We start from the raw sequence: 57,671 nt of genomic DNA, 5'->3' as shown, positions 1-57,671 counted from the left end.
TCCATCCCCAAGTCGAAACAGGATCACTGCAGTGTTGTCGGGTGAAATCAGATTTGCCGCGAGGTCGCCAGAATACTGGTGCAGGCCACGGATCGTTACAGAATTTACCGCCTTGATCTTGGTCCACGCATCACCCGCCGTGAAGGTAAAGGGAATTGTCGAAGATCCATTGTCCTGGATATCCCAAGAGACTTCCCCTGCTGGATCTTGAGAGTCACAAAAATTAAACGCGTTTGCTTGGTTTGTGGCAAACAACATTGCAAGCAACGTTGCCGCTGTAAGCCTCGTCAGATTTCGTCCAAGTCCAATACACGCACAGAGCGCGACCATGATGTAGGCAAAAACTCTTCCAAACGAAATCATAAAGGCGCTTTCCCGATCCTGTGTGAAAAATGAGATAAAGAAGATGGTGAAAGGCGCTGAACCACGCGCAGCCCTGCTCATCCTCAATCTTCATTTTTGTTGATATTCATATGAATGAAATTGAGGTCAATTGACCAAGGGGAAATTTAGCAAAGATGCGACGGTGGCTGTAAATCGGCCACAGTTCAACTTTGTGTTGATTTAGGCACGTCTATTTTTAGATTCTCACAAATTCAAGAAACACACTTGGCTGGTGCTCTTCCAGCAAAGCGACAAAGCTCTTTCCATTTTTTCACAATAGCTTACGCGGTTTTATGCTGTACCCAAATCCAAAATTTTTAGACACAGTTTAACCTGAACCAACATATGTCGGCGGCTGAGCGGCCCAGTTTTCCCTTCACTTCGAGTTTCGGTATTTTCGGGCAAATTGACGGTAGGGATTCCAGCTTCATTTTGAGCAGTGGAAAGCTCGACTTGGTCTCAAGCTTTATTTGTGTTCAAAAAGGAAATACTGAAAATGTCTGAATTTGGTCGCATCTTTGGACCAAAAGGCATCGAAAAGACTTTTGACTATCAAATGTTTTAGGGGCTGTGAACAAATGCAAACCAAACCTGTTTCGATCGCATTCGTACTTCCGTGTCTCAATGAGGCTCGGACAATCGAGTGGTGTGTCAAACGCGCTTTGGAGGCTCTTGACCTCATTAATGAACGTTTTGGGCTAACCGGCGAAGTGATTGTGGCCGACAACGGAAGCACTGATGGCAGCCAAGAGCTTGCTACAAACGCCGGTGCGCGCGTCGTGGCGGTAAGCGCAAAGGGATATGGCGCGGCACTGCAAGGCGGGTTCGAAGCCGCAAACGCAGACTACCTTGTCATGGGCGACAGCGATTGCTCCTATGATTTCGTCGAGGCTATCCCGATGATCGAAAAGCTGATCGAAGGCGCAGATTTTTGTATGGGGTCACGGTTCGCCGGCGAGATCAAACCGGGCGCGATGCCGTGGAAAAACCGCTATATCGGCAACCCGGCGCTGTCTGGGATGCTTCGATTTTTATACAATACGAAGATCAGCGACGCCCACTGTGGCATGCGCGCTTTGACTCGCGATGCTTATGATCGATTGAACCTATCCTCTACGGGAATGGAATTTGCTTCAGAGATGGTGTTGAAGTCCGTTCTTATGAAGCTGAAAATGGCAGAGGTTCCTATCACCCTATCGCCCGATCAACGTGGACGGCCACCACATCTAAGCCCGTGGAGGGATGGCTTCCGTCACCTGATTTATATGCTTTTACTCAGTCCTACCTGGCTGTTCATGGCCCCTGCAGCATTGATGTTCATTGTCGGTGCGTTGTTGATGATCTTTCTTGTTGCGGCCGGCGACAACGAAGTCGTCTGGCTTGGCAGCCTGCGGTTCGGCGATCACTGGGCAATCGCTGCAAGCGCTTCGCTTATCATCTCGTTGCAAACTGCGTTGATGGGCGTTTATGCGCTTCTTAACAGTTATCGGGAAGGCATTCGGCAGCCGGGAAAGTGGTCAATGACATTCCTTGGTAACTCGCGCCTGCAATACTGGCTCGGTGTAGGATTGCTTTTGATGGCGGCTGGGTTTGTCTGGGCGTTCTGGATTGCGGCAGGTTGGGCGGCCTCTGAATTTGGCCCTCTGGACTCCATGCGTGCGTTGATTGCTGCGGCTACGATGATCGTGATCGGTTCACAGATTCTTTTTCTCGGGTTTCCTGATTTCTGTCTTTTCGGGCAATCGGTCGCAACATGGTGTGGGCATGTAAGACCATGGGTGCGCTGAATGCATGGTCGCTGATCGGCACTTTCGCGGCCGAGCAACGGCGGTCGATCTTGATTGCATTGTTGCTTGCCGTACTGCTGCTGGCCGGGCTGATGGTAGCAAGCGGTTTGACGCCTTCTGGTCTGATCAAATCCATCGGTCAGGTCCCTGCTTGGGCTTATGTTCTGATTGCCTTCGTGCAGGGGACCATAATCTATCTCGGAGCGCTCAAATGGTGTCTAATCCTGTCGAATAACGACAAAGGACTACCGATCCGCGAGGCAACCCGCGCCACGACACTTGGTGCGATCGGCGGTCAGGTCATGCCAATTCAGCTTGTTACCCCGGTTGCGCGGGCGTGGATCGCGCGAAAGCAAGGCATTGCTCCGGCGCGCGCGATCGGGACGTCCCTTCTGGAACAGGTCTTTGAGGTCATCGTTCTGGTGGCGATGGGTATGGCAGCCTTCATCACTGGTGTGTTCGACATGACATTCCTATCAAGCGTCTTTTTGTCACTGACGGTTGCACTCACTCTAACCCTTTTCATACGCCCGGGTTTGGCCTTAGCGCAGAGCGCATTTGTCGTACTTGCGAACCTCGTTTCCGAGAAGTTCAACAGGTTCGCAGAGGGATTTGCCAATGCTCGCCTTCTACCCCACAAACTACTGTTTCACCTTATGGGTCTTAGCATGGTGCGCTATTCCTTGTTGGCGGCGCTGAACGTCTTCATCCTTGGCCAACTTGCTCCCGATGTAGATCGCATGGTTTTGCTTGCTGCATATCCCCTAGTGCTTGGGCTGATGTCGCTGCCGTTCTTTCCCGGGGGGTTGGGCGTGGTTGAAATAACGTGGGTTGGCGTTCTGGTAGCTGCGGGCGAAACCACCGTCAGCGCATCGGAAGCGGCCATTGCTTTGCGCATCATTTCTACCTTCGGGTTTTTGTTGATTGCGCCCATCCTGATAATGCTCCCTGAGCGACGGGAGAACATGGATCAATGACCACACCGTGGCTAAGTATTCTGATGCCGATATACAATGGCGCTGCAACATTGCCTCGCACCTTGGAGTCTCTCTCTGGACAAGTTGAGGGGTGCGAGGTGATCGCCGTTGTCCAGCGATCCGATGATGGCAGCCGTTCGATCCTTGAAGCGCAGAAACAGTCTCTAAACCTGCGCATTATCGACGCCCCGGACAGCAAGAGTTGGATGACGAACACCAATATCGCGCTTGCAGAGGCGACAGCAACACATGTCACAATGCTGCACCAAGATGATCTGTGGCGCGCGGGGCGCGGCATTGCTCTGCAAAAGATGATCCAAGCGCATCCGGATGCGAAGATGTGGTTGCACGCAGCAGAGTTTATTGACGATGAAGACAAGGTCGTAGGGCGCTTTTCTCCACCATTTGGGTCAAAACCATCGCTGCTTTCCAGTGACAAAGCGCTTGGACATTTGTTGGTTCAAAACACCATTGCACTGCCAGCTGTCATGTTTCGCCGCGACGATGCGATGAAGACAGGCGGGCTGGATGAAAGCCTATGGTACACGGCCGACTGGGATCTTTGGCTGCGGCTGGCAACGCTTGGTTCGATCGCATGGAACCCCGATGCTTTGGCAGCGTTCCGCATTCACTCCGGGTCGCTAACGATGACTGGTTCTCGCAATGTGAGCGATTTTCGTCAGCAGTTGGCGATACCCGTTGATCGTCATATTGCGGCCCTTGCCCCTAAGAGGGCATGCAAGGTCGGACAATTGGCCAGACTATCAAACGACCTGAATATCTGCCTTGCCGGGGCCTTTCATGGCCATCGCACTGATATCTGGCGCCTTGGCCTGAAAATCCTTCGGCTGGGTCCAATCGGATGGTACAGGTTTTTTCGAGATACAAGAATTGTCGGTCGCGTGTTGCCACGCCTGAGACTTCGACAGAAATCGTGAGGAACACATGGGATCTATTGGTAGAACCGTCAGGCGCGCATTTGGCCCATATGAACGTCAGGTATCAGAGTTATACCGCCGTTTCTTCATTGATTTAGAGGACCTTTCGGCGTGCATGCGCGAATGGGTTTTGCCAGAAACGATCCTTGAAATTGGATGTGGCGAAGGCGCGCTGGCAGAACGGCTGGTCCGAGATTTCCCAGATGCACACTACACCGGCATTGATATCATTCCCTATCTGGGGCGCATGTATGATGGCCCCGCGGATCGCGTATCTTTTGTCGAGATCACAGCAGAAGAGCTGGCAGAGAAAAGAACAAAAAAATACGATCTGATTGTCATCAATGATGTGATGCACCACGTGCCGACTGAACTGCGCACTGGCATTCTGGATGCAGCCCGCGAACTGTTGGCGCCAGACGGGCGGCTTATCTTCAAGGATTGGGTGCGTCGCCCGACCCTGCCGCACCTAGCTGTTTATGTAGCGGATGTTCATATTGGTGGTGACAAGGGTGTCAGCTATATGACCAAGGAAGAACAGGTCAGCCTGATCACCGATTGTTTCGGTGAAAAGTCTATTCTGAGCGAACGCCCGATCAAACCTTGGAAGCAAAACCTGGCACTTCTTGTTGCGGCGGCGGAGCGCGACGCATGACAGCCGCGCGCATTGAGCCGGACTTGAGCACCACCGATCGGATATCCGGATTGGCGATCAAGTTGGTTTTGATCGCATTGACTGTGAAAATCATCACGTTGTTTGCATTGTCGCAAAACACTCGTTTCGTCATGGACGAGTTTTGGCATCTCCATCAGGCCCATTACATATTCAACGGTGTGTTCGAAACGATCTGGCCAGAGAAGGCGGTTCTTTACGCTGCGGCTTTCAAGATCACCAGTTTTCTAGGCAATGATGCGGTCAGTGAAATACTGCTCGCGCGTATACTGAACGCCAGCCTAGCGACCTTGCTCGTCGGCGTGGTTTACTTGACCTCACGCGCATTGGGTTACACCCGTTTTCAAGCGCTTTTGGTTGCAGTTCTGTTGCTTAGTTTCAGCACCTTCATAGAACGCAGCTTCCGGCTTAGATCAGAGCCACTTGCCATTATGTTTGCCGCAACAGCCGTCTGGGTGGTGATACGTACCCCAGCCGACAAGGTTCGCACGCTGTTGATTGCCGGGTTCCTAAGCGGTCTGGCATTCGTTTCAACGCAGAAGTCGGTTTACTTCAATGTTGCATTGGGTGCGGGCCTTGTAATCGACGCCCTTGCGTCTCTCAGATTTCGCGCAGCGCTGGTTCGCTCTGTGCTGCTGATCCTTGGGTGGGTCGCAGCGCTGGTCGCCTATGCTGTGTTGTTCGGGGGCGGCGATGCCTTGAAGGTCTTGCGGCTTACATTCTTAGGTCCGCTTGAAGTCGCCACAACAGCGCAGAGCTATTATATCGACCTACGCGTTTACCTGTATCAAACCCTAACACGCAACGCGCTGCTCTATCTTGCGTGTTTTTACGGCGTCGCGTTTCAGTTCACCCGCTTCATGAAACTGCCGTCTGGGCACCGCATTCATCTGGTTGCAACCTTGGTTATCAGCTTGCTGGTGTTCACCCACAATCAACCATGGCCATATGTCTTTACGATGGTTCTGCCCTTTCTAGCGCCCTATGCGATGGTTATTTACCGCCAGCTTGCAGGGGTACCCGCGCGTGCGAATGTCGTGCTGTTTATGTTCACAGCTGTCATTGCCTTAAGCTGCGTTCGGAACTTTCAGTATTTTGAGCACGACAACCGGGCCCAGCTGTCAGTTGTTCGCACAGCCGAAAGCTTAACTGCACAGAATGAGACGTATTTCGACGGTATCGGGATGTTGCCCAACCGAACGATGCAACCCTATTCTTGGCTGGATGCAATGTGGGTTCACAAAACGCGAGAGGCCGGCGAAAGCTCGGACGTAATAAAGGGGCTGAAGCAGAACTATCCAGCCGTGATTATTCAAAGCTATCGCACAGAGGCACTGGCCGAATTTCTGAAGCCGATAATTGATGAAAGCTACGTTGCGGTGGGAAGCAATATGCTTGTTCCAGGCCGCAAACTGGAAGCGGGTCAGACGCAGGTTTTCAACGTCCTTCAAGCGAAGACTTTTACTGCAGTAAACAGCGCGACTGGTGCTCCTTTGGATCGTATTATTGTAAACGGTCAGCCCGAGGCGATGCCGCTTCACCTTTCAGCTGGTACGTACAACCTGACTTCATCAGAGGGCCAGCCAGTCTGGTTTGTATCTGTAGATTTACTCTCAAACCTTCCAATAGAACCCGATGAATATAAGGGGCTATTTGAGGGAGTGTACTCATTCTAGACCCTAATTCAGAAACGAACACCGTATCACGGCGGGTCAATCTCGCACCGGGCCCGCCATTTGGCTGTCAGAGCATCTGGATCACATCTTTGTCGATCGACAGCATATAGCCGCGCCGCGCGATGGTTTTGACCAGAAGTTCGCTCATCAACTGATTGCCCAGCGCATCGCGCAAGCGTTTGATGCGGGTTGCTCCGGCGGCCTCGTCACATTCTGATGGATCGCGACCGGAAATCAGCCCTTCCAGTTCTGAGCCGGACAGCACATCTTCATCCATGCGCGCTTCTGCTAAAGCCGACAAGGTTTCGATGGCAGCTTCGGTCAGCGAGAACTCCATGTTGTTCAGGTAGACCGTGCGTTCCTCGCGGCTGATCAGAAGCGAGTTCACTTGGATGCCCGCGCGTTCGATCTCGCTCATCCGGCGGTTCAGGCTGAAAATCGTCAGAAGGAAAACAAGCGCCGCAATCAAAAGCGCTGTTGCGAAGATCAACAGCACGAAGATCACCATGCGATAACTGGTCAACGTATCGGCAAAAGAGGTGCCGGATTGCGCCAAAATCTCAAGCAGTTTGATCTCAGCGCCAGAGTTCAGCCCGTCATTTTCAATAAAGATCTGCTCAACACGCGCATTGAATGCATTCGCATCGGGCAAAGTCATGAACAGGAAGATAGCGGCCACAAGCAGGATCACGACAATCGCCGCAATACCCATCACAACCACGCGGTTCGATCGCTTTAGCGTATCAGAAGCGTAGGAAGAATTTTCCGGCACTCTCTTTCCTTTCCTCAAGACCTGTGTCGTCGAATATGGATTGGACTTTCAAAAGAGACCAGCCATTTGCCTCCAGACGATCATTTATTTGCCGACGCGCGGCTTTGCGATCATCACAGACATCATCTGAAAGCTCGATCACACCATAGTGGAGCTTCAGCGGATCGTCCCGTTTGGCTTTATAATCGGCATAGCAGGCGGCCTGAGCCGTCGACGCCATGGCGATTAGAACAAGTGAGAGTGCGGTTTTTTTCATCATGCGTCGAACATGCTGTGGGACTGCCAGTTATTCAATAACAAACCCCACTGCCAAGCATTGATAGGAGATATCAACCACCCGTTATTGCCTGTCTTTCGGGGTGTTCCCCATGTTGGTGGCATCTTCCGCGCCATGTTTGCGCTGCCCCAACAGAAAGGACAATCCCATGATCCGCAACTCAATGCCCAGCTCTTTCGTGAAGCTTATTCTTAGCGGCGTATTGGCCGCGTCACTGACGGCGATGCCTGCACAGGCGCGTGACAAAACATCCGGTGACGATACAGCAGCGATAATTGCAGCTTTGCTCGGTTTGGTAACTCTTGGTGTTATTTTGTCTGACGACAATGGCAAACCCGATTATCCGACTGGGACAGTCACAGGCCCACGTGATCCGAAACCTCGAAAACCGCGTCGCCCGGGAAAGGTCAGCAAGTTCTACAAGATCCCCGAAAGCTGCTTGCGCAACTACGACACGCAGACAGGCTATAAGACGCTTTATAACAAGCGCTGCATGCAAGAGAAATTCCGCTATGCCCACGAGCTTCCGTCGACCTGCGCCCGAAAGGTGGTCATCCGTGATCACAAAGGTGTCTACGTTGTCCGCCACGGCTATAAGCCCCGCTGCTTAAGCAAGCGCGGCTATCGTCCGGCCCGTTACTAATCCGAACATCGAGCAGCGGCGCGCCGGTCCCTTTCACTTCACGCGCCGTTAAACTTGGCAGAGACTTCGGTCTCTGCCCTTTTTACTTGCGAGGCCGGGCGGATTGGGTCACCCCAAGGATATGACAAAATCTGTTCCTGATTTCAGCTTCGAGACCGCCGCGATGCAACGCGGTCATTGCCATATTGCCGGCGTGGACGAGGTCGGGCGCGGTCCGTTGGCCGGTCCTGTCACCGCCGCCGCCGTGATTTTGAACCCAGACGACATTCCCGAGGGGCTGAATGATTCCAAATTGCTGTCGGCGAAACGACGTGAAGCGCTGTGGGATACGATTCACGATAAAGCCTGTCTGTGCATCGCCCATGCTTCGGTTGAAGAAATTGACGAACTGAACATCCTGCGCGCCAGCCATCTGGCAATGAAACGCGCAGTCGCAGGGCTTTCACAATCTGCGGACTATCTGCTGATCGACGGAAACCAGACGCCGCGTGGTCTGACGCTGCCATCTGAAACCATCGTAAAGGGCGATGCACGATCCGTGTCGATTTCCGCAGCCTCGATCGTGGCAAAAATTGCCCGCGATCGGATCATGGTGGATTTGGCGCAACAGTACCCCGGCTATGGCTGGGAGACGAACGCGGGATACCCATCAAAAAGTCACAGGTTGGCGCTTCAAAATCTTGGGGTGACCCCACACCATAGACGTTCATTCAAGCCCGTGCACAATATCTTGTATCAACAGAAAAATGTAAGTGACTGATTCAAAAAAGAATTTGACGACGAATCGACTTTGAATCATCCTGACCTCATCAAAACGAGCGTGAAAATGCGCCGCTGAAAGAGCGCAAAATGCGCCGGTACATGAGGCAAAAATGGTAACCAAAACCAAAGTAAAGGCGGCTGTAGAGCTGCCCCTGAATCAGATTCTTAACGGTGACTGCATCGACGTGATGAACAGTCTGCCGGAAAACTCGGTCGACATGATCTTTGCGGATCCGCCCTATAACTTGCAGTTAAAAGGCGAACTGCACCGCCCTGACAATTCGAAAGTCGACGCCGTCGATGACGATTGGGACCAGTTCGACAGCTTCAAGGCGTATGACCAGTTTACGCGCGCTTGGCTGAAAGCCGCACGCCGCATTCTGAAGCCGAATGGCGCGATCTGGGTGATTGGTTCGTACCACAATGTATTCCGCATGGGCGCTGAGCTTCAGAACCAAGGGTACTGGATCCTGAACGACGTGGTTTGGCGCAAGTCGAACCCGATGCCGAACTTCCGTGGCAAGCGCTTTACCAATGCGCATGAGACGATGATCTGGGCCTCGAAATCCGAAGGCGCCAAATACACATTCAATTACGAAGCGCTGAAGGCCTTGAACGAAGGTATTCAGATGCGTTCGGACTGGGTTTTGCCGATCTGCACAGGCCATGAACGTCTGAAAGACGAAAACGGCGACAAAGCACATCCGACGCAGAAACCCGAAAGCTTGTTGCATCGCGTTCTGGTCGGTTCGACCAACCCCGGCGATGTGATCCTTGATCCGTTCTTCGGCACTGGCACCACAGGTGCGGTCGCCAAGATGCTGGGCCGCGACTTCATTGGTATCGAACGCGAGGCCGCCTACCGCAAGGTTGCAGAAAAGCGTATCGCCAAGGTACGCAAGTTCGACAAAGAAGCGCTGACCACCACACCATCGAAACGCGCCGAACCGCGCGTGCCCTTTGGCCAGCTGGTCGAACGCGGTATGTTGCGTCCGGGTGAAATCCTGTCCAGCCCACGTGGCAAGACAGCGAAGGTCCGTGCCGATGGAACGCTGATTTCTGGCGAGGCTCGCGGCTCGATCCACCAAGTGGGTGCCGCGCTGGAAAGTGCGCCCAGCTGCAACGGCTGGACCTACTGGCACTTCAAGCAGGACGGAAAGAAAGTTCCGATCGACCTGCTGCGCCAGCAAATCCGCGCAGAAATGAACTAATCCACATAGAATTTGCGTGGCGCGCTTTAGACGCGCCCGCACCATCAGGTACCGCCTGTGCCTGTGGCCCGCCGCCACAGCACAACCTGACTGGCCCTGCCTACTTGTTAGGCAGGGCTTTTTTTGCTTTCTGGTGACATGACACCGATCCTTTATTCTTTCCGCCGCTGTCCTTATGCGATCCGCGCCCGTCTGGCGATTGCCAGCTCTGGTGTTCAAGTTGAACTGCGCGAGATCCTTTTGCGTGACAAACCACCAGCGTTTTTGGACGCCTCGCCCAGCGCAACGGTGCCTTGTCTTGTTCTGGAAGATCGCGTGTTGGATGAAAGCTTCGACATAATGCGCTGGGCGTTGGAGCAATCCGATCCCGAGGGACTGCTCCAATTACCCAATGAGGGGTTTGACGTGATTCAGATGTTTGATGGCCCGTTCAAGCAGGCGCTTGATCTGACAAAGTATACGGTGCGGCACCCCGACAGTGATCCCGAAATCACACGCGCCGATGCAATGACGATGTTGGCCAAACTGGAAGATCAGCTATCCGAAGGATGGCTTTTCGGCGCGCGACCCACATTGGCAGATCTGGCAACACTTCCGTTCCTGCGCCAGTTTGCGAACATCGACAAACCTCGCTTCAACAGCGAGGTCACACCCAACGTTTCAGCTTGGTTAGAGACGTTTTTGGCCAGTGACCGGCTTTCCTTCGTTATGAAGAAATACCCCGTCTGGACGGATGGAGACGCGCCGCTTCGCTTTCCCTAACGGATCGCAGGAGGCGGCAAAGTGCCGGCCTTATATGCGCTCCAGTCTTCGACCTCGGGATAATGTAGTTTCCGCCACGCCCGAACACGCGGGTTCATCACGCGCCGCCAAACCGGCGGGATCAACGCAGCCATCGTCATGATCGGATAACCAAATGGCAATTGTGGGGCTTCGTTATCAGGATAGGTCTGAAGCAGCGGGAAGCGACGGGCAGGTTTATAGTGGTGATCCGAGTGGCGCTGGAGGTTGATCAGCAGCCAATTCGACGCCTTGTGATCAGCGTTCCAACTGTGATGCGGCATCACGCGTTCATATTTCCCGTCACCCAAATGCTTGCGGGTCAGGCCATAGTGCTCGACATAGTTCGTCAGTTCTAACTGCCAGATGGCAACAAAGGCTTGGAATGCAAACAGCACAAGCCCCATCCAGCCTCCCACCCAGATTGCAAGAATGATTGCCGCAAGCTGCAGGGTTCCATAGCGCCAGAATGGATTGGCGCGGTCGAACGGGGACAAACCGCGTCGTGCCAGCATCGCCCTTTCTGCCACCCAGGCCGAGGCCGGAGCCTCGTGCAAGACGCGGAGGAAAAATCGGTGAAAACCCTCGTTGTATTTGGCCGTAACCGCATCGCGGGTTGTGCCCACATGTGGATGATGAACAAGCAGATGTTCTGTGCGGAAATGGCTGTAGAGCACCGTGGCAAGAAGCAGGTCGCCCAACCAGCGTTCGAACCGGTTGGATTGGTGCATCAGCTCGTGGCTGTACACGATCCCGACCGTGCCGGACAAAACACCAACGCCAAAGAACGCGCCGAACTTCTCGGCAGTGCTTAGATGCTCTGCCCCGGTCACGTACCAAATCATGCCGTAGATCATGATGAATTGAATTGGGAACCAGATTCTCCGTGATCGCGCGGTACCAAAACAGATCGGCATCTGCGATCGAGGGGTCCGCATTTTCCGTATACCGCCCCATCACGGAATCAAGGATCGTGTAAAGCCACCAAGTGCCCAGCGGGGGCAGAAGCAAAAACCAACCGCCCTGCGTTGCAGCGACTATCACCAAAAAGGGCAGGACAATCGAAATCCCAAACGGGGCTGCGTTGCGAAACCGCGAAACTGTAGGCGCAGAAAGCATAAGAATGGTCCTTTTGTTGCCCAGCAGCCTAGCCGCGAACTCAGGCACGCTCAATGCGGCAGATGCGCTATCGCTACGTCGTATGCTTTACGCATAACAGTTGGTAAATCTGTGCGTTTTACATCCTTGAATAGACCCTGTTTCGCCTGAATTTGCCCGTTTGTGCGTGCCACGCGCAGGCAAAGCCGTAGGTGGAAATGGGTGAAGGTGTGGCGCACTTCGACACCCGGGTCCTGCCAATCGGCGCTGAAGGGAGGTTGCTCGATCGCATCTTCACCCCATTCGGCTCCGGGCCATCCCAGCATTCCACCCAGCAATCCCTTTTCGGGTCGACGTTCAACCAACCACTCCCCCGCTTCATTACATGCCAGATATGCCACACCAAATCGCGTGGGTTTCTTTGCCTTGGGCTTCTTTCTTGGAAGCTCTGCTTGATTGCCTGACTTGCGCGCCAGACAGTCTCTATTCCACGGGCAAATGCCGCATGCCGGCGATTTCGGAGTGCAGATTGTTGCGCCCAAATCCATGACTGCCTGCGCATAGTCGCCGGCCCGGCCCTTCGGGGTCAGTGTTTGGGCAAGGCTCGTCAGCTCTGATTTCGAATCTGGCAACGGGGTCGTCACCTCGAATATTCGGGACATCACCCGCTCAACGTTCCCGTCCACCACGGTTTCCGGCAAGTCATACGCAATCGCCGAGATCGCAGCCGATGTATAAGGTCCAATCCCGGGCAATGCTTGCAGTTCATCGCGAGAGGTCGGAAAACCGCCAATGACGTTAACTTCGCGCGCGCATTTCAGAAGATTGCGCGCCCGAGCATAGTATCCCAGGCCGGCCCATTCCCCCATCACACGGTCATCTTCGGCAGCCGCCAAATCCTGTACGGTCGGCCAAAGGGTCATGAATCGGGTGAAATAGTCTCGTACCGCCGCGACAGTTGTCTGTTGCAGCATGATTTCGGAAAGCCAAACCGCATAAGGGTCAGGCACTACCCCGTTCGCACGATCCGCCGGGCTGACACGCCACGGAAGCACACGCGCATGGCGGTCATACCAAGCCAGAAGATCGGCAGTTTTCGGCGCGTCACACAAGTGTTATCCCCTATCAGTCGTTTGTTCTGGCATAGCAAACGGAACGGCCTAGAATAAACAAAAATGCATGAGTCCTTAAACCCACGAAAATGAGCACTGCACCCAAATATCCTCGTCGCAAAAAAGGGTTCGAACGTACATCGTCCCTTCTGTCGACCCGAATTCGCAAAGCAAGCGAAACGCGGGGGTTTGCTGTGACGCGTGTTTTGACCCATTGGGCCGAGATTGTGGGTGAAACGACAGCCAAGATTTCGCGACCTGTGGACATTTCATATGGCCGTGGCGGAATGGGGGCGACATTGACCGTCCTAACCACCGGGGCGCAAGCGCCGATGCTGGACATGCAGAAGGACCAACTGCGCGAGAAAGTGAACTCCGTCTATGGCTACAACGCAATATCGCGCATCCGCATCACGCAAACGGCGGCCACCGGATTTGCCGAAGGGCAAGCCCAGTTTACGCCGGCACCCGCAAAGTCGGCACGCCCAGATCCCGAGGTTTTGGCACGCGCAACAGACGAAACAAAAGACGTCGGAGATGACGGGCTAAGATCTGCGCTGGAACTTCTGGCGCGCAACGTCATAACAAAAAACAGACACAAACAAGGCTGAATACCTATGAATTGCATCCTTCCCATCTTGATCGCAGCAGTGATCGCCATCGGTGGCGCTGTTTATATGTCGCAAAACAGCGGCTCACTTCCTGGTGTTTCCGTCGCCGAGGCGCAAAGCACAGATGCGGCAGTCGAACCCGCTGCTGATATGATCATCGGTGACGAGAACGCCCCGATCACCGTGATTGAGTATGCGTCCTTCACCTGCCCCCATTGTGCGAACTTCCACGAAAACACGTTCAAGGAACTGAAGCAGAACTTTATCGACACCGGAAAGGTCAAATTCATCCATCGCGAAGTCTATTTCGACCAGTTTGGACTTTGGGCCGGCATGATCGCGCGCTGTGGTGGTGATGTGCGCTACTATGGCTTGATCGATCTGATCTATGGTGGACAGAAAGAGTGGATCGGCGATGGCTCTCCCACCGCAATTGTTGCCAACCTGAAAAAACTGGGCCGCACCGCTGGCATGAACGATGAACAGATGGATGCGTGTCTGCAAGACGAAGCGTCAGCACAAAGCCTTGTCGCCGCCTATCAAAAGAACGCTGGTGCGGATGAGATCTCGGCAACACCGTCGTTCATCATTGATGGCACCAAGTATTCGAACATGGATTATGACGAGCTTGCTGCCATCCTGAATGAAAAACTGGGCTCGTAAGCAGCACAGCGGATTAGGGTTAAATCAGACCCTAGTCCGCCATAAAACCTGCGATCGCATCATCTATCACAGCCCAATCCAGTAGCTCCAATCGAACTGGGACCGTCAAAACGCGACGCCGGAAACTGTCGGGCAACCTGACTGCATCTTTCTCGGTTGTAACCAGCTGAGCCCCTAATGCCGCCGCCTCGACCTCAAGCCGTTTCATCAGCGCATCTGTCAACGGTTGGTGGTCAGCAAGGGCTTCAGCACGTAGCAGATTTGCACCCAGATCGCTGACGGTTGCAAAGAACTTCTCGGGCAGGCCAATGCCGGCGAATGCCAGAACATCCATTCCTTGCCAGTCCATTCCGGTTTTAAGCGGCACCAAGTGCCCTGCCACCTGAGGACAAGTGATCTGATCACCCCAGTCCTGCAAAAATTTGGCCTGAGCCCGCGAATGCCCGATGGACAGCAGTATATCGGCGCGCTTAATCCCAGCGGACACTGGTTCACGCAAGGGACCGGCCGGGATACAACGCGTATTCCCAAACCCTTTCACAGCATCCACCACCACGATGGACAGCGTTTTGTGAACGCTTGGATTCTGAAAACCATCATCCATCAAGATGATGTCGGCCCCGGCCTCTTCTGCAGCTTTAACGCCTTTAACGCGGTCCCGTGCAATCCAAGTAGGCGCAAAAGCGGCCATCAGAAGGGGTTCATCACCCACCTGATCAGCCTTATGTTGCCCCTCTTCTACGCGCAAAGGTCCCTCTTCGCTTCCGCGATGACCGCGCGAAACGATATGGACCGCGATTCCTTGCGAAATCAGCCTCTGCGCCAGCGCAATTGTCGTTGGCGTTTTGCCCGTTCCACCCGCGTTGATGTTGCCAATACAAATGACGGGAACCGACGCTTGATAGCCAGATCCCGCGCGCGCCACGCGCCTGGCCGTCCCCAATCCGTAGATCCACCCCAAAGGCGCAAGTATTCTTGCCCGCCAATCCGGGTGGTTAGGTGAGGTGAACCAATAGCTTGGTGTTCGCATCAAACGACCTTTCGTCCTTCGACTTCATCCAATAAATCCAAAAGGTGGTTCACCAGAAACTCGCTAATATCAGCACCTTTAGTTGTGACATCCCAAGCAGCCATCGCCATCTCTGCTGCCTTGTCCGGGGCAAGCAGGTGTTCAATCTCAACGGCCAGGGATTTGGCGTCACTGACATTGCGGGCAGCACCTGCTTTTCGCAGCCGTTCAAGCGACGCTGTATGGCGACCGCCATTTGGCCCATAAAGCACAACAGAGCCTAATCCAGCTGAATCAAGCGGGTTACTACGCGCACCATCCGCAAGTGTGCCTCCGATGAAGCTGATCGATGCCAGGTGCATCCAAAGCCCACATTCATCTGCGCGGTCCACAACAAAGATCTGGTCATCCCGATGAGGAAGAGTGTCGCCATTACGGGTGGATATGATCCAGTTCTCTTGCTCAAGCGCCGTCGCAAGTTCGCTGGCATAGTGCGGTTCGTTCGGAATAAGAACCAGCAGCAAACGATGCGATTTCCGGATCAAAGTGCGGTGTGCTGCGAGGATTGCTTTTTCTTCGCCCTTCTCGACACCAGCCGCCAACCAAACAGGACGCGCATCCATTTTCTGCGCAATAAGATCACGTTCCTCGGCGTCACAACCCGGCACCTGGCTAAAGGGCAAAAGTTGGCCCGTCATACGAAGGTTTCCAGGCGCGACGCCCATCCGAATGAATTCCTGCCTGGCGGCGCCGTTCATCGGCAGAATAGTGTCTAATTTAGCCAAAACATCACGCACAGCCGCTTGTTTGAACCGCTGCGTCAACCCGCGCTCCTGCGGTGGGGCGGCATTCACCCAAAGCATGGCGATGCTCTTATGTTCAAGAGCTGAGACAAATGCCGGCTCGATATCCGAACCTGCCCAGATCGCAATGTCAGGTTTCCAATGCCTAAGAAACGCGTCTATCGAGCTCGCATCCTGTTTAGGTGAGTTCTGCTGAATAAAGTCAGGCGATTCCGGCCCAAGTGAGTGTGCCTCTTGCATCGTGACCAGAATAGTCACATCCCCCATCTCGGCTCGTAGCGGTGCCAGAAGCGAGGCAAGCGCCTCGCCATCCTCGGGATCTTTTAAACCGGCCCAAATGACAAATCCATCGGGCCGCGGCTGAAGCGGTAGAACGGTTTGCGTTTTCTTGGGTGCGCTCGGCTGATTTCCATCTGTCGACACTGATTGAGAGCGTCGATCTGAATCTTTCTTGCCTTGCAGGGCCTGCAAGCCGCGAAGCAGCGATGATCCAATGGTCGACATAATGTGTCTTCTCTTCCAAGCGCCAAATTCAGGCGTAGTTTTCACGCGTCACAGTATGTGAATCCCAGACCGGGTGAAAGGCACGATCAATGATGCCATTCCCCTCGCGCCAGCATCGATATCTCTTTGATTATTCGGCCAAAACTGTCGTGCGCGCGTGTGGATTGATGTCGGGCACGAAGATAGCCATGAACCAAGCCCTTCTCATTGAACCAAACGGCTTTGCCGCCAGCGCTCAGAATAGCGTCCCGATAAGTTTGCCCATCATCCGCCAATGGGTCACATTGCGCTGTAATAGAGACTGTTGGTGGTAGGTCACTGAAATTCGCATCTTCCAGCGGGGCGGCGGTAGGATCTGGTTCGTCTGGCGGCGTCGCAAAACGGATTGAGCTGTAGAATTTCAGGTCTTCCATCGTAAGCATCGGCGCATTTGCATGGTCGATATATGATCCCTTGCTCATGTCACCGCCAAGGCCCGGATAGATCAGAACCTGCCCGGCAAGATCAACAGAACCACGAAGGGCGTGGCTGGTCGCAGCAGCAAGATTTCCGCCTGCACTGTCCCCTACAAGTATTATAGGTTTTGGCCAGGTTAGAGCCGCATAGTTAGCAACCGATACGGCATCTTCAAAGGCCGCTGGGTGAGGATGTTCGGGGCATAGACGATAGTCAGCACTGACCACACGAAGCCCGGTTTTATGGGCGATTTCGGCACAGACATCGTCATGACTTTCGAGCCCGCCAACCACGAACCCTCCGCCATGAAAATAGACAACAGTGCCTTTCGGGTCATCGGGTTCATAAATGCGCGTGGGGACCGTTTCAATACGCTCATCCCGTACTTTCAGCCCATCCGGATAACCAGCGAGGAACGCTCGGCACATCTTGTCATAAATGTTGCGCTGCTGGGTTACAGATTGGTTCACCGCATCCGGCGGGTAATAGGTTTCGGTCTCGCGAATGAAGCGCCAAATCTCGTCGTCGATCAGCTTTGAATAATCCATGCAGGCAGGCTATGTGCCGGTGCCCAATTTGACAAGCTGGCGTGCGCTAAGCCAGCTGGCTAAAGCCATCGCTGCGGCAGTGGCAAGGCAAAGCGGCAATCCACCGACTTGATAGGACAAACCGGACAGAAGGGTTCCAATCAAACGCCCGGCTGCGTTGGACATGTAGTAAAAGCCAACATCCATTGTGACCCGCTCCGCCTTTGTAAACGCTAAGATCAGATATGAATGAAGCGAACTGTTCACCGCGAACACAAATCCGAAGACCATAAGCCCAACGACCAGTATTGGGGTCAGCCAGGGGCCGGGAAACAGTGTGATTGACGCCAATACGGCAATAACCAAGGACAACAAACCCACCCAGAAAGCGGCCAAGGCAGGAAACTCTCGCGGATCACGTTCAGCTGCCTTCAGCAGCTTTGGCGCCCAGGCCTGCACTGCTCCATAGGCGATAATCCAAAGCGCCATAAAGCTGCCAATCATGAAAAACGCACTTCGATCCCCCGCATGTGTACCATCCGAAACGACCGCATGAAAATACACTGGGATGCCAACGACAAACCAAACATCGCGCGCGCCAAACAGGAACATCCGCGCCAGCGACAGGCGGTTGATCCGCGTATCCTTCGACCAGACATGCGAGAATTTAGCTGATTTAGAGCCTTTTGGCAGCCCCTGTGGCATGAACATCACCACCGCTACCAAGATCGCCCCCAACACCACGGCCATGGCGATCACAGAAGGAACAAACCCGATCAGTGCCAACAAGGCAGCACCCAGAAGGAAGCCAAACCCTTTGACCGCATTCTTTGACCCAGTCAAAACCGCAACCCATCGGAAAAGGCCGTCACCTTCACTGGGAGCTAATAGTTTCACCGCGCTTTTCGATGACATCTTGGCCAGGTCTTTGGCCACCCCAGACATACCCTGAACGATCATCACATAGATGACCGAGCTTGCAATCGCCCAGTCCATTGACAGCTGCGACAAAGCAATTAGCGCAACTATCTGCAAAGATAGACCCGCATAGAGCGTCGGCGTTAGCCCAAAGCGCGCTGCGATCCATCCCGCTGACAAGTTAGTGACGATGCCCATAAACTCATACAGAAGAAACAGCCACGCCAACGTGAAAGGCGAGAAGCCCAGCGTATGAAAATGCAAAAGCACAAGCATCCGCAATGCACCATCCGACAGCATAAACGCCCAGTAGGCAGCGGTTACGGCGACATAGGCCGCAAACCCCTCAGGCCGGTGGGTTAGGGTCACATTGAGGCTCCAACCATGCGGGCGACATCGGCCAATCGGCAGGCATAGCCCCACTCATTGTCATACCAAGCGTAGATCTTTACCTGCGTCTCGTTGATCACCATGGTAGAAAGCGCATCAATGATCGAACTGCGTGGATCATTCGTATAATCAGCAGAGACAAGCGGCCGCTCTTCATAACCCAGAATGTCCTTCAGGCTGCCTTCGGACGCTTCTTTGAAGAAACTGTTGATTTCCTCGACGGTTGTCTTGCACTCAACCTCGAACACACAATCGGTCAGCGAGGCATTTAGCAGCGGAACGCGCACGGCGTGACCATTCAATCTGCCTGTAAGCTCAGGGAATATCTGCGTGATTGCCTTGGCTGACCCTGTCGACGTTGGAATCAGCGAATTCAGAGCCGAACGCGCGCGACGCAAATCCTTAGCGGGGCGGTCAACGATGGTTTGGGTATTCGTCACGTCGTGAATCGTTGTCATCGAGCCATGCTTGATCCCGATCCGGTCCAGAAGGACCTTCACGACGGGAGCAAGACAATTGGTGGTGCAAGACGCGGCGGTGACAAGATTTTGCCCGTCATAGAGATCGTGATTCACGCCATAAACGATGTTCAAGGCGTTCTCTTCCTTGACCGGCGCAGACACGATCACCTTCTTCACCCCTGCGGCATAGTAGGGGGCCAGTTTCTCGTTCGTTTTGAACGCGCCGGTACAGTCGATCACCATATCCACGCCCAGATCTTCCAGCGGTAAGGCATCAAGCGTCCAAGACCCGGTAAGGGCCATTTCTTGCCCGTTGATCATGATGCTGTTTTCACCAACCGAGAACGCGGCAGGCCAACGCCCATGCACAGTATCCCATTCAAGCAGATGCGCATGCTGTTCTGCATCTCCTACCGGATCATTCAATAGAACGATGTCCCCTGGGGCGCCGTTATCCACAAGGTCCCGCAGAACCAGTTTGCCCATGCGTCCAAGCCCATTGATCGCGATGCGTGCCATATTGTGCCCCTTCTGTCAGATGCCGCCCAAGCGGGATATGTCGAAGGGGTAACAGTTTTATGACGTTGGCGACACCCGGACTAAAGCGACGCGCGCGGGGACAAGCTCATCGCATGAGAGCTTTGATCAGCTGTCTGGCTAATCGAGATTACATTGCCCTCGGATTGCGTGGAATAGCCTGCGTTAGAGACACCTGGAACCACTTGAACCTCGGCCCCTTGCGCAGTCAAACGTGCGATCCAAGACTTCGCGTCGGCACGCTGCGCAGGATCACCTGACGCAAGCCAGACAACACGGCGTCCGCTATTGGCAAGCTCTGCGTAGCTTTGAATATCGGTTTCTTCGACAATCATCCGCGTCGCGTCACGGCGGGTAAGGGCCAAGATGTCTTTGGGCAAAGCCGGATCGTGCAAGATCACATCTGCGCGCTGCATAACTGACAGGGCGCGAAATGTCAGAAGATCTTGTGCACCAGATCCAATACCTACCAGCCAAACACCGCCTGATTGATCCGGCCCGGAACCCGTCAGGCTTTGGCCAATCATGTCCTCGGCACCAGTTTCATCACCCGCCAAGAACGCATCGCCAATCGGGCCTTCAATCAACTGTTCCCAGAACCGACGACGCGCGCGCCCACCTGCAATATGTGTCTCTATTACACCGCGAAATCCACTTAGGAAATTCGCCAAACGGCCATAGCCAGACGGCAACAGCGACTCGATCCGTGCGCGAAGTATGCGGGCAATGACCGGGGCAGCGCCGCCAGTAGAGATTGCTATGGTGATCGGACTGCGATCAACAATCGAAGGCGTGATAAAATCGCACAAGGGTTTCACGTCAGCGACGTTAACAAGCGCACCTTCCGCCTTTGCTGCTGCATGCAGAAACTCATCCCGCTCGGGATTATCCGACGCACCATAGGCAATGACACACCCCGCAAAATCCAACTCTACAGGCAATCGAGCGTAATGCGTGATGCCTTTCCGGTTCAGCAATGCCAGCAATTCGTCCTCTGGCGCTGGGTCAAACACATGAACCTGTGCACCCGCATCCAAGGCACGCTCAACACGGCGGGCGGCGGTTGTCCCGCCACCGTCTATAACCACTTTTCGGCCTCTTATATCCAGAAAGATAGGCAGATGATCCATATCGCGTCTCCAGTGAGTTACGGATCATATGTGCCCTTTTGGGAAATAGTTCTACAGTTTCGGCCACATCTAAGCGCTGAAAAGGACGAACCCACCCTGTGTTGCTCACTGCTGGTCTAATTTTCTGTTTTATCCCGGAATTAAAGTAGATTGGTGGTGTGCATCCCTCGAATCTATAGACCTATCCAAGTTGATATTTTGGACCTAAACGCAGGTTTTTCTGGACCTACCGGCACCCCTAATGTGTTCGTCATTTTGGGTACAAGCAAAACAGGGAAAATCCGCCAACCCGCAAAGCGGGATTGTAGGACCAGCACAGCCACATGAGCACAGCCGAAAATAAACAGATCGACACCTCCCCCGAAGTCTCGGACGAATCAGGCAAACGACCTGCTACATGTGTGCCTGCCGATGCGGCATCAATGTACATATGAAAGATGGCAAGGTCGCCTATATCGAAGGCAACCGCGATCACCCTGTAAACAAAGGGGTTTTGTGTGGCAAAGGGTCTGCGGGGATCATGCAGCACTATGCTCCGTCACGCTTGCGCTCACCTTTGAAACGGGTTGGTCCGCGTGGTTCTGGCGAGTTTGAAGAGATCTCGTGGGAAGAAGCGTTAGATATCGCCGCTGGATGGATGGGACCGCTTCGTGAAACGGATCCGTCGAAAATGGCGTTTTTCACCGGTCGTGATCAAAGCCAAAGCTTCACATCATGGTTCGCGCAGTCTTATGGCACGCCAAACTATGCGGCGCATGGTGGTTTTTGCTCGGTCAACATGGCGGCGGCCGGCATCTATACGATGGGCGGCGCATTTTGGGAGTTCGGACAGCCCGACTGGGACCGCACCAAATTGTTCATGCTGTTCGGCGTAGCCGAAGACCACGATTCCAACCCAATCAAGATCGGCCTGGGAAAACTGAAAGACCGAGGCGCGCGTGTTATCGGCGTGAACCCAATCCGGTCAGGTTATAACGCGATTGCGGACGATTGGGTGGGTATTACACCAGGAACAGATGGCCTGTTCATTCTGGCCTTGGTGCATGAACTGTTCCGCGCTGGCAAAGTCGACTTGAACTACCTGTCGCGCTACACCAACGCAGGCTTTATCGTAAATGAAGAGCCTAATTCACCTGAAAATGGGCTTTTCCTGCGTGGCGAGACGGGTAAGCCCCAAGTGCTTTGCCGTGAAACAGGCAAGCTTGCGGATTATGATGCGCCAGGTGTCATGCCTGATCTGGCAGCAACCTATCGGCATGCCGGTCAATCCCACCGGCCGGTATTTCAGCTGATGGCTGAACGCTATTTGTCTGACGAATATGCGCCCGAAGCCGTAACCGAGCGGACAGGTGTTTCTGTCGACAAAATCAAATCCATCGCCGCCGAACTGGCACATGTCGCCTTCGAAGAAGAGATTGTGCTGGATCAGCCTTGGACGGACTGGAAGGGCCAGAAGCACGACAAAATGATCGGGCGCCCGGTCAGCTTCCATGCGATGCGTGGGATTTCTGCGCACTCAAACGGCTTCCAGACCTGTCGCGCACTGCATGTGCTGCAGATTCTGTTGGGATCGGTCGAAGTGCCCGGCGGTTTCCGCTTTAAACCGCCTTATCCCAAGCCCTATGACGCACATCCTGTGCCGCATACTGGCGTAACGGTTGGTGGTCCGCTGGATGGTCCACACCTTGGGTTCGTACGTGGACCCGAACACCTTGCGCTTAAGAAAGATGGCACAGCCGCGCGGATCGATAAGGCGTTTACTTGGGAAAACCCTATGTCCAGCCACGGGCTGATGCATATGGTGATCTCGAACGCGCATGCGGGCGATCCTTATAAGATCGACACCTTGTTCCTTTATATGGCCAACATGGCGTGGAATTCGTCGATGAACTCGTCCGAAGTAATGCGCATGCTGACCGACACGGATGAAAACGGTGATTACGTGATCCCGCACATCATTTATTCGGACGCCTACAGCTCGGAAATGGTGGCATATGCGGATCTAATCCTGCCCGATACGACCTATTTGGAGCGTCACGACTGTATCAGCTTGCTGGATCGCCCAATCTGCGAGGCAGACGGCGCGGCCGATGCCATCCGTTGGCCGGTCGTGGAACCTGACCGCGATGTGCGTGGGTTCCAGACCGTATTGATCCAACTGGGGGCCAAGATGGGCCTGCCAGGTTTCGTAAACGAAGATGGTAGCGCGAAGTTCGAAGACTACGCCGACTATATCGTGAATCACGAACGGCGTCCGGGCGTAGGCCCTTTGGCGGGCTGGCGTGGCCCCGATGGTAACGGAAAAGGTCGAGGCGAGCCTAATCAAGCCCAACTTGATAAGTACATCGAGAATGGTGGCTTTTGGGTTGATCACCTTCCGGACAATGCGACCTTCTACAAACCATGGAACAAGCATTATCAGGAATGGGCGGTGAAACGCGGCATCTTTGATGTCGAAAGCCCCTATGTATTCAGCCTGTATGTTGAACCGATGCGTAAATTCCAGCTGGCCGCAGAAGGCCATGGGGACCGTCAACCGCCGGACAACCTGCGTGATCGCATCAGCCGAACGATGGATCCTTTGCCAATCTGGTATGAACCGTTCGAAGACGGAAACGTGGACGTCGAAGAATATCCGATCCACGCGCTGACCCAGCGTCCGATGCACATGTATCATTCGTGGGGCACGCAGAATGCTTGGCTGCGTCAGATCACCGGCAAAAACTACCTCTATCTGCCCACTAAGATTTGGGAACAGCACGCGTTTGAAGATGGCGACTATGCCACCGTCTCGTCTGTGCACGGCTCGATCACCGTGCCCGTTGCGCATCACGCCGGGCTGAATGGCGACACTGTTTGGACTTGGAACGCAATCGGCAAACGCAAAGGGACTTGGGCACTTGATGAAGGTGCGCCCGAGGCCAACGAAGGTTTCCTTTTGAACCACTTGATTCACGAGCTTCAACCGCCCAAAGGGGATGGCCTGCGCTGGTCAAACTCGGACCCAATCACAGGGCAAGCTGCATGGTTTGATCTGCGTGTGAAAATCGAAAAAGCAGAGACTAAACCTGCTGAAAGCCAGCCAGCCTATGCGCCGATTAAGTCTCCGGTTGGCAAAGGACCAAAAACAGTGGCGAGGAAGATTTGATGACTGCTTTGCCTGCAAAAACCGACAAGAAACTGGGTCTGGTTATCGACCTTGATACCTGCGTGGGCTGCCATGGCTGTGTGTCTGCCTGCAAAGGTTGGAACACACAGAACTACGGCGCGCCGCTGTCGGATCAGGATGCCTACGGGGCGGATCCGTCGGGCACCTTCCTAAACCGCGTCTTTTCCTATGAAGCGCAAAAAGAGGGCTGTGCCTCGCAAACTGTGCACATGCCACGGTCTTGCCTGCATTGCGAAGACGCACCTTGCGTGACCGTTTGCCCGACCGGTGCAAGTTATAAGCGCGAAGAAGACGGCATTGTGCTGGTGGACGAAGACCTTTGCATCGGCTGTGGCCTGTGCGCATGGTCCTGCCCCTATGGTGCGCGCGAATTGGACCGCGAAGCCGGCGTCATGAAGAAATGCACGCTCTGCGTGGACCGGATTTACAACGAGAACCTGCCCGAAGAGGACCGCGTGCCCGCCTGCGTGCGCACTTGTCCCTCTGGCGCACGTCATTTCGGAAGATTCTGGGCGACCCCGAAAGCGATGTCTCAAAGCTGGTAGCAGATCGTGGCGGGTTTGACCTTATGCCCGATCTGGGCACCAAACCCGTAAACAAATACCTACCACCACGCCCAAAAGATCAGCTAGACACCGCGCCTTTGAACATCGTTGCCGACGAGCCTAAGGGCTTTCTTGGCTGGTTGGACAAAGCGCTGGACAAGCTCTGACGGAGGAAACGGATGCATCCCGCACCCAGTGTTATCATTTTCACCACTTTTTCCGGGCTTGGCTTCGGGCTTTTGGCCTGGATGGGCTTTGGCATTCCGCGCGTTGGCGGAACGACCCTTTTTGCCTTCTTCTTCATTGCCTATGTGCTGGCGGTTGGGGGGCTTTTGGCCTCGACCCTGCATTTGGGCAACAAGAAGAACGCGATCTACGCCTTCAGCCAATGGCGCACCAGCTGGCTGAGCCGCGAGGGCGTCGCCGCTGTCATCACACTACTGCTCTTTGGTCTGATCGCATTGGCGCGAGTCTTCTTGGGCGCAGAAATGACATTTTCAGGTGTAGTAGGCTCTGTTTTTGCCCTGATCACGATCTTCACGACCTCGATGATCTATACGCAACTCAAAACGATCTCGCGCTGGAATCAACCGCTTACCCCGGTGCTATTTCTGCTGCACGCCATAGGTGGCGGTGCCCTGCTGGCCGGTGAAGCAAAGATCGCTGGCTTTCTGCTTGCCGCGCTGGCTGTGGTCATGTGGCTGCACTGGCAACAAGGCGATGCGCGCGCCGCCAAACGCGGCACGTTGGGAGACGCCACAGGACTGGGCCATCTGGGCGAGGTGCGCATGTTTGAAAGCGGCCATACTGCGCGTAACTATGTGCTGGACGAAATGGTATATCGCATTGGACGCAAACACGCCCAAAAGCTGCGAATAATCGCATTGGGTCTGTGCGCGGTGCTGCCCGCTGCAATATTGCTTCTGACACCGGCGAGCCACGTCACCGGGTTCATCGCCCTAGCATTGCATATCGTCGGGGCAATCGTCGGTCGTTGGCTGTTCTTCGCCGAAGCCGAGCATGTTGTCGGGCTATACTACGGCAAGTAACCCTTTTCATTGAACCTTCATCCCCGTGGGCCTATCACGGGGATGAAATATGAATGAGGGCGACATGACCAACCATCTTTACAAGCGCGATCTTCCCGATGGGCTGGACCTTGGTCCGGTCGTTGCAATTGACTGCGAAACGATGGGATTGAACCCGCATCGTGATCGCCTGTGTGTGGTGCAGATGTCAGGTGGCGACGGGAATGCTCATCTGGTGCAGGTCGAAAAGGGCCAGACCAGCGCTCCGAACCTCGAAAAGATGCTAACCGACCCCAATGTTCTGAAGATCTTCCATTTCGGTCGCTTTGACATTGCCGCGATGCTGAACGCCTTTGGTGTGGTCACCGCGCCTGTCTATTGCACCAAGATCGCGTCGAAACTGATACGGACCTACACGGATCGTCACGGGCTGAAGAACCTTCTGGATCAGCTTTTGAAAGTCGATGTCTCGAAGCAGCAACAGATGAGCGATTGGGGCGCCGAAGAACTGACCAACGCACAGTTGGAATATGCCGCGTCGGACGTCCTGTACCTGCATCGCCTGCGTGAGGAGCTGGACATGCGGTTGGCTCGCGAAGGTCGGACTGAAATGGCGCAGGCCTGTTTCGACTTCCTGCCTATGCGCGCAGAGCTGGATTTGGCAGGCTGGCCCGAACAGGACATCTTTGCACACTAAGGCGGTCAGACTTGGAATCCGGGTTTTGGACGCTAGATAACCAATAGACCCTAAGAAAGCCTTGAGCATGTCCGGCACAGGAATCACATATTCACGCATCGTAAACTGGCTGAAGATCATTCTGCCAGCCGCCGCGCTTGTGTTGCTGTCGCTTATGTTTCTGGTGTCAAAATCCATCGACCCAACGACATCGCTGACCTATGCGCGGATCAATCTGGACGAGCTTACGGGCGAACAGAAGATCACCAACCCACGGTTTTCAAGCGTGACCGAAGATGGTGCGGCAATTCAGTTCAAAGCCGAAAGCGCTGCTCCGGACTCTGAAAGATCTAATTACTTCAAGGCCTTGGCTCTTGAGGCCGACATCGAAACGCCTGACGGGGCGCAGGTGAACATCAAGGCTGCCCAAGCGGATATCGACGGGGAAACCAACCTGATCAACTTGTCTGGCGGTGTGTCTTTGCACACATCAACCGACTACTGGATTTCAACCGAAACCCTGACCACGGCCATGGATTCCACCTATGTTGCCAGCAACGGTCCTGTTGAGGCGACCGGCCCAATGGGTGATCTTTCCGCCGGTGATGCGGTCATTTCCCGCCAAGAGGGAGAGGGCGATGGATATGTTCTTGTTTTCAAGGACGGGGTGAAGCTGGTATATGATCCAAAAGACAAGGGGGAAACCCGGTGATCAAACGCAGTATGTTCTATTCGCTTCTGGTGGCAATCTGCCTGCCTGTCACTGCGTTCGCGCAAGCTCAGGTGGCGTTTGGCGGATTGAAACACGACAGTAGCCTACCAATTGAAATCTCGGCCGATCAGTTGGCCGTGGACCAAGCCAGCGGCTCTGCAACCTTTTCCGGCAACGTCGTGATCGGTCAGGGCGATATGCGTTTGAGCGCAGGTAAGGTCCAGGTTGAGTACGCCACCGGCGCTGACACAACCGGCGAGATCTCGCGCCTGCACGCCACGGGCGGCGTAACCTTGGTCAATGGCGCTGAAGCGGCTGAAGCACGTGAAGCAATTTACACCATTTCTTCTGGCACAGTGGTCATGACAGGGGGTGTGATCCTGACACAGGGACAGAACGCTTTGTCTTCGGAAAAACTGACCGTGAACCTGAAATCCGGCACCGGCCAGATGGATGGGCGCGTCAAATCGATCATTCAGACCGGATCCAACTGATGGCCACCCCGAACCTAACAGTGGAACAAGGTGACGCCGGGCTGCGCATTATTGGTTTGCGCAAAAGCTATCGCAAAAAACCGGTCATTCGCGAAGTGAACCTTGAACTAAATCGCGGTGAAGTCGTTGCCCTTCTGGGCCCGAATGGGTGTGGTAAGTCCACAACCTTCTACGCGATCGCTGGACTGGTTACGCCTGAGGCCGGTCAGGTCATCATTGACGGGCGCGACGTCACGCTTTTACCGATGTATCGCCGTGCGCGCTATGGCATCGGGTATCTTCCGCAAGAGATGTCGATCTTCCGAGGCATGACCGTCGAAGACAATATTTTGTCGATTCTCGAGATCTCGACCAAGGATCGGCACAAGCGACGCGAACGCCTGGAAGAACTTTTGAACGAGTTTTCGATCAGCCACCTGCGTCGCACGCCCGCGATGGCCCTGTCTGGGGGCGAGCGTCGCCGCTGTGAAATCGCCCGACTCTTGGCATCGAATCCCAAGTATTTGTTGCTGGATGAACCCTTCGCTGGCGTTGATCCGATTGCTGTAGGAGAGATTCGGTCCCTTGTTCACGACCTAAAAAATCGCGGCATCGGTGTTCTGATCACAGACCACAATGTTCGTGAAACACTCGAGATCGTAGACCGCGCCTATATCCTTCATGACGGCCATGTTTTGATGAGTGGAACAACCGATGAAGTCGTGAAAGACGAAAACGTGCGGCGCGTCTATCTTGGTCAAAATTTCTCGATCAATTGACGAAAACGTCACCCGTTCGCTTGACATTCCCCTCCGACTCGTCGCCAAATGTAGGTGATGCATGAACACGCAAAATTTCGTTCGTGCCGCGCCCGCTTCGGGCACGCACATAGGATCGCCCCAGATTTGATCGGGCGGGCGGTTTCTTACAAAAATAAATCATCCTCATGTTTTAAAACGATTTTATCGCCATACGCCAGCACGGCATATGGCATCAATTCCTACAACGATCAAAGGAGATAGGATGCAGTATCAAATCAGTGGCAAGCAGATCGACATTGGTGAAGCGCTTCAGATTCATGTGAAAGATGAGCTTGGCGGGATTGTTCAAAAGTATGCTGAACGCCCCACCGATGCGCAGGTCATCTTCTCGAAAAACGCACATGAATATGTCTGCGAAACCATTGTTCACCTCTCGACCGGCCTGACCGCTCAGGCCAAGGGTCACGCAACAGAAATCTATGCCGCATTCGACCAATGTGCCGAGAAAATGGAAAAGCAACTGCGCCGTTATAAGCGGAGGTTGAAAGATCATCACCGCGACCGCGTAGATCCGGTTGAAGTTTTCGGCGGTTCCTCTTATATCCTCGCCAAAGAAGAAGGCCAGGAAGAGGCAGCGGACGCAACGCTCCAGCCCATGATCATCGCCGAAATGGAAACGCGCATCCCGTCGCTTTCCGTTGGTGAAGCTGTCATGCAGATGGAGCTAGCCCACGCCCCCGTTTTGGTTTTCAAGAATGAGAAAACTCAGGGCATGAATGTCGTATACCGCCGCGAGGATGGTAATGTCGGCTGGATTGATCCCGCAAACAACGAAGCGTAGGCCCCCCGCCATGGCGGGCGGGAAATTGGTCAAAAATGGAACTTGCGAACATTTTGGCGCCGTCCGCCGTAAAGGTCATATCGACGGTGTCGTCCAAGAAACGCCTTTTTCAGGACTTGGGCGATATCGCCTTTGATTGTTACGGCATCAAATCTGAAGATGCTTTCTCGGCCCTGTCCGAGCGTGAAAATCTTGGTCCGACAGGTGTCGGCCGTGGTGTTGCCTTACCGCACGCCCGTCTGTCTGGTGTGAACGAAGTCACTGGCTGTTTTGTGCGTGTAGAAAAGCCGCTTGATTTCGACGCCGTTGACCGTCAACCCGTGGACCTGATTTTCGCTTTGTTCGCACCTGAGGGATCAGGCGTGGATCACCTAAAGGCCTTGGCACTTGTTTCCCGGTCGATGCGGGACCCGTCGATCTGTGCGAAGCTGCGCGCCAATTCGGACACACTGACGCTTCATGCGCTTCTGACAGACAGTCTGTCGAACAAAGCCGCCTAATAGGGCGTTCTTAGGATTTGTCCCACGGCTTGAAACCGAACATCATATAGTCGCGCTGATAGATCTTGCGGATCTCGGCCTCGATCTGTGGGGTATACACTTCTGCCAACCCAAAGGGCTGGTCTTGCGCGCCCTGCGTCCAGCTGGGGGGGGCTTTGCTGCTCACCTCGCTCCACAGCGTTGCCAACCCTGTGTCTAGCCCCTGTTCCCGCAACAGATGATCAGGCAGTGCAAAGCCGGCGAAACCGCCAACAACCGCATTTTGTGAAACCCAAGCCGGATCAAGACGAAGACTGGTCTGCCCTTTCAGGTTTCGGTCGACAAAGGCAGTAAACTGCAAAAATGCCTCGCGATGCCGATCGAGGGTCCATTTAGCATCCGGTTCGTTTTCAGGCAGGTCAACGTCATATCGGTCGCGAAGGGCTTCTTTCACATCCCAATAAGTGTCCGGACCATGGGTGACGAAGTAACGGCAGAACACGGCATGCAAACGCGCGACAGGATGACGTAAGACCGTGAAGGTTCGGTGCAGTTTGTTCTGATTTTTCCATGCCCGCAGCGTTTTCTGGTTCAAGTCCTCGGTCAAAGGTCCGGCCGCCTGCATCCAGTTTACAACTTCGTCCGTAGGCCCGCCCTTGATGGGCATGAACAGCATCGTAGGTTTGTCCGAGGCGATGTAGCTGGACACTGCAGCCGGCCTGCTTTGTGCAAAATTTGGGAAGCGGTCCAGATCGAACGGATCGACCTTCGCAACGGTTTGCTTCAAAACCTCGTAGTTCTCGACCTTCTCTGACATCAGTTCGGGGTTTTGTTTCTTAAACTTGCCTGCGAACTCGGTTATTTCGCCCTTGGCACCCAGAAACTTCGCCAGCCCGTTGATGACATCAAGAGTCCTGTGCGTCCTCGTAATCAATATAGAACGCGGTCTGTCCCGTTACCTGTAGCCGATTTTTGATTTTCAGCTGGAAGTCTTTCATCCGGTAAAAAAGCTTCTCGAACTCAGCTGATACGAACATCGCCTTTTTCTTGATCGCATCATCCACATTGTTCAGTTGCCACTGATCGGTCGCCCAAGCGATTTTCCGAGATACGTAGGCCTCGAGCATATTGCGGGTTAAAATAACCTTGGCGCAGCGCGGGTCTTCGATCAGCGCATTGAACACCCGTGGGTCATGGTCATGGAAGAACCGGAAGCCGGGAATCCCTTTCGTGTTTTCCTTCATCTTCTCGACAAGCAGCATGGGATCTTCATCCCGTGCCTTCACGCTGACGCCAAACAGATCCTCTAGATCAGGCGAGACCATAAAATAGGGATTAAAGGTTTCGCCATAGCATTTCAGGCCATCAAACTGATCCAGATTGCTTTCCAGAAAGTTTGATCCGGTGCGCATTTCGGCAAAGATGATGAAACAGTCAAACTTCTTGGTCATATCACTTGGTCACCAGATAAGGCGCAGAGCGCGAGGGGGCGGGCGGTTCAGCCGCATAGTCCAAAGGAAAATCGCCGACAAGATGTGGATGCATGCCTTGATTTTTCAGGTTCTGCAAAAACTGTCCAAATCCGCCCAGATGTACCATTTCGGGCGTTTCTTTAAGCTTTGGACGTTCACGAATGGCAAGCTGATCGACGACGTCCTGAAGGGGCTCGATCGGATTAAGAACAAAGTCCGACAGGCTTTGAATTCTGATCCTTGCACGCGCATGGCTGGACTGCAGAATTCTAAGATGTTCGCTTTCAATCCGCTGAAGCCGTGCAGCCTCGCGGCGGATCTGGGAAAACTTTCCGTTGGACTGGAACAAAGGAACAGCCCAAGCGCCCGTAATGACGTGAATACGTGCATTGGCATCGCAGGTCACATCCCAAGTGATGTCTTGATTGTCCGCTGGGCCATATTGGAAGCATTGCCGTTCTCCGCGCGTGTTCCAAATCAGGTTGGTCAGGAATGCACTGGCATTGTAATCCCGCAACGGGGCCGAGGAAGAGAGCGCGCCAAAATACTCGGTTTCGTCATTTTCGAAATGGGCACGGTCGGGGGCAAACAAATGACCATGCACCCGCACCTTTCCGAAACTGGACAGCCACGGCTCGAATCCCTTGAAAAGCTCGGCGAAGCCTTCAAGAACCACATAAGGTTCAGCTGTCACTGTATTTCCCCACCTTTGGTGCGGAAAACGGCTTTGCATCAACAGACCGGGGCGCCCTTTGGTCCGGCGATCAACCGCTTTGGCAAAAATGCGATCAATTTTGCCCGGATTTGGTTCAGCACTGGCGTTAAGACTGGGCGCGTCAGAAAGGAAACTGTCATAAAGCCGATCCGCCTGATGCCAGATCTTGCGCGCTACAAAGCAGTCCGAACGCCGTAGAAGCTGCAAATGGTCATCGTAGAACAAGTGTGGTTTACCCTGAAAATCAAACTTCGACAGCGTCAAAGACCGGCTTTCAATCTTCCTAGAATGATGGCGGACGAGAGTTTGATAATAGCTTTCATCCGGAATCCAGACGCGGCGAAAGTAAGCGTCATTCACAGGCCGACGAGGATCTTCAAGAATGGCAGACAGGGTGTTGCGCGTCAGACACCACCATTGGCTACCCAAATGCGGCGGAGTGCTTAGGGGAATACGCCGTTGATACCCAAGCTTGCGTTGCAGCTCGACATAGACATCGAATAGTTTACGCCAGCGTCTCCAAGAAAATGGAAATCGCAAGGTGAAGCGCTCAGTGTCTAATCCGCCAACCGCCCATGGAACATCTTCGGTTGTTACGCTTTCAATGAAGTCCGTCGTGGGGCGTTCAACTAAATAGGCCTTCAGTTCAGAAATCGGTCGCAAAGGAAGACAGCTTCCCGACGCCAGCAAAACATGCTGCACATCCGGGAAACGATCCAACATCAATTCGGACGCGGTTTGGCTGGCGGCGACCAAGGACCATGTGCCCCACTCGCATTGGTGACGTTCACAAAACAGGATGTTGTCCCGATCTGATAAGCCATCGACAAATTGGGTGTAGGTGTCATGGTCGACCTTCTTGTCGACATGAATCACAACGGGGCAGCCATGATCGGCCCAATGGCAGGCCAATTGGGTGGCACGGTGCAATGCTTCATGCACGATCATGACCACACCCAGATTCATGCCCAGTTCCCCTTGGACATCAGGCCCAGAACCTCAAGCTGTCGCCAGTTGATGTATTCTTCGCTCCACTTGCACCACAGAACAGGATCGTCCGCACTTCGCGCGCTATAGGCACGGTATTCGTGACTGTTGGCATAGTGCTGCCCACGCTGAAGCTCTTCCTGCGATTTCTCATGAAACGTGTTCAGGAACTTTGTGTGCAGAAGACAGCCTGATGCTTTCTCTCCTCCGGATTCGTCATAGACCAGATTCAAGCCACGCGGCAGAAGCGTGTGGGTCGAGCTGATATAGCTGTAGGACCGATCCCATTTGACCAAAGGGATCTTGTTCAGGGCAGGGGCGCGTTCGGGATTATCGTCAAAGAAAACTCGCGATCGGACACCGCCCTGAATCCACAGATTTTTAAACCGCGAATTCTTCTTGATTGTATAGTTCCCGCTGTCGAACCAGCCGGTGATTTCAAGCGGGTCCTGGCCCGATTGATAAACCTCGTCCCCAATCGGTCCTTCAGGGTACATATCCAGAAGCATGGCACCAAAGCTTCTGATTGCGCTGGCATCCAGCCAATCTGTCAAAGCACGCAGCGGCCGCGTATCACAAAATGGGTAGACCAAAAGCTCGTCAGTATCGACGACAAGGCACCAATGACCGTGGCCATATTTGCGCTGTAACCAGTTCAGCCAGTCCACGCCAAAATGAGCACGCTTGTAACTGGCAGGCGTGGTCCACAGCGACACGTCATCCTGCCCTGCCAGATATTCCCGCGAACCGTCATCCGATCCATTGTCCACAATTACGAAGTGGTTCACGCCCAAATCACGGTAGTACTTAAGGAAAAAGGGCAGCCGAACCAATTCATTGCGAAGGGTCGAGAAGACAATGATGTCTGATGATGTGATCTGTTTGGTGCGATTTTTCACGCATGTCAGCTCACGCCGTTTTCGAAACGCGCGGATTTGGCGACGCTTGCGCTTTAGCCTTAGGCGATATGAAGTCCAAGCGCCCAAATCATGTCCTGTCTATTTGCACCTGTTTCCGCATGAGCGCGGTTTGATCCCATTTCAACCAACAGGAGCCCGCATCTTGTTATTGCTTTATATCCAACATCTTAAAGTTCCGCCATATGTTGCGTAAACTCGCCACATCTGGCTGGTTATTGATGATCTCAGGCCCAATCGCCTGAAGACATAAGACCAAGTTTCACAAGCTGCTGCCAGTCTTCATATCGACATGAGCCTGCATGCCAGAGGTCTGGCGCTTCACCGATTGCATTATAGTAGGCATCAAACTGATCCGGCTGGCCAAAATGCTCGCGCCGGGCTTTCTCTTCTTCAGACCGCGCGATCACGCTGGGTAGGAATTTTGTATGCAACAAAACGCCCGAAAGCTGGTCCTTTTCAGAAACAACAGGGGGACCCGCCCATTCCATATTCAAGCGTGGAGGCAGAATGGTGTGTGTCGAGTTCGCATAGGCAAACCGGCGTGACCACTTAACCAAAGGCAGTTTGTTAAGGGTTGGGCCGCGCGACGGGTTTTTCGGGAAGAACACGCGCTCGCGCGCGCCCCCCTGAAGCCACAAATTCTGCATTGGGGTTTGTCTGACCGCGCGATATGGCTGCGCATCAAACCATGGGAGAGCTTCGAGTGGATTGCTGTCCACGTCCACTGATCCTGTCCCCAAATGTCCTTTCGGATAAAGAATCCAGCATCAAGGCGCCCAGCGCCTGAGCGCCTAAGGTTTCCAAGTGCTGCGTAACAGCCACAAGATCGCGATCTTTATGGTGCGGATAGATCAGGATTTCGTCCACGTCGACCGTCAGGCACCACGCGCTGTGCCCGTGTTGAAATTGAAGCCATGTCAGCCAGTCGACCCCAAATCGCGCGGATTTATAGCTTGCATCCGTGGTCCACAAAGACACATCAGGTTGATCCGACAGGTATTCAACGCTGCCATCAGTGCAGTCATTGGCCACCATCAAAAAATGGCCGACGCCCAGCTGCCTGTAATGCTCCAAAAAGAAAGGCAGGCGCTGCATTTCGTTGCGCAGTACAGTGAAACCCAAGACCTGCCCCGGCTTGATAAGTTCCGTGCGGTCTTTAACTTCTGTCAGTTGTCGTCTGGAGCGGATTGAGCGCAGTAGCAGGCGGCGGCGTTTCAAGCGCATCCGATAGGAGGCCCATAAACCGGACACACCGCCCGTCACTGCTATTACTCGGCTGCTTTGTTCTGAGACATCAGATCATGCAGATAGCCTGTGAACTCTTCACGAAGTTCTTCGCGGGCCATGCCAAACGCTACAGTCGCCTGAAGGAACCCAGCCTTTGAACCACAGTCAAAGCGCTGGCCACGGAACCGGAACCCAAAGACATCGCGCTCCTGCGCGATCTCTTCCGCAATCGCATCGGTCAGCTGGATCTCTCCGCCTGCGCCGGCTTTCATCTTGTTCAGACTGCGCAGCACATCAGGTGTCAGGATGTAGCGGCCAATAACAGCCAAATTGGACGGCGCCTCATCAGGTGCTGGCTTTTCCACCATTCCACGGGTCGAAACCAGATCGCCCATGTCCTCTTTCACGTCGAGAACACCATAAGCGCTGGCTTTTTCTGCCGGGACTTCCATTGCCGCAACCATACAGCCACCGGTGTCTTCGTAGGCTTCCACCATTTGCTGCAAACATGGTTTTTCGGCTGCAATAACATCGTCCGGCAAGATGACCGCAAAAGGTTCGTTTGCAATAAGGCGACGTGCGCACCAAACCGCATGTCCAAGGCCCAGCGCTTTGTGCTGACGCATATAGGCAATGGCACCGGATTCCATGTTCGTGTCTTTCAGAACATCAAGAAGCTGGTCCTTACCCTTTCTACGCAGTTCCTGTTCCAACACAGGAGAGTTATCAAAGTAGTCTTCCAGAGCGCCTTTGCCGCGTGATGTGACAAAGATGAACTCTTTGATACCGGCAGCACGCGCTTCGTCGATAGCGTATTGAATCAAGGGCCGATCAACCAGCGTCATGATCTCTTTCGGAATTGACTTCGTAGCGGGAAGAAATCGTGTGCCAAGCCCGGCCACTGGGAAGATCGCTTTGGTTACCTTACGCTTCATAAAACTAGCCTTTTTTACTTTACGACTTTCCTTGTCCGGTTGCCTAAATGGCATAATCGTAGGATCGGAAAGTGCTTATTTAGTTATTCTGTAATTGATAAAATTGAAAACATCATGGTCTTTTTTTGCCTTTGTAAAGCAAGGCAAGACTTTTCTCGACCCTTTTCCGAAATCCGCAAAGCGCAAATGGCGAGTGCCATCTTGGTTTCTCGCACCTATTCGATGTCAAATTCCTTTAAGATTGCTTCGATCCGCGGCACATCTTCCGGGTTGTTCAGCTCCCAAAACTGGCGGGAACGGGCGTCTACTTCGACGCACTGGATTGGCTTGTCACGCTCTAGGAAGCGAAGTTGTTCGAGACCTTCAAGCTGCTCCAACGGTCCGGTCTGCCACAGCGGATACGCGGCAAGGGCAGAAGGCCGATACGCATACACGCCAACATGGTGGAATACTGGGGTCTGATCTGTGGCAGGCCAATCACAACCCTGCGTGTAGGGGATCACTTCTTTCGAAAAATAAAGCGCTTTCCCTTCCGCCCCGAACACGGCCGTTGTCCCACCGACCCGACCGGCTTTTCGATCTTCCAGGAAACCGTTCAACGCCCGTCCGTCACACCGCAGCACAGGCGTTGCGACCTCGGCGGTCGGGTGGGTGGTTAGAGCCTCTACAAGCTCTTCCACGAACCACGGCGGAGTCAAAGGCGCATCGCCTTGCAGGTTTACTACGATATCATAATTACCGCCCAGCACGGTTAGCGCCTCGGCACAGCGTTCAGTTCCGTTTTCGCAGGTGGACGAGGTCATAACCACCTCGGCCCCAAAGCTTTCAGCCTCGGCCCGAATACGATCATCATCTGTTGCGACCACCACGCGATCCACCCCACGCACAGCCTGTGCAGCGTCCCAGCTGCGCTGAATCAGCGACTTGGATACCCCTGTCGCGCCTCGAAGCGGCACAAGCGCCTTGCCCGGATACCGGGTCGAGGCATAGCGCGCAGGGATCACAATCAGCGTGGCCATAATGGATCAGGCCTGTTTCAGATCAACGCCGGGCGCGTAGGCAATAAAAAACGGGTTTTCGTAGATCGGCTTGCCATAGGTAAGCGGAGTATGATCATCGAAGCGTACAACGTCACCACCGGCGCCTTTCAGAACGGCATGACCCGCCGCGGTATCCCACTCCATCGTGCGTCCTACACGGGGATAGAGATCCGCTTCGCCTGTCGCCACAAGGCAGAACTTTAGCGAACTGCCCGCCGATTTGCTGTCTTTCACGCTATATTTGTTGATGTAGTCTTCGGTCGCTTGGTCGCGGTGCGATTTCGAGGCAACGACGAAAAGCGCATCATTGTCTGGGGCGGATACCTTGATGGGGTTCAGCGTGCCCACGGTGTTCTTATCGAATGGTCCCTGTTCTTCCACGCTTTCACCACCAGCGTTGGTAAAGAACATCCGACCCTTGGCGGGTGCATAAACGACGCCGCGCACCGGGGTGCCATCAACCACGTAAGCAATGTTGACGGTGAAATCGCCACGACGGTGGATGAATTCCTTGGTGCCATCCAGCGGGTCAACGATAATAAATTCGCTGGCCTGTTCACTATGGCTGTCAGCTTGTTCTTCGGTCACCAACAGCACGTCTGGGAAAGCCGCTCGCAACCCTGCCGAGATCAGAACATCCGCCGCTTCGTCGGCTGCGGTTACAGGGCTGTCATCGGATTTGGCGCGTACGTCGAAATCGTCCGAGTTATAGATCTCCATGATCACGTCACCAGCTTCCAGTGCCAGCTTGCGCATAACGGTTTCCAGGCGATCAAAATCCAAAATAAAGCTCCTTAAATAAGGCCTAATCTAGCCCTGTTGATAACATTTTGCCGCCCCCTTATGATCAACCAGTAAAGGATCATCAAGAATTCCCTGTTAAAAAACACAGCATCACCGTTCAAGGTAGCGCCATGTTCGAGGCAAAGAAGAAACAATCACGGCTGTCAGCAGCACTTTCAATGTTCGAGGTCATCTTCCACATGACCGCGCACAGCGTTCGTAGCACGCATACGAATGCCCTTGCTGCATTGGCGTTGAATATATTTCAGGTGATCATGATGGTCGCGGTTTTCTACGTCATGCTGACGGTTATCGGTTTGCGTGGTGCTGCCTTACGTGGTGATTTCCTGCTGTATATTATGTCTGGGATTTTCATCTTCATCACAAATATTAAGGCGATGGGCGCGGTGATTGCATCGTCTGGGCCCTCGCACCCGATGATGCAGCACACACCGATGAACACCTTTGTCGCCATTGTGTCTGCCGCATTGGGATCTTTGTATGTTCAGATCCTCAGCATCTTGGTCGTGTTGACCGTTTATCATATCGGCTTCACCCCTGTCGAAATACAACAGCCCGCTGAAGCTTCGATGATGATCGTATTGGCCTGGTTCAATGGGGCGTCAATTGGACTGATCTTTCTGGCGTTAAAGCCTTGGCTTCCGCAATTCACCAGTATTTCACAGACGGTCTACACGCGGGCAAACATGTTTGCGTCGGGAAAAATGTTCGTCGCCAATTCGGCGCCATTCTATTTGGTCGCGATATTCAGTTGGAACCCGCTGTTTCACATCGTCGATCAGGTACGCGGTTTCACCTTCATCAACTATTACCCGCATTACACAAACTGGGTGTATCCGCTGGTGTTTTCCTGCGTTGCCATGTTGTTGGGTTTGATGGGCGAGAATTACTCGCGCAAACATGTGTCTGCCAGTTGGGCCGCCCGTCAGTAGGCAAATTACCGGTCCAAAAACCCCGTCATTCGCCCATTATTGGCTAAAACCTCAAATTGACTCGTGTTTTTTAGCGCAATCGGTGCCTTCGACCGCTTGCAGGCCCCTATTTGCCTACTTATATACGCCGAGACGCCGGAGAAGGTTTACTCCTAAACCGGTAAAATTTTGGGATCAGGGGCCGATGCTTTGCAAGGTCGGTTCCTTCAACATCGCCTAAGAGAGGATTTTGAGCATGGCCAAAGTCATCGGTATCGACCTCGGCACCACAAACTCATGTGTTGCCATCATGGACGGCTCGCAACCGCGAGTCATCGAAAACGCAGAAGGTGCACGTACAACGCCTTCGATCGTCGCCTTCAAAGATGAAGAGCGACTGGTAGGCCAGCCGGCCAAACGTCAGGCTGTCACCAACCCCGACAACACGGTTTTCGCCGTGAAGCGCCTGATCGGGCGCAACATGAACGACCCGGCTGTCGAAAAAGACAAGAAGCTGGTGCCCTATGCCATCGTAGACGGCGGCAACGGCGACGCTTGGGTTGAAGCTGCTGGCGAAAAATATTCGCCCTCGCAGATTTCAGCCTTCATTCTGGGGAAGATGAAAGAAACGGCAGAAAGCTATCTGGGTGAAGAAGTCACTCAGGCCGTGATCACCGTGCCTGCATACTTCAACGACGCACAGCGCCAGGCGACCAAAGACGCCGGCAAGATCGCTGGCCTTGAAGTCCTGCGCATCATCAACGAGCCGACCGCAGCCGCTTTGGCCTATGGTCTGGACAAAAAAGAAACTCAAACCATCGCGGTCTATGACCTTGGTGGCGGTACCTTCGACGTGACCATCCTGGAAATCGACGATGGCCTGTTTGAAGTTAAATCGACCAACGGCGACACGTTCCTTGGTGGTGAAGACTTCGACATGCGCATCGTTCAGTATCTGGTCGACACGTTCAAAAAAGAAAACCAGGTTGATCTGTCGAAAGACAAGATGGCTCTGCAGCGTCTGAAAGAAGCCGCTGAGAAAGCCAAGATCGAACTGTCGTCGGCCTCGCAGACCGAAATCAACCAGCCCTTCATTTCGATGGGTGCTGATGGTGCTCCGCTGCACATGGTTATGAAGCTGACCCGCGCTAAGCTGGAAAGCCTTGTATCGGACCTGATCAAGCGTTCGATCAAGCCATGCCAAGCTGCCTTGAAAGACGCTGGTCTGTCGACTGGCGACATTGACGAGGTTGTTCTGGTCGGTGGTATGACCCGCATGCCGAAGGTGATCGAAGAGGTCACTAAGTTCTTTGGTAAGGAACCGCATAAAGGTGTGAACCCGGACGAAGTGGTTGCCATGGGTGCTGCCATTCAAGCTGGTGTTCTGCAGGGCGACGTCAAAGACGTTGTTCTTCTGGACGTGACCCCGCTGTCGCTGGGCATCGAAACGCTGGGTGGTGTTTTCACCCGCCTGATCGACCGCAACACGACGATCCCGACGAAGAAGTCGCAGATCTTCTCGACCGCGGAAGACAACCAGAACGCAGTGACCCTGCGCGTGTTCCAAGGTGAGCGCGAGATGGCTGCCGACAACAAAGTGTTGGGCCAGTTCAATCTGGAAGACATCCCACCCGCACCGCGCGGCCTGCCTCAGATCGAGGTGACCTTCGACATCGACGCCAACGGCATCGTTGAAGTGGGCGCCAAGGACAAAGGCACTGGCAAAGAGCATAAAATCACCATCCAAGCTTCGGGCGGTCTGTCAGATGACGACATCGATGCAATGGTGAAAGACGCTGAAGCCAACGCCGAAGCCGATAAAGATCGCAAAGAGCTTGTCGAAGCGCGCAACCAGGCCGAAAGCCTGATCCACTCGACCGAAAAGTCGATGGAAGAGCATAACGACAAGGTCGACCCGACCACGATCGAAGCCATCGAGCTGGCAATTGCCGCGCTTAAGGATGATCTGGCCAAGGAAGACGCGTCGGCTGACAAGATCAAAGGCGGCGTTCAGAACGTGACCGAAGCGGCCATGAAACTGGGCGAAGCGATCTATAAGTCGCAGCAAGAAGAAGCTGCGGGGGAGGCCTCGGAAGAGGCTGATGGCCCCTCGGCTGTTGACGATGACATCGTTGACGCTGACTTCGAAGACCTCGACGACAACAAGCGTTAAGTCGATCAGGTGAAAGGCGGGGCTGCTTGGCGGCCCTGCCCCCCTCCCAAAGGGAGAAGACCCCATGGCAAAACGTGACTACTACGAGGTTCTTGGCGCCGACAAAGGTGCTTCGGCGGACGAGCTGAAGAAAGCCTATCGCACAAAGGCCAAAGAACTTCATCCAGATCGAAATTCGGATAATCCAGACGCCGAGGCGCAGTTCAAAGAAGTGAACGAAGCCTATGAAGTTCTGAAGGATGCCGAAAAGAAAGCGGCTTATGACCGCTTTGGCCACGCAGCCTTTGAAGGCGGAATGGGCGGACGTCCCGGCGGCGGCCATCCAGGCCAAGGCGATTTCGCCAGCGCGTTCTCGGACGTGTTTGACGATCTGTTTGGCGACTTTATGGGCGGCCGAGGCGGAGCGCGTTCACGCGCCCAGCGCGGATCGGATCTGCGCTATAACCTGCGTGTGACCTTGGAAGAGGCATATGCGGGCCTGCAAAAGACAATCAACGTACCAACATCTGTTGCGTGCGACGAATGCGAAGGCACTGGGTCAGAATCAGGGGCAGAGCCCTCGGTGTGCCCAACCTGCCAGGGCATGGGAAAAGTCCGCGCACAGCAAGGTTTCTTTACTGTTGAACGCGCCTGTCCCACTTGTCAGGGTACAGGCCAGATGATCCAGAACCCTTGCAAATCCTGTCACGGTGCTGGTCGCACGGAAAAGGAACGTTCGCTGTCTGTAAACATCCCTGCTGGTGTTGAAACCGGCACCCGCATTCGTCTGGCTGGCGAAGGCGAGGCTGGTATGCGTGGCGGTCCTTCGGGCGATCTTTACATCTTTATTGAAGTGTCAGATCACGCCATCTTCGATCGCGAAGGGACACATCTGCATTGCCGCGTCCCCGTGTCGATGAGCGCCGCAGCACTTGGTGGTGACATCGAAGTTCCGACCATCGACGGTGGGCGGTCGCGCGTGAAGATTCCAGCGGGCAGCCAATCGGGCCGTCAAATGCGCCTGCGGGCTAAAGGCATGCCTGGCCTGCGCGGTGGACCAAACGGCGACATGTATATCGAGTTGGCGGTGGAAACACCGGTCAATCTGACCTCGCAGCAAAAAGAACTGCTGCGCGAGTTCGAAAAGCTGTCGGAAGAAAACAACCCAGAAAGCTCAAACTTCTTTTCGAAGGTCAGAAGCTTCTGGGATAGCATGAAAAGCTAAATGCCTTAGCAGAAATGGGATGCCCCGGTGTTGTAGAAACGCCGGGGCATTTTCTTACTGGCGAGCGTTAACCCTTCGTTCACCACTTTTGGGGCAAGCTAACCCCATGACCAAGAGCAGTAATTTTCAATTTGGCGAGATGCCTCAAGCCCTGTTCGACATGGACGAGGCGCCCGTACTTCCGATCGACATGAACTCTGGCAAAATGCCATCCTACATCAAGGATCACCGGCAAAGGCTGCGCGCGCGTTTCAGCGAAGGCGGGGCGCAGGCCATGCCGGACTATGAATTGCTTGAGCTTCTGCTGTTCCGGTCAATTCCGCGCCGTGATGTGAAACCCATCGCGCGCGAACTTCTGGACATCTTCGGGGATTTCAACCGCGTGGTTACAGCGCCAGTTGACCGCCTGAAATCTGTGTCTGGCATCGGCGAATCCGTCATCACCGACCTTAAGATTATCGAAGCCGCCGCCCACCGGATGGCGCGTTCGAAAGTGATCCAGCGGCACGTGATTTCCAGCTGGGATGCGGTGCTGGACTATTGCCACACCACCATGGCGCATCGTGACACCGAACAGTTCAGGGTTCTGTTCTTAGATCGCAAAAACGTGCTGGTCGCGGATGAAGAACAAGCCAAGGGTACGGTTGATCATGTTCCGGTCTATCCGCGCGAAGTAGTGAAACGTGCATTGGAGTTGAACGCTTCTGCAATCATCCTTGTTCACAACCATCCATCGGGCGATCCAACGCCATCGGATAGCGATATTCAGATGACAGCACAGGTGAATGATGCGGCCAAAGCGCTGGGTATCGCGCTTCATGACCATCTAATCATCGGCAAATCGACCGAGCTTAGCTTTCGTTCGGAAGGGTATTTGTAAGCGTGCATTGCTGGGCTTAATCCACCCAGATCTCAACCCGTCGATTGACGCTGCGGCCCCATGCGCTGTCATCACAGGCCATGGGCATCGCCTCTCCAAACGCGTCAATTTGCATATTTACGCGGGCGGAATCAAAGGCTTCAAGCTGCGCTAGAACCAAATCGCGTACTGCTCTGGCACGTCGTTCGGACAATGACCTGTTTTGCGCAGCAGCGCCCTGTCCGTCCGAAAACCCAACGAATGACAGGCGCTTACCGTCAAACCGTCCGCTTTCCAATGCTTCAGCCAACAGCGCAACGTTTGATCGTGACGGCGCATCCAGAAGCGTTGATCCACCTTGGAACCGGAAGCTGATCGAAAGACGCTCCGATCCTGACAAAGTGCCAATCATGCGTTGAAGCTCTGACAGAGCAACTTCTTCCCCAGCAGATTTTATGGCATTTGCCATTCGATCACCTTGTGCGCGGACGGGTTGCCGGGTGAGTGCTTGATCCACAAAACCCGCACGACGGGTCACAAACTGTGCACTGTCCGTGCGGAGGTACGACAAGAATTCGCGCCCAATTTGCGGCAATCGACGTTCGGGCAAATACAGGTACATGGGCATGGTCAAAGGATAGTCTTCTGACTTGATCGACGCCCGCGAGGCATGGACTGAAAATCCACAACTGCCCGAAAGCTCGACCACTTCGCCACTGCCGCGCTGCGTATAGGTGGTTATCGCAATGCCATAAGGATCGCGCGCCACTGCGTCGGCCAAGGTACGAATTGTTGGATGTGTCACAACGTTCTCAGACAGGGACACGCCTTGCGCGGCGATCACATCCGTCATGAAAACCGGGCCAAAGCCTTCCTCGACATCCATCATGTAAGGGGTGATGGGGGCGTCCTCGCCTCCAAGTTCGCTCCAATTTCGGATCCGGCCTGCATAGATCGCAGCCAGTTGGGAAATTGACATCTTGGTCACCGGATTGCCCGGCGAAACGATCGGTACAAGTGCGTCCAGTGCAGCAACGCGACTTTGACGCGCGATGCGCAAATCACCGAAACCGGCATCTCGTGCAAGGCTACGTTCGCGGGTCGTGGCCTGTCGCATCGACAAAACCATATCAGCCTGTTGACTGAGCAGGTCAGCAAACCCTTCTGAACTGGTGTTCAGCTTGATTGTGAAGCGCGCGACGTCTTGTCCGGTGCCTCCTTCAAGCAGGGTGTAAACTGTTCCAACGCCCTGAACTTCTTCACGCTTTAGGGCATACCCGTTTCGCAGCGCAAAGCCTTCAACCAGCGCGGGGAACAAAACAGCACCCATGTTATGCGCGCCAGAAATCGTCAGCTCTGCAACAAAAGGCCCAAGGCTGGGACAGCCCGGCCCTTCGCAGCTGACGCCCGAGCTGTCGACCGTCAGAATGCCAAATTCGGTATCAACGCGATAAAACTCGCCATCAAATGTCAGAAGCTGGCCGGTTAGTTCGATCGAACCGTCGCGCGAGGTCAGCGTAACGTCCTGCGCATGAGCGGCCGAACCCCCGATCAGGGCAACCAAAAAGGCAGCACGCAAAAGTCGCGCAAGGATATCGGGGAAAATTTTAGTCACAAGGGGACCATATGTATTTCCGCGCGCAGTGCCAGAACTTCCCGTCCCATTCCAACATTTATGAAGCTCAGCGTGGCTAATCTGACAACGTCAGATGCCAGCTGAGGTGTGGTTTCATTGTGGAATCAGACAGTTGTCACGCCGCGATGTGACGTTGTTACAGTCGACCGTGACAGTGTTTGAACTTTTTACCCGACCCGCATGGGCAAAGGTCATTGCGCGACGGATTGCCCCAAGTACTTGGGTCGTTCTCATCAAAGCCTTCGATCGCATTGTCAGTCGGTTCTGCAGCCTGAGCCAGCGCTTGTTGCTGCTGGATCATTTGCTGCATCATAGCCTGCTGTTCATCTTCTGACATTGGGCGAATCTGAGACAGTTTCTGTGTCACATCTGACCGCAGACCATCCAAAAGACCCTCGAACAGCTGGAAGGCTTCGGTCTTGTATTCATTCAACGGATCGCGCTGGGCGTAACCACGGAATCCGACAACCGAACGCAAGTGGTCCAATGTCAGCAAGTGTTCACGCCATTTGCCGTCGATGGTTTGCAAGAGCAGCTGCTTCTCAATCGAACGCATGGTTTCGGGCCCGAAATCAGCCGCTTTCTTGGCCATAAACACATCCGAAGCGTCATACAGTCTTTCGCGAATCGAATCGTCATCCACACCTTCTTCGGCGGCCCAGTCCACAACCGGCTCTTCAAACCCAAGGTGTTCGATCACAGCGGCCTGAAGCCCATGAGTGTCCCACTGATCCGCATAGGATTTCGGAGGCATGTATTGGTCAACCAGGTCATCAATCACCTGATGACGCATATCGCCAGCTATCTCGGACAGGTCTTCAGCTTCCATGATTTCAAAACGCTGACCAAAGATCGCCTTACGCTGATCATTCATCACGTCATCGAATTTCAAAAGCTGCTTACGCATGTCGAAGTTGCGACCTTCGACCTTAGCTTGCGCACGTTCCAGCGACTTGTTGACCCACGGGTGAACAATGGCTTCGCCTTCTTCCATGCCAAGGCTCGACAGAACCTTTTCAAGCCGCTCAGATCCAAAGATACGCATCAGATCGTCATCCAGCGACAGGAAGAAGGCCGACCGGCCCGGGTCACCCTGACGGCCGGAACGACCGCGCAGCTGGTTGTCGATCCGACGGCTTTCGTGACGTTCTGTTGCCAGAACGAACAATCCACCTGCATCCTTCACGGCTTGCTCTTCTGCTTCGTGCTCAGCTTCAATACGTGTGCGGATTTCATCCGGATTGCCATCTGGATTGGCCGCGATGGCCTCCATCACCTTAAATTCTACATTGCCGCCCAGCTTAATATCCGTACCACGACCCGCCATATTTGTGGCGATGGTCACCGAACCCAATTTACCGGCATCGGCCACAATCTGCGCCTCACGCTCGTGCTGTCGTGCGTTCAAGACGTCATGCTTGATCTTGGCGTCGGTCAGAAGCTGCGACAGCTGTTCTGATTTCTCGATTGAAGTCGTACCGACAAGAATTGGCTGACCTTTTTCATTTGCTTCGCGGATTTCATTCGTGATGGCGTCGAACTTTTCACGCTCCGTCCGATACACGGCGTCATGTTCATCGATCCGTACAATCGGGCGGTTGGTTGGCACTTCAACAACGCCAAGGCCGTAAATTTCGGCAAATTCATCGGCTTCGGTCAGCGCGGTACCGGTCATGCCGCCAAGCGTGTCGTAGAGGCGGAAGTAGTTCTGGAACGTGACCGATGCTGCAGTGACATTTTCCGGCTGCGTTTTGCAGCCTTCCTTGGCTTCCATCGCTTGGTGCAGACCTTCCGACATACGGCGCCCTGCCATCATGCGGCCTGTAAATTCGTCAACTAGAATCACTTCACCATCACGGACGATATAGTCCTTATCGCGCGTGAACAGCTTATGCGCACGCAGGCCTTGGTTCAGATGGTGCACAAGCGTTGTGCTTTCTGGATCGTAAAGCGATTGACCTTCCGGCAGCAAACCACGAGCTGAAAGAAGCTCCTCCAAGAATTCGTTGCCTTCTTCGGTGAAGGTCACGCCGCGGGCCTTTTCGTCGATCGTATAATGCTCATCTGTCAGCTCTGGGATCAGGGCGTCGATGGTCACGTATAGCTCGGACCGATCTTCGGACGGGCCCGAGATGATAAGCGGCGTCCGTGCTTCGTCGATCAGGATCGAATCGACCTCATCCACAATCGCGAAATTGAGACCACGCTGGGACATGTCCTTCAGCTCGGATTTCATGTTGTCGCGCAGATAGTCAAAGCCAAGTTCGTTGTTCGTGGCATAGGTGACGTCGCAGGCATAGGCCTCGCGCTTTTCGTCGTCAGCCTGATGGGGGTACACAACACCTGTGGTCATACCCAACGCGGTAAAGACGTTGCTCATCCATTCAGCGTCACGTTTGGCAAGATAGTCGTTCACCGTCACGATGTGCACGCCTTTGTCGGTCAGTGCATTCAGATAGGCCGGGAACGTCGCCACCAAGGTTTTACCTTCGCCGGTCTTCATTTCAGCGATATTTCCCTGATGCAGGAAAATCCCACCCATCAACTGGGTGTCAAAGGCACGCAGCCCCAACGCCCGTTTGGCGGCCTCGCGACAGTTGGCGAAAGCTTCTGGCAGAATGACGTCCAGCTTTTCGCCATCCGCCACGCGTTGTTTCAATTCTTTGGTCTTGGCTACGATGCCGTCATCCGACAGGGCGGCAAATTCGTCCTCAAGCGCGTTGATCTTTTCGACAATGGGTCGTGTGGCCTTGATCAAACGATCATTGGGTGTGCCAAAGACTTTGCGCGCGATTTTTCCAAGCATGTTTTTTGTGCCTCAATGCGGTTTAACGCTGGTGTGACCAGAGGAAACTTGTCCGTCTTGATCCAGCCGCCTATCTAAGAGCCCAAGAACCCACGCTCTCAAGCCCTTAGCGATGTAAGCGTCGGGTGGAAAACTGTCAATGTCGCCGGGTGTTCCGGCCTGTTTTAAAGGATATTTTCATGCTTAATCGCCACGCGGCCGCTTTTGGTATCGCCCTTTCGCTGACATTCGGTGCGCCGGGCTTCGCGCAGGAAACCGCATCCGAAGACGCCATGCCCAAGGTCGAGGTTCAGGCCGATACCGTTCTTGCCACGGTAAATGGCGAAAAAATCACCCTTTCGCACGTGATTGCGGCCCGCCAGGGTCTGGCGCAACAGTTTCAATCCTTGCCTGATGACGTTTTGTTTCCCGGCTTAATCGATCAGTTGATCCAGCAGACAGTGCTGGGACAAGCCGTGGAAGAGCTCAGCCGTCGTGGTGAAGTTATCCTGGAAAATCAACGACGTGAGATTGCTGCTGCCGAGCACGTTGATGTTATTCTAGCGGACGCTGTCACCGATGATGCCCTGAAGGCCGCCTATGACGCCAAATATGCAGATGCCGAACCGACCCAGGAATTCAGCGCAGCGCATATTCTTGTTGAGACCGAGGATGAAGCCAAGGATTTGGTCACAAAGCTTGAAGGTGGTGCGGATTTTGCAGAGCTGGCAAAAGAGTTCTCGACCGGCCCGTCAGGTCCGAATGGCGGCGATCTGGGATGGTTTGGCCCCGGCATGATGGTGAAGCCGTTTGAAGATGCCGCAATGGCTTTGGACAAGGGTGCGATCTCGGCCCCGGTTCAGACGCAGTTTGGTTGGCATGTCGTTAAACTGAACGACACCCGCATGATGGGCGCGCCTGAATTGGAAGAAGTCCGCGCAGAACTGGCCGCGCAGATTGAAAATGACGCGATCGAAGCTGCCATGCAAACCCTGCTGGATGGTGCGACAATCAAGCGTACGGAACTGGAAGGGATCGACCCCGCCGTTCTGCGTGATATGACACTTCTGGACAACTGATCGCAGAGGGCTGACATGGGTAAGACAGCGAAAATTAAGAAGCTGAAAAAGAAGGTCGCGAAGCTGAAGGCCAAGTTGGTCACGGCCAGCGACCACACGCACAAGGTTTCGCCGCTTGCCCCTGCAAGCTTTCCTGACCTGCCTGTGATTGCCGGAGCGCGGTTTTCCGCGGTTAAGGCAGGTGTAAAGTACAAAGATCGGCTGGATGTCATGCTGGCCGATCTTCAACCAGGAACAACGATGGCCGGTGTTTTTACCACATCCGCCACTCGTTCTGCCCCGGTTCTGGATTGTCAGGCCAAGGTGGGCAAGGCGTCTGATAAAGGCGCGGCCATTCTTGTGAACGCGGGCAACTCCAATGCGTTTACTGGCGCGGCAGGGGATGGCTCGGTCGAGGCGATAACGTCTGCGGTGTCGAAGGCGCTGCATGTTCCCCAAGACCGCGTCTTCACTGCGTCGACTGGTGTTATCGGGGAACCGCTTCCTCACAACCGGATCACCGACAAGATCGACGAGCTTAAGGGCTTGCTGGTGCCTGACGCGATGGAGGATGCCGCCCAAGCGATCCGTACCACCGATACATTCGCCAAGGGCGCTAAGGCCGAGGTGCAGATCGGGGATCGCATCGTTCATATCGCCGGCATTGCCAAGGGATCGGGCATGATTGCACCGGACATGGCGACGATGCTGGTTTTCATTTTCACAGATGCGCTGATTGATCAGGGCGACCTGCAAGCCATGCTGTCAGATTTGAACGAAGACAGCTTCAATGCCATCACAGTGGACAGCGATACCTCGACGTCAGATACGCTGCTTCTGGCCGCAACCGGAGCTTCTGGGGTCAGGGTAGATCAAGGCAATGCCGCGTTCTGCGCCGCGTTAAACAACGTCATGCTGGATTTGGCCCATCAGGTTGTGCGTGACGGTGAAGGTGCCACGAAATTCGTCGAAGTTCGTGTGACAGGCGCAAAATCAGATGCTGATGCGAAGGTTCACGCACTTTCGATTGCCAACTCTCCTTTGGTGAAAACTGCTGTGGCAGGCGAAGATCCCAACTGGGGCCGTGTGGTCATGGCGATCGGCAAATCTGGGGCATTTGCGGACCGCGATCTGCTGACCATCCGCTTCGGGGACATCTTGGTTGCTGAAAAAGGTTGGGTTTCGCCGGACTACCACGAAGACGCAGGCGCGGCTTACATGAAGCAAGACGATCTGCTGATTGACGTGGATTTGGGGGTAGGCAACGGAAATGCCACCGTTTGGACCTGCGATCTGACCCACGCCTACATTCAAATCAACGCGGATTACCGGTCGTGAAAACAGTCCTGGTTTCCGCAGTTGCCCTGATCGACCCGGACGGGCGTATCCTTCTGGCCCAACGCCCAGAAGGTAAATCCATGGCCGGCTTGTGGGAGTTTCCGGGTGGAAAGATCGAACCCGGCGAAACGCCAGAAGCTGCCTTGGTACGCGAGCTGCACGAAGAATTAGGCATCGACACCTGGTCGTCGTGCTTGGCGCCTCTATCGTTTGCCAGTCATAGTTATGATGACTTCCATCTGCTTATGCCGCTGTTTGCGTGTCGAAAGTGGAATGGAACGCCCATGCCGCGTGAAGGTCAGGTGCTAAAGTGGGCGCGCGTTGATCAACTTCGCGACTTTCCGATGCCCCCGGCGGACATTCCTTTGATCCCAATTCTGCGCGATCTACTTTGACGCGCAGGATGTTTACACGGGGTTTACCTATGGTGTGATATACTGAACCTGTTCAGATTCCTTTTGGGGGGTATCACATGCTCAAAACCATTATGATCGGCAACTATAGTATGGTGCAGGGCCAGTACGTAAAGACGCTCTCGGATGGGCGTATTGTTATTCGGGTCGGGCACCGCCTGCATACCGGATTTCCAGTATCCAGTGACATCGCTGCCTGAAGATCCACACCACTCACGAGCCAACGAAAAAGGGGACGGTAAACCGTCCCCTTTTGTATTTTTATCAATCAGTTAAGGCTGATTATTCCAATGTGCGTTCAAACTCTTCACGTTCGAAGATCTCGATCACATCATTCGGACGAATGTCGTCATAGTTCTCGAATGCCATACCGCATTCTTGACCGGATATAACTTCTTTCACTTCGTCCTTGAAGCGCTTCAGTGTCTTCAGCGTGCCTTCGTGGATAACCACGTTGTCACGCAGCAGGCGCACACCAGCCGATCGACGTGCGACGCCTTCGGTGACCAGACAACCAGCAACCTTGCCAACGCCTGTAACTTTGAAGACTTCGCGGATTTCCGCGTATCCGATGAAGTTCTCGCGAACCTCTGCAGACAACAGGCCAGAAGCCGCCGCTTTCACGTCATCCACAAGGTCATAGATGACCGAGTAGTAGCGTATCTCGACGCCCTTTTGGTTGGCCGAGTTACGAGCCGACGCGTTCGCACGAACGTTAAAGCCGATAACCGGTGCGCCCGAGGCTTCCGCCAGACCAACGTCAGATTCAGTGATCGCGCCAACACCATAGTGCAGCACACGCACACGAACTTCGTCGTTGCCGATTTTGTCCATCGCCTGAACGATGGCTTCAGCAGAACCTTGCACGTCAGCTTTAACCAGAATGGGCAGCTCAGCCACATCCTCGTCAGCCTTCGCCTTGGCCATCATCTGTTCCAGAGTGGTCGCAGCGCCGGCAGCGGCACGTTTGTCCTTGGCAGCTTGTTCACGATACTCAGCGATTTCACGCGCCTGAGCTTCGGTATCAACAACGTTCAGAACATCACCAGCTTCGGGTGTGCCATTCAGGCCCAGAACCTCGACAGGAACCGAAGGTCCGGCTTCTGCCACGCGATCACCGCTGTCGTTAACCAGCGCGCGGACTTTACCCCACTGCTCGCCCACAACAAAGATGTCACCCTGCTTTAGGGTACCGTTCTGAACCAGAACGGTCGCGACAGGACCACGGCCCACGTCAAGTTGGGCTTCGATCACGGCACCAGAAGCTGCACGTGTCGGGTTGGCCTTCAGCTCAAGCAGTTCGGACTGCAGCGCGATAGCTTCCAGAAGTTCATCCAGACCTGCACCGGTGATTGCCGATACTTCGACATCCTGCACTTCACCTGACATCTTCTCGACGATCACTTCGTGCTGCAGAAGTTCGGCACGAACGGTATCGGGGTTGGCATCCGGCTTGTCGCATTTGTTGATCGCAACAATCATCGGAACACCCGCCGCCTTGGCGTGGTTGATGGCTTCGATGGTCTGCGGCATGACGCTGTCGTCAGCAGCCACAACCAGAACAACGATGTCCGTAACCTGAGCACCACGTGCACGCATTGACGTAAACGCCGCGTGACCCGGAGTATCAAGGAAGCTTAGCAGCGCGCCGCTTTCGGTTTTCACCTGATAGGCACCGATGTGCTGCGTGATACCACCGGCTTCGCCTGCGGTAACTTTGGCCGACCGGATCGCATCCAAAAGTGAAGTCTTACCGTGGTCAACGTGGCCCATGATCGTAATGATCGGAGCGCGGTCTACCAAGTCTTCTTCATTGTCCTGAACCGAGTCGATTACGTCTTCAACATCAGAATCCGATACGCGCACAATTTTGTGGCCGAACTCTTCAATGATCAGTTCTGCAGTGTCGGCGTCAATCGCTTGGTTCTGCGTGACCATCATGCCCATGTTCATGAGCGATTTCACGACGTCAGCGACGCGTTCCGCCATGCGGTTGGCCAGCTCGGACACAACAATAGCTTCGGGGACTTGAACGTCGCGGATAACCTTTTCGCGCTCAACGCTCTCGCCCATCGCTTTTTGACGTGCGCGCTCTTGCTTACGGCGCATCGAAGCAACCGAACGCTGGCGACCATCGCCGCCACGCATGGCTTGGTTCAGCGTCAGCTTACCCGAGCGGCGACCATCATCACGGGCGCCTTTGCCACGGTTCTGGCGATCATTCGCACCACCGCGATCATCTTTCTTACGAGGTGCCGACGAAGGCTTGGTCGTGCCACGTTGTTCGGCAGCCTGCGCAGCGGCCGGATCGGCAGCAGGGGCAGCTTTCGCACGAGTCTGAGTCTTAGCCTCTTCAGCTTCGCGCTTCTTGCGCTCTTCTTCTGCGGCTTTGGCTTTCAGCGCTTCTTCACGCTCGCGTTCTGCGCGGTCTTTGGCTTCCGCTTCTTCGCGGCGGCGCTTACGATCTTCCTCGCGTGCTTTTTCTTCAGCTTCGCGCTTGGCAGCTTCTTCAACTTCGCGTGACTTTGCAGCCTGAAGCGCCTTCATGCGGCGTTCCATTTCCGCATCCGAGATGCCAGCAGGACGTTTGCGCGGATCGCCACCGGCAGGGGCTGAACCCGAACCGCCAGCTGACGCACCCGGCTTGGGCACGACAACGCGCTTGCGTTTCGTTTCGACCACGACGTTTTTGGTGCGCCCGTGGCTGAAGCTTTGCTTCACCTGACCTGGGCGGCTTCCGCGCAGGCCAAGGGTCTTTTTGCCGTCATTATCGCTCATCTGGTCTTCGTACCTTTCCGGCGAGCCTTCCCGCCGTCGTTGTCTTGCACAACACGCATCGCTGTCAGTTTCTGGGCTTCCTCTACAACACGAGAGGCCAAACCGCCAGACGCAAGCGCGCCATGTATCACATTTTCACGTCCAAACGCCAAACCCAGCTCATCACCGGTCAGACATTCAATAAACCGCCCCTCTTCGCTGGGCGGTCTGAGCTTTGATTTTCCACGCTCGGACCCGTCCGAGGCCTGAATCAAAACTTCGGCCTGATCTTTCATCAGCCAGTCTTTAACTTTCTCATACCCAGCGACCGCTTGGCCCGCCTTCCGTGCCATCGCAATCAAATGCGTCACCCGATCTGCATAGCCGCGCTCAAGCAAATTAAGCAGCCCGTCTGGCACTGTGACCGGCTTACGCGCCGCGCGCGAAAACAGGCCTTTCTTGATCGCCGTGGCAATCGCCGCGCGGTTGGCTGCAACATAGATTCCACGACCCGGCAGTTTGCCCAAAAGGTCAGGCACCACCATATCGTCCGGCCCCACGACAAAGCGGATCAACCCGGCTTTTGGCTGAGTATCTCCGGTTGCAATGCAACGCCGTTCGGGCTCTTCCGGCCGCTTTTTGTGTCCACCACGCGTCATGCGCCGTTCCCTGAGACCTGAGATCAGGCCTCAGCTCCCTCTGCGGTTTCAACTTCTTCAGCTTCGCCGTCTGCGGCTTCGGCTTCCAGCTCGGCAGGGTCAACCCAGCCCAGAGTAATACGGGCCGTCATAACCATGTCCTGTGCTTGTTCCAGCGTCATGCCGAATTTTTCAAGCGACCCGTCATCCTTGACGCGTTCGCCGTCGACTGTGGTCCAGCCACCAGCCAGTTCCCAGTCAGCACAGGTTGCGAAATCTTCAAGCGACTTCACGCCATCTTCGGCCAATGCTTCGACCATCTGAGCTGTCAGACCTTCGAATGCGATCAGGCTGTCTTCGACGCCCATTGAACGAGCGTTCTCCAATGCCTTGGCGGCTTGGGCTTCCAAATACTCACGTGCACGGGTTTGCAGCTCGGTCGCTGTGCTGTCGTCCACGCCATCAATGACCAGAAGCTCGTCCACCTCAACATAGGCAACTTCTTCCAGATTGGTGAAGCCTTCAGACACCAGCAGCTGGGCAAAGAACTCGTCCAGTATCGAAGGTTTCCATGAACAGCGCGGTGCGCACGGCGAATTCTTTCTGGCGACGCTCAAATTCCTCGGCCTCGGTCATGATATCAATGTCGAGGTTGGTCAGTTGCGAAGCCAGACGCACGTTTTGACCGCGGCGGCCAATGGCCAGCGACAGCTGTTCGTCCGGAACAACGACTTCGATCTTGCCAGCTTCTTCGTCCAGAACAACTTTCGAGACTTCAGCAGGCTGAAGCGCGTTCACAAGGAAAGTCGGCTGATCTTCGTTCCACGGAATGATGTCGATTTTCTCGCCCTGAAGCTCGTTCACAACGGCTTGCACGCGCGAACCACGCATACCAACACAGGCACCCACAGGGTCGATCGAGTTGTCATACGAGATCACGGCGATCTTGGCGCGCGAACCCGGATCACGGGCCACTGCTTTGATCTCGATGATGCCATCATAGATTTCAGGCACTTCCATTTTGAACAGCTCGGCCATGAATTCTGGCGCTGTACGCGACAGGAAGAATCTGCGGGCCACGTGTCTCGCGACGGACGTCTTTGATGTAGCAACGGATACGGTCATTCGGGCGATAGCTTTCGCGGCCGATCTTTTCGTTGCGGCGCAGGATGGCTTCGCCAGCACCCACGTCCACGATGACGTTGCCATACTCTTCGCGTTTGACTTGACCATTGATGATCGTGCCGGCGCGGTCTTTGAATTCTTCGAACTGACGATCACGCTCAGCTTCGCGAACTTTCTGCAAGATCACCTGCTTTGCGGACTGCGCAGCAATACGACCCATCTCAACCGGCGGAACTTCTTCCGAGAAGACGTCGCCGACCACTGGGTTTTCCATATACTGCTTGGCCTGCTCTACGGTGAACTCAGCCTGATAGTTTTCCAGCTCTTCATCCTCGACCACGGTGCGGACGCGGGTGAAGGTTGCGCGGCCGGTCTTACGGTCGATCAACACACGAATGTCCATTTCCGCGCCATAACGCGACTTGGCAGCACGGGCCAGGCTTTCTTCCATCGCTTCGATGACCAACGATGGGTCGATCATCTTTTCGCGGGCCACGGCCTCGGCGGTTTGCAAAAGCTCAAGCTGGTTTGCAGAAGTAATTGCCATGGTCAGTCCTCCTCAGAACCGGTGATTTCTTGAATTTCGTCAAATTGGGCTTCGTCGATCTGACCTGCATCTTTACGCTGACGCAGCGCTTCGCGGATCAATTCGTCTGTCAGAACAAGCTTGGCATCAGCCAGCCAGTCAAAATCAAGGCCAATGGTGACCTCTTCACCCTGGTTCTCGATCTCGATCAGAACCTCATTTCCTTCAACGCCAGCAAGGTTTCCCTTGAAGCGTTTACGCCCGTCAATCAGATCGGACGTTTCGATCTTGGCGACATAGCCGTTCCACACGCTGAAATCCTTCAGGCGGGTCAGGGGGCGATCAATGCCGGGCGAGCCGACTTCAAGTGCATAGTTGTCCTCGATCGGGTCTTCCACATCAAGGATCGCGCTGATCGCTGTCGAAATCTGGGCACAATCATCAACTTCGATCCCGCCATCAGGGCGTTCGGCCATGATTTGCAGGGTCGGTGTATTGCCGCCCATCAGGCGCAGACGCACAAGCTCAAAGCCCATGTCTTCGATAACCGGCCCGACAATGTCGGCCAGTCGACGATCAATCGCGGTATTGGCAACAAGGTTGCTCACTCGCATCTCCAAAACAAAAAAACGGGCCAGCAGGCCCGTCGGATTTTCCGGTGGAGCTTCGGGGGTGGAGACCGAAGCGCCGCTGTTGAATTGGGATATAGGGGAAAGCTGCTGAGTCTGCAAGAGACTAAGCAACAGGCTTTCGTGCAATCAAGAAAAGCGCCGTAATCTTACCCTTTGGTCGCCAATCTTCGATGATTTCGAACCCTGCGTCGCGATGCATTTGGCGCAAGTCATCTTCGCTAAACCAAGAGATGTCGGGAAACTTGCCCAGCGCCTTGCCAATTGGTGCAATCAGCTTCAGCCACCAGATCGATCCAACACATGTGGTCGAGCTGATAAACAGCCCACCTGGCTTGAGTGCACCATATATTTTTTCGACCGCCGCCTTGGGGTCGTTCAACAGATGTAATGCGGAATGCGCCTGAACCATGTCGTAACTGGATGGGGCAAGCGTCATCTCGTCGACGTCTGCAACTTCAAACGTCAGGTTCGCGGGGGCCTCTTTGGCGCGCGCGATTTCAATCATACGGTCCGAAATATCAACCGCGTGATACTTTGCCACGTTTGGTGCGTGCAGAATGGCGGTGCTGCCTGTGCCGCATGCGATTTCCAAAACCGACATATCGGGCCTGAACCGTTCTTGGGTCAGCTTCAGCTTGTGTTCGTATGACGCCATATCCGCGATCGGATCTTTGGCGTATTTATCCGCGATCTTGTTCCAAAATGTTGCTTTTTGCATGATCAATTTGCTCGCAATACTGTGCAATGCCCAATCGGGCGCATGTGACTAACTTAGACTATATGCCCAAGTCCTTACGATCGGTCGCGAGGCGCTCCATCGTAGCAATCAGCTCATCCGCAATGCCGCGTTCAGACAGGGCATGACCAGCAAGGTGGATCATCCGCAGATTAGCAGTGGGCCACTTTTGATGAAGTTCCCATGCCATTCTGGGCGGGCAAATCATGTCATGGCGTCCTTGAACAATTGTACCGGGGATATGCGCGATCCGGCCCATATCACGTAAAATCTTGCCGTCTTCATCCAAAAACGCACTGTGGCGGAAATAGTGGTTCTCGAGCCGAGCAAAAGCACGGGCGTATTCAGTTGGGCTGTCAATGATTGCGCCCGCATTCTGAATAGACGCCAGCGCATTTTCCCATTCGGTCCAGGCGCGAGCAAATCGTGTCTCTTCGCCGTAATTTCCTGAAAACAGCCGTCGGTGATAGGCGCTGATCATATCGTGGCGCTCTGCTTCAGGGATCAGTCTTTCAAATCGATCCCATAGTTCTGGCCAGAACCGACCAGCACCGCCGCCATAGAACCAATCAAGCTCGGACTTGGTCGCAAGGAAAACCCCGCGCAAAACCAGATGGGCCACGCGCACCGGATGTGACTGCGCATAGATTAATGCAAGGGTTGCCCCCCAACTGCCGCCAAACACAATCCAGCGTTCGATGCCAAGGGTTGCACGGATCTGTTCGATGTCGCGCACCAAATGCCACGTCGTATTCGCATCAATGCTGGCATGCGGACGTGACCGCCCACAGCCGCGTTGATCAAACAAGATGATGTGATAGCGCTTGGGGTCGAAAAAGCGGCGCATTGCAGGGGACGATCCGCCGCCCGGGCCTCCATGGAACACAACAACCGGAATGCCATCCGGATTGCCGCTTTGCTCAACATAGACCTTGTGACCATCGCCCACATCCAGCATATGCCGATCAAACGGGTCGATCGGGGGAAAGAGCCGTGC

The 57,671-nt window shown here is 54.3% G+C and carries 51 protein-coding genes and 4 pseudogenes (2 of these 55 running past the window's edge); 27 read left to right on the top strand and 28 right to left on the bottom strand.

Going from position 1 to position 57,671, the window contains the following annotated elements; all coding sequences use genetic code 11:
• A protein-coding gene (locus AC0L6A_RS01690; RefSeq protein WP_473291784.1) for a DUF7507 domain-containing protein crosses the window boundary here: on the bottom strand, positions 1-258 show its start. The gene continues 2,007 nt to the left of window position 1, outside the view; only the first 258 of its 2,265 coding nucleotides appear in the window; it begins with the start codon at positions 256-258; its stop codon lies off the left edge, out of view.
• Positions 259-962: 704 nt separating this feature from the next.
• On the opposite strand from AC0L6A_RS01690, the gene AC0L6A_RS01685 reads away from it, so the two are divergent.
• The 5 genes from AC0L6A_RS01685 to AC0L6A_RS01665 all read left to right on the top strand — a co-directional run bounded on the left by AC0L6A_RS01685 (position 963) and on the right by AC0L6A_RS01665 (position 6,435).
• Positions 963-2,171 carry a glycosyltransferase family 2 protein gene (locus AC0L6A_RS01685; protein ID WP_473291782.1) on the top strand — a complete coding sequence of 403 codons (1,209 nt, stop codon included), beginning with the start codon at positions 963-965 and terminating at the stop codon, positions 2,169-2,171.
• Entirely contained in the window at positions 2,138-3,148 is a 1,011-nt protein-coding gene (locus tag AC0L6A_RS01680; RefSeq protein WP_473291780.1) for a lysylphosphatidylglycerol synthase transmembrane domain-containing protein, read from the top strand. The genes AC0L6A_RS01685 and AC0L6A_RS01680 overlap by 34 nt, the downstream gene beginning before the upstream one ends.
• Positions 3,145-4,086, top strand: a complete 942-nt coding sequence (locus AC0L6A_RS01675) for a glycosyltransferase family 2 protein (protein WP_473291778.1) — start codon at positions 3,145-3,147, stop codon at positions 4,084-4,086. The genes AC0L6A_RS01680 and AC0L6A_RS01675 overlap by 4 nt, the downstream gene beginning before the upstream one ends.
• Before the next feature lie 115 nt (positions 4,087-4,201).
• Entirely contained in the window at positions 4,202-4,741 is a 540-nt protein-coding gene (locus tag AC0L6A_RS01670; protein ID WP_473291777.1) for a class I SAM-dependent methyltransferase, read from the top strand.
• Complete coding sequence (locus AC0L6A_RS01665) at positions 4,738-6,435, top strand: DUF7056 domain-containing protein (RefSeq protein WP_473291775.1); 1,698 nt, start codon at positions 4,738-4,740, stop codon at positions 6,433-6,435. Before AC0L6A_RS01670 ends, AC0L6A_RS01665 begins: the two co-directional genes overlap by 4 nt.
• A gap of 67 nt (positions 6,436-6,502) precedes the next feature.
• Here the strand turns inward: AC0L6A_RS01665 and AC0L6A_RS01660 are convergent, their stop codons facing one another.
• Both AC0L6A_RS01660 and AC0L6A_RS01655 read right to left on the bottom strand, forming a co-directional pair.
• Positions 6,503-7,207: a winged helix-turn-helix domain-containing protein gene (locus AC0L6A_RS01660; RefSeq protein ID WP_473291774.1), complete on the bottom strand. Its 705-nt coding sequence runs from the start codon at positions 7,205-7,207 to the stop codon at positions 6,503-6,505.
• Positions 7,179-7,466, bottom strand: coding sequence for a hypothetical protein (locus AC0L6A_RS01655; RefSeq protein ID WP_473291773.1), 288 nt, complete (start codon positions 7,464-7,466; stop codon positions 7,179-7,181). Before AC0L6A_RS01655 ends, AC0L6A_RS01660 begins: the two co-directional genes overlap by 29 nt.
• A gap of 166 nt (positions 7,467-7,632) precedes the next feature.
• Here AC0L6A_RS01655 and AC0L6A_RS01650 point away from each other — a divergent pair, with 166 nt between their 5' ends.
• From AC0L6A_RS01650 to AC0L6A_RS01635, 4 genes are all read left to right on the top strand, one after another.
• Complete coding sequence (locus tag AC0L6A_RS01650; protein WP_473291771.1) at positions 7,633-8,127, top strand: hypothetical protein; 495 nt, start codon at positions 7,633-7,635, stop codon at positions 8,125-8,127.
• A 121-nt stretch (positions 8,128-8,248) separates the two neighbouring features.
• Entirely contained in the window at positions 8,249-8,887 is a 639-nt protein-coding gene (locus tag AC0L6A_RS01645) for a ribonuclease HII (RefSeq protein ID WP_473291770.1), read from the top strand.
• Positions 8,888-8,999: 112 nt separating this feature from the next.
• The gene (locus tag AC0L6A_RS01640; RefSeq protein WP_473291769.1) at positions 9,000-10,100 is read left to right on the top strand and encodes a DNA methyltransferase; all 1,101 of its coding nucleotides are present in this window, start codon (positions 9,000-9,002) and stop codon (positions 10,098-10,100) included.
• Positions 10,101-10,238: 138 nt separating this feature from the next.
• Positions 10,239-10,862: a glutathione S-transferase N-terminal domain-containing protein gene (locus AC0L6A_RS01635; protein ID WP_473291767.1), complete on the top strand. Its 624-nt coding sequence runs from the start codon at positions 10,239-10,241 to the stop codon at positions 10,860-10,862.
• Here AC0L6A_RS01635 and AC0L6A_RS01630 read toward each other — a convergent pair.
• Together AC0L6A_RS01630 and mutY are read right to left on the bottom strand one after the other, a co-directional pair.
• Positions 10,859-11,999 (bottom strand): annotated as a pseudogene (locus tag AC0L6A_RS01630) (alkane 1-monooxygenase). The gene AC0L6A_RS01635 and the pseudogene AC0L6A_RS01630 sit on opposite strands and share 4 nt — an antisense overlap.
• Before the next feature lie 50 nt (positions 12,000-12,049).
• Entirely contained in the window at positions 12,050-13,090 is a 1,041-nt protein-coding gene (gene mutY / locus AC0L6A_RS01625; RefSeq protein ID WP_473291765.1) for an A/G-specific adenine glycosylase, read from the bottom strand.
• An 89-nt stretch (positions 13,091-13,179) separates the two neighbouring features.
• Here mutY and AC0L6A_RS01620 point away from each other — a divergent pair, with 89 nt between their 5' ends.
• Together AC0L6A_RS01620 and AC0L6A_RS01615 are read left to right on the top strand one after the other, a co-directional pair.
• Complete coding sequence (locus tag AC0L6A_RS01620) at positions 13,180-13,701, top strand: DUF721 domain-containing protein (protein WP_473291764.1); 522 nt, start codon at positions 13,180-13,182, stop codon at positions 13,699-13,701.
• A gap of 6 nt (positions 13,702-13,707) precedes the next feature.
• Entirely contained in the window at positions 13,708-14,364 is a 657-nt protein-coding gene (locus AC0L6A_RS01615; RefSeq protein ID WP_473291762.1) for a DsbA family protein, read from the top strand.
• A 31-nt stretch (positions 14,365-14,395) separates the two neighbouring features.
• Here the strand turns inward: AC0L6A_RS01615 and lpxK are convergent, their stop codons facing one another.
• The 6 genes from lpxK to AC0L6A_RS01585 form a co-directional block, all read right to left on the bottom strand.
• Complete coding sequence (gene lpxK / locus AC0L6A_RS01610) at positions 14,396-15,394, bottom strand: tetraacyldisaccharide 4'-kinase (protein ID WP_473291761.1); 999 nt, start codon at positions 15,392-15,394, stop codon at positions 14,396-14,398.
• Positions 15,394-16,680 carry a 3-deoxy-D-manno-octulosonic acid transferase gene (locus AC0L6A_RS01605; protein ID WP_473291759.1) on the bottom strand — a complete coding sequence of 429 codons (1,287 nt, stop codon included), beginning with the start codon at positions 16,678-16,680 and terminating at the stop codon, positions 15,394-15,396. The genes lpxK and AC0L6A_RS01605 overlap by 1 nt, the downstream gene beginning before the upstream one ends.
• An 86-nt stretch (positions 16,681-16,766) precedes the next feature.
• Complete coding sequence (locus tag AC0L6A_RS01600; RefSeq protein ID WP_473291758.1) at positions 16,767-17,684, bottom strand: alpha/beta hydrolase; 918 nt, start codon at positions 17,682-17,684, stop codon at positions 16,767-16,769.
• A 9-nt stretch (positions 17,685-17,693) separates the two neighbouring features.
• Positions 17,694-18,950, bottom strand: a complete 1,257-nt coding sequence (gene arsJ / locus AC0L6A_RS01595; RefSeq protein WP_473291756.1) for an organoarsenical effux MFS transporter ArsJ — start codon at positions 18,948-18,950, stop codon at positions 17,694-17,696.
• The gene (locus AC0L6A_RS01590) at positions 18,947-19,951 is read right to left on the bottom strand and encodes an ArsJ-associated glyceraldehyde-3-phosphate dehydrogenase (RefSeq protein WP_473291755.1); all 1,005 of its coding nucleotides are present in this window, start codon (positions 19,949-19,951) and stop codon (positions 18,947-18,949) included. Before AC0L6A_RS01590 ends, arsJ begins: the two co-directional genes overlap by 4 nt.
• Before the next feature lie 80 nt (positions 19,952-20,031).
• Positions 20,032-21,099, bottom strand: coding sequence for an NAD(P)-dependent oxidoreductase (locus tag AC0L6A_RS01585; protein WP_473291753.1), 1,068 nt, complete (start codon positions 21,097-21,099; stop codon positions 20,032-20,034).
• A gap of 323 nt (positions 21,100-21,422) precedes the next feature.
• Between AC0L6A_RS01585 and AC0L6A_RS01580 the strand changes: the two are divergent.
• From AC0L6A_RS01580 to AC0L6A_RS01540, 9 genes and pseudogenes are all read left to right on the top strand, one after another.
• Positions 21,423-24,247 (top strand): annotated as a pseudogene (locus AC0L6A_RS01580) (molybdopterin oxidoreductase family protein).
• Positions 24,247-24,980: pseudogene (locus AC0L6A_RS01575) on the top strand (4Fe-4S dicluster domain-containing protein). The pseudogenes AC0L6A_RS01580 and AC0L6A_RS01575 overlap by 1 nt, the downstream one beginning before the upstream one ends.
• Positions 24,981-24,992: 12 nt before the next feature.
• Entirely contained in the window at positions 24,993-25,862 is an 870-nt protein-coding gene (locus AC0L6A_RS01570; RefSeq protein WP_473291752.1) for a dimethyl sulfoxide reductase anchor subunit family protein, read from the top strand.
• Positions 25,863-25,926: 64 nt separating this feature from the next.
• Positions 25,927-26,538: a ribonuclease D gene (locus AC0L6A_RS01565; RefSeq protein ID WP_473291750.1), complete on the top strand. Its 612-nt coding sequence runs from the start codon at positions 25,927-25,929 to the stop codon at positions 26,536-26,538.
• A gap of 67 nt (positions 26,539-26,605) precedes the next feature.
• Positions 26,606-27,229, top strand: a complete 624-nt coding sequence (gene lptC, locus AC0L6A_RS01560; RefSeq protein WP_473291749.1) for an LPS export ABC transporter periplasmic protein LptC — start codon at positions 26,606-26,608, stop codon at positions 27,227-27,229.
• Positions 27,230-27,240: 11 nt separating this feature from the next.
• Complete coding sequence (gene lptA, locus AC0L6A_RS01555; RefSeq protein WP_473293340.1) at positions 27,241-27,723, top strand: lipopolysaccharide transport periplasmic protein LptA; 483 nt, start codon at positions 27,241-27,243, stop codon at positions 27,721-27,723.
• Positions 27,723-28,481, top strand: a complete 759-nt coding sequence (gene lptB, locus AC0L6A_RS01550) for an LPS export ABC transporter ATP-binding protein (protein WP_473291747.1) — start codon at positions 27,723-27,725, stop codon at positions 28,479-28,481. Before lptA ends, lptB begins: the two co-directional genes overlap by 1 nt.
• Before the next feature lie 244 nt (positions 28,482-28,725).
• The gene (hpf, locus tag AC0L6A_RS01545; RefSeq protein ID WP_473291746.1) at positions 28,726-29,304 is read left to right on the top strand and encodes a ribosome hibernation-promoting factor, HPF/YfiA family; all 579 of its coding nucleotides are present in this window, start codon (positions 28,726-28,728) and stop codon (positions 29,302-29,304) included.
• A gap of 35 nt (positions 29,305-29,339) precedes the next feature.
• Entirely contained in the window at positions 29,340-29,804 is a 465-nt protein-coding gene (locus AC0L6A_RS01540) for a PTS sugar transporter subunit IIA (RefSeq protein WP_473291744.1), read from the top strand.
• A gap of 10 nt (positions 29,805-29,814) precedes the next feature.
• Here the strand turns inward: AC0L6A_RS01540 and AC0L6A_RS01535 are convergent, their stop codons facing one another.
• From AC0L6A_RS01535 to cysQ, 9 genes are all read right to left on the bottom strand, one after another.
• The gene (locus AC0L6A_RS01535; protein ID WP_473291743.1) at positions 29,815-30,600 is read right to left on the bottom strand and encodes a hypothetical protein; all 786 of its coding nucleotides are present in this window, start codon (positions 30,598-30,600) and stop codon (positions 29,815-29,817) included.
• Positions 30,601-30,688: 88 nt separating this feature from the next.
• Positions 30,689-31,234 (bottom strand): hypothetical protein, encoded by a 546-nt coding sequence (locus AC0L6A_RS01530; RefSeq protein WP_473291742.1) that lies wholly within the window; start codon positions 31,232-31,234, stop codon positions 30,689-30,691.
• 1 nt (position 31,235) lies between these two features.
• Positions 31,236-32,936 (bottom strand): DUF5927 domain-containing protein, encoded by a 1,701-nt coding sequence (locus tag AC0L6A_RS01525; RefSeq protein ID WP_473291740.1) that lies wholly within the window; start codon positions 32,934-32,936, stop codon positions 31,236-31,238.
• Complete coding sequence (locus AC0L6A_RS01520) at positions 32,933-33,943, bottom strand: glycosyltransferase family 2 protein (RefSeq protein ID WP_473291739.1); 1,011 nt, start codon at positions 33,941-33,943, stop codon at positions 32,933-32,935. Before AC0L6A_RS01520 ends, AC0L6A_RS01525 begins: the two co-directional genes overlap by 4 nt.
• 158 nt (positions 33,944-34,101) lie before the next feature.
• The gene (locus tag AC0L6A_RS01515; protein WP_473291738.1) at positions 34,102-34,524 is read right to left on the bottom strand and encodes a hypothetical protein; all 423 of its coding nucleotides are present in this window, start codon (positions 34,522-34,524) and stop codon (positions 34,102-34,104) included.
• Positions 34,525-34,558: 34 nt separating this feature from the next.
• Complete coding sequence (locus AC0L6A_RS01510) at positions 34,559-35,101, bottom strand: glycosyltransferase family 2 protein (RefSeq protein ID WP_473291736.1); 543 nt, start codon at positions 35,099-35,101, stop codon at positions 34,559-34,561.
• A 44-nt stretch (positions 35,102-35,145) separates the two neighbouring features.
• The gene (gene galU, locus AC0L6A_RS01505; RefSeq protein WP_473291735.1) at positions 35,146-36,039 is read right to left on the bottom strand and encodes a UTP--glucose-1-phosphate uridylyltransferase GalU; all 894 of its coding nucleotides are present in this window, start codon (positions 36,037-36,039) and stop codon (positions 35,146-35,148) included.
• Between the two features lie 215 nt (positions 36,040-36,254).
• Positions 36,255-37,058, bottom strand: coding sequence for a 3-deoxy-manno-octulosonate cytidylyltransferase (locus AC0L6A_RS01500; protein WP_473291733.1), 804 nt, complete (start codon positions 37,056-37,058; stop codon positions 36,255-36,257).
• Between the two features lie 6 nt (positions 37,059-37,064).
• Positions 37,065-37,862 (bottom strand): 3'(2'),5'-bisphosphate nucleotidase CysQ, encoded by a 798-nt coding sequence (cysQ, locus tag AC0L6A_RS01495; RefSeq protein ID WP_473291732.1) that lies wholly within the window; start codon positions 37,860-37,862, stop codon positions 37,065-37,067.
• A 131-nt stretch (positions 37,863-37,993) separates the two neighbouring features.
• Between cysQ and AC0L6A_RS01490 the strand changes: the two genes are divergently transcribed.
• The 4 genes from AC0L6A_RS01490 to radC all read left to right on the top strand — a co-directional run bounded on the left by AC0L6A_RS01490 (position 37,994) and on the right by radC (position 43,051).
• Positions 37,994-38,815: an ABC transporter permease gene (locus AC0L6A_RS01490; protein ID WP_473291730.1), complete on the top strand. Its 822-nt coding sequence runs from the start codon at positions 37,994-37,996 to the stop codon at positions 38,813-38,815.
• Positions 38,816-39,050: 235 nt separating this feature from the next.
• Positions 39,051-40,967 carry a molecular chaperone DnaK gene (gene dnaK / locus AC0L6A_RS01485; RefSeq protein WP_473291729.1) on the top strand — a complete coding sequence of 639 codons (1,917 nt, stop codon included), beginning with the start codon at positions 39,051-39,053 and terminating at the stop codon, positions 40,965-40,967.
• 64 nt (positions 40,968-41,031) lie between these two features.
• The gene (dnaJ, locus tag AC0L6A_RS01480; RefSeq protein WP_473291727.1) at positions 41,032-42,171 is read left to right on the top strand and encodes a molecular chaperone DnaJ; all 1,140 of its coding nucleotides are present in this window, start codon (positions 41,032-41,034) and stop codon (positions 42,169-42,171) included.
• 106 nt (positions 42,172-42,277) lie between these two features.
• A complete protein-coding gene (gene radC / locus AC0L6A_RS01475) occupies positions 42,278-43,051 on the top strand; it encodes a RadC family protein (RefSeq protein WP_473291726.1) in 774 nt (257 codons plus the stop codon).
• 16 nt (positions 43,052-43,067) lie between these two features.
• On the opposite strand, the gene AC0L6A_RS01470 is transcribed toward radC, so the two are convergent.
• Together AC0L6A_RS01470 and secA are read right to left on the bottom strand one after the other, a co-directional pair.
• Positions 43,068-44,645 carry a substrate-binding domain-containing protein gene (locus AC0L6A_RS01470; RefSeq protein ID WP_473291725.1) on the bottom strand — a complete coding sequence of 526 codons (1,578 nt, stop codon included), beginning with the start codon at positions 44,643-44,645 and terminating at the stop codon, positions 43,068-43,070.
• Between the two features lie 157 nt (positions 44,646-44,802).
• Complete coding sequence (secA, locus tag AC0L6A_RS01465) at positions 44,803-47,472, bottom strand: preprotein translocase subunit SecA (protein WP_473291723.1); 2,670 nt, start codon at positions 47,470-47,472, stop codon at positions 44,803-44,805.
• 179 nt (positions 47,473-47,651) lie between these two features.
• Between secA and AC0L6A_RS01460 the strand changes: the two genes are divergently transcribed.
• The 3 genes from AC0L6A_RS01460 to mutT are packed head-to-tail and all read left to right on the top strand — an operon-like array spanning position 47,652 to position 50,242.
• Positions 47,652-48,530 (top strand): peptidylprolyl isomerase, encoded by an 879-nt coding sequence (locus tag AC0L6A_RS01460; RefSeq protein ID WP_473291722.1) that lies wholly within the window; start codon positions 47,652-47,654, stop codon positions 48,528-48,530.
• Between the two features lie 15 nt (positions 48,531-48,545).
• Positions 48,546-49,847, top strand: coding sequence for a bifunctional glutamate N-acetyltransferase/amino-acid acetyltransferase ArgJ (gene argJ / locus AC0L6A_RS01455; protein ID WP_473291720.1), 1,302 nt, complete (start codon positions 48,546-48,548; stop codon positions 49,845-49,847).
• Positions 49,844-50,242, top strand: coding sequence for an 8-oxo-dGTP diphosphatase MutT (gene mutT / locus AC0L6A_RS01450; protein WP_473291719.1), 399 nt, complete (start codon positions 49,844-49,846; stop codon positions 50,240-50,242). Before argJ ends, mutT begins: the two co-directional genes overlap by 4 nt.
• Positions 50,243-50,542: 300 nt before the next feature.
• Here the strand turns inward: mutT and infB are convergent, their stop codons facing one another.
• The 6 genes and pseudogenes from infB to pip all read right to left on the bottom strand — a co-directional run.
• The gene (infB, locus tag AC0L6A_RS01445; protein WP_473291718.1) at positions 50,543-53,038 is read right to left on the bottom strand and encodes a translation initiation factor IF-2; all 2,496 of its coding nucleotides are present in this window, start codon (positions 53,036-53,038) and stop codon (positions 50,543-50,545) included.
• Positions 53,035-53,676, bottom strand: coding sequence for an RNA-binding protein (locus AC0L6A_RS01440; protein WP_473291717.1), 642 nt, complete (start codon positions 53,674-53,676; stop codon positions 53,035-53,037). Before AC0L6A_RS01440 ends, infB begins: the two co-directional genes overlap by 4 nt.
• A 23-nt stretch (positions 53,677-53,699) precedes the next feature.
• Positions 53,700-55,327 (bottom strand): annotated as a pseudogene (nusA, locus tag AC0L6A_RS01435) (transcription termination factor NusA).
• A 2-nt stretch (positions 55,328-55,329) separates the two neighbouring features.
• Positions 55,330-55,914, bottom strand: a complete 585-nt coding sequence (gene rimP, locus AC0L6A_RS01430) for a ribosome maturation factor RimP (protein WP_473291716.1) — start codon at positions 55,912-55,914, stop codon at positions 55,330-55,332.
• Between the two features lie 127 nt (positions 55,915-56,041).
• Positions 56,042-56,656, bottom strand: coding sequence for a class I SAM-dependent methyltransferase (locus tag AC0L6A_RS01425; RefSeq protein ID WP_473291714.1), 615 nt, complete (start codon positions 56,654-56,656; stop codon positions 56,042-56,044).
• A gap of 58 nt (positions 56,657-56,714) precedes the next feature.
• Positions 56,715-57,671 carry the 3' portion of a prolyl aminopeptidase gene (gene pip, locus AC0L6A_RS01420; RefSeq protein WP_473291713.1) on the bottom strand. The gene runs 33 nt beyond the window's last position, so only the last 957 of its 990 coding nucleotides appear in the window; its start codon lies beyond the right edge, outside the window; its stop codon occupies positions 56,715-56,717.

This window comes from Aliiroseovarius sp. D2-2 (genome assembly GCF_055809455.1).
Note: the sequence above shows the minus strand (reverse complement) of the source record. Positions and strands in the feature narration are given on the sequence as shown.

Excerpts from the sequence above, each read along its gene's own strand:
- AC0L6A_RS01585 (WP_473291753.1), bottom strand. The coding sequence starts at position 21,099 with ATGGATCATCTGCCTATCTTTCTGGATATAAGAGGCCGAAAAGTGGTT.
- AC0L6A_RS01645 (WP_473291770.1), top strand. The coding sequence starts at position 8,249 with ATGACAAAATCTGTTCCTGATTTCAGCTTCGAGACCGCCGCGATGCAA.
- secA (WP_473291723.1), bottom strand. The coding sequence starts at position 47,472 with ATGCTTGGAAAAATCGCGCGCAAAGTCTTTGGCACACCCAATGATCGT.
- AC0L6A_RS01620 (WP_473291764.1), top strand. The coding sequence starts at position 13,180 with ATGAGCACTGCACCCAAATATCCTCGTCGCAAAAAAGGGTTCGAACGT.
- lptC (WP_473291749.1), top strand. The coding sequence starts at position 26,606 with ATGTCCGGCACAGGAATCACATATTCACGCATCGTAAACTGGCTGAAG.
- AC0L6A_RS01535 (WP_473291743.1), bottom strand. The coding sequence starts at position 30,600 with ATGTCAGAGAAGGTCGAGAACTACGAGGTTTTGAAGCAAACCGTTGCG.
- AC0L6A_RS01670 (WP_473291777.1), top strand. The coding sequence starts at position 4,202 with ATGCGCGAATGGGTTTTGCCAGAAACGATCCTTGAAATTGGATGTGGC.
- AC0L6A_RS01685 (WP_473291782.1), top strand. The coding sequence starts at position 963 with ATGCAAACCAAACCTGTTTCGATCGCATTCGTACTTCCGTGTCTCAAT.
- AC0L6A_RS01615 (WP_473291762.1), top strand. The coding sequence starts at position 13,708 with ATGAATTGCATCCTTCCCATCTTGATCGCAGCAGTGATCGCCATCGGT.
- AC0L6A_RS01515 (WP_473291738.1), bottom strand. The coding sequence starts at position 34,524 with ATGCAGAATTTGTGGCTTCAGGGGGGCGCGCGCGAGCGCGTGTTCTTC.
- lptB (WP_473291747.1), top strand. The coding sequence starts at position 27,723 with ATGGCCACCCCGAACCTAACAGTGGAACAAGGTGACGCCGGGCTGCGC.
- AC0L6A_RS01460 (WP_473291722.1), top strand. The coding sequence starts at position 47,652 with ATGCTTAATCGCCACGCGGCCGCTTTTGGTATCGCCCTTTCGCTGACA.
- AC0L6A_RS01640 (WP_473291769.1), top strand. The coding sequence starts at position 9,000 with ATGGTAACCAAAACCAAAGTAAAGGCGGCTGTAGAGCTGCCCCTGAAT.
- AC0L6A_RS01675 (WP_473291778.1), top strand. The coding sequence starts at position 3,145 with ATGACCACACCGTGGCTAAGTATTCTGATGCCGATATACAATGGCGCT.
- AC0L6A_RS01680 (WP_473291780.1), top strand. The coding sequence starts at position 2,138 with ATGGTGTGGGCATGTAAGACCATGGGTGCGCTGAATGCATGGTCGCTG.
- lpxK (WP_473291761.1), bottom strand. The coding sequence starts at position 15,394 with ATGCGAACACCAAGCTATTGGTTCACCTCACCTAACCACCCGGATTGG.
- AC0L6A_RS01590 (WP_473291755.1), bottom strand. The coding sequence starts at position 19,951 with ATGGCACGCATCGCGATCAATGGGCTTGGACGCATGGGCAAACTGGTT.
- AC0L6A_RS01600 (WP_473291758.1), bottom strand. The coding sequence starts at position 17,684 with ATGGATTATTCAAAGCTGATCGACGACGAGATTTGGCGCTTCATTCGC.
- lptA (WP_473293340.1), top strand. The coding sequence starts at position 27,241 with ATGTTCTATTCGCTTCTGGTGGCAATCTGCCTGCCTGTCACTGCGTTC.
- AC0L6A_RS01525 (WP_473291740.1), bottom strand. The coding sequence starts at position 32,936 with ATGAATCTGGGTGTGGTCATGATCGTGCATGAAGCATTGCACCGTGCC.
- dnaK (WP_473291729.1), top strand. The coding sequence starts at position 39,051 with ATGGCCAAAGTCATCGGTATCGACCTCGGCACCACAAACTCATGTGTT.
- AC0L6A_RS01565 (WP_473291750.1), top strand. The coding sequence starts at position 25,927 with ATGACCAACCATCTTTACAAGCGCGATCTTCCCGATGGGCTGGACCTT.
- argJ (WP_473291720.1), top strand. The coding sequence starts at position 48,546 with ATGGGTAAGACAGCGAAAATTAAGAAGCTGAAAAAGAAGGTCGCGAAG.
- AC0L6A_RS01425 (WP_473291714.1), bottom strand. The coding sequence starts at position 56,656 with ATGCAAAAAGCAACATTTTGGAACAAGATCGCGGATAAATACGCCAAA.
- AC0L6A_RS01655 (WP_473291773.1), bottom strand. The coding sequence starts at position 7,466 with ATGATGAAAAAAACCGCACTCTCACTTGTTCTAATCGCCATGGCGTCG.
- radC (WP_473291726.1), top strand. The coding sequence starts at position 42,278 with ATGACCAAGAGCAGTAATTTTCAATTTGGCGAGATGCCTCAAGCCCTG.
- AC0L6A_RS01650 (WP_473291771.1), top strand. The coding sequence starts at position 7,633 with ATGATCCGCAACTCAATGCCCAGCTCTTTCGTGAAGCTTATTCTTAGC.
- AC0L6A_RS01605 (WP_473291759.1), bottom strand. The coding sequence starts at position 16,680 with ATGTCGACCATTGGATCATCGCTGCTTCGCGGCTTGCAGGCCCTGCAA.
- AC0L6A_RS01500 (WP_473291733.1), bottom strand. The coding sequence starts at position 37,058 with ATGGCCACGCTGATTGTGATCCCTGCGCGCTATGCCTCGACCCGGTAT.
- AC0L6A_RS01635 (WP_473291767.1), top strand. The coding sequence starts at position 10,239 with ATGACACCGATCCTTTATTCTTTCCGCCGCTGTCCTTATGCGATCCGC.
- hpf (WP_473291746.1), top strand. The coding sequence starts at position 28,726 with ATGCAGTATCAAATCAGTGGCAAGCAGATCGACATTGGTGAAGCGCTT.
- AC0L6A_RS01570 (WP_473291752.1), top strand. The coding sequence starts at position 24,993 with ATGCATCCCGCACCCAGTGTTATCATTTTCACCACTTTTTCCGGGCTT.
- AC0L6A_RS01490 (WP_473291730.1), top strand. The coding sequence starts at position 37,994 with ATGTTCGAGGCAAAGAAGAAACAATCACGGCTGTCAGCAGCACTTTCA.
- AC0L6A_RS01665 (WP_473291775.1), top strand. The coding sequence starts at position 4,738 with ATGACAGCCGCGCGCATTGAGCCGGACTTGAGCACCACCGATCGGATA.
- galU (WP_473291735.1), bottom strand. The coding sequence starts at position 36,039 with ATGAAGCGTAAGGTAACCAAAGCGATCTTCCCAGTGGCCGGGCTTGGC.
- AC0L6A_RS01440 (WP_473291717.1), bottom strand. The coding sequence starts at position 53,676 with ATGACGCGTGGTGGACACAAAAAGCGGCCGGAAGAGCCCGAACGGCGT.
- AC0L6A_RS01510 (WP_473291736.1), bottom strand. The coding sequence starts at position 35,101 with ATGCGCTTGAAACGCCGCCGCCTGCTACTGCGCTCAATCCGCTCCAGA.
- dnaJ (WP_473291727.1), top strand. The coding sequence starts at position 41,032 with ATGGCAAAACGTGACTACTACGAGGTTCTTGGCGCCGACAAAGGTGCT.
- infB (WP_473291718.1), bottom strand. The coding sequence starts at position 53,038 with ATGAGCGATAATGACGGCAAAAAGACCCTTGGCCTGCGCGGAAGCCGC.
- AC0L6A_RS01530 (WP_473291742.1), bottom strand. The coding sequence starts at position 31,234 with ATGACCAAGAAGTTTGACTGTTTCATCATCTTTGCCGAAATGCGCACC.
- AC0L6A_RS01540 (WP_473291744.1), top strand. The coding sequence starts at position 29,340 with ATGGAACTTGCGAACATTTTGGCGCCGTCCGCCGTAAAGGTCATATCG.